General features: G+C 46.8%; 56 protein-coding genes (1 of these 56 only partly in view). 39 read left to right on the top strand and 17 right to left on the bottom strand.

The genetic code is table 11. The features are described 5' to 3' along the window. The 3 genes from QUB68_RS01490 to QUB68_RS01480 form a co-directional block, all read left to right on the top strand. Window positions 1-165: the 3' portion of an FHA domain-containing protein gene (locus tag QUB68_RS01490; protein WP_332988704.1), read on the top strand. It extends 2,196 nt beyond the left edge of the window; 165 of the gene's 2,361 nt are visible here — the last part of the coding sequence; its start codon lies beyond the left edge, outside the window; it ends in the stop codon at window positions 163-165. Beyond that, on the top strand, window positions 162-611 hold the full coding sequence (locus QUB68_RS01485; RefSeq protein ID WP_332988702.1) for an EVE domain-containing protein: 450 nt from the start codon (window positions 162-164) through the stop codon (window positions 609-611). Before QUB68_RS01490 ends, QUB68_RS01485 begins: the two co-directional genes overlap by 4 nt. 307 nt (window positions 612-918) lie before the next feature. Further along, on the top strand, window positions 919-1,536 hold the full coding sequence (locus QUB68_RS01480; protein ID WP_332988701.1) for an REP-associated tyrosine transposase: 618 nt from the start codon (window positions 919-921) through the stop codon (window positions 1,534-1,536). 315 nt (window positions 1,537-1,851) lie between these two features. Here the strand turns inward: QUB68_RS01480 and QUB68_RS01475 are convergent, their stop codons facing one another. Together QUB68_RS01475 and QUB68_RS01470 are read right to left on the bottom strand one after the other, a co-directional pair. Next, window positions 1,852-2,892, bottom strand: coding sequence for a glucokinase (locus QUB68_RS01475; RefSeq protein WP_332988699.1), 1,041 nt, complete (start codon window positions 2,890-2,892; stop codon window positions 1,852-1,854). 35 nt (window positions 2,893-2,927) lie between these two features. After that, complete coding sequence (locus QUB68_RS01470; protein WP_332988697.1) at window positions 2,928-4,988, bottom strand: amylo-alpha-1,6-glucosidase; 2,061 nt, start codon at window positions 4,986-4,988, stop codon at window positions 2,928-2,930. A 319-nt stretch (window positions 4,989-5,307) separates the two neighbouring features. Between QUB68_RS01470 and treZ the strand changes: the two genes are divergently transcribed. The 6 genes from treZ to QUB68_RS01440 all read left to right on the top strand — a co-directional run bounded on the left by treZ (window position 5,308) and on the right by QUB68_RS01440 (window position 14,222). Further along, window positions 5,308-7,137 (top strand): malto-oligosyltrehalose trehalohydrolase, encoded by a 1,830-nt coding sequence (treZ, locus tag QUB68_RS01465; RefSeq protein ID WP_332988696.1) that lies wholly within the window; start codon window positions 5,308-5,310, stop codon window positions 7,135-7,137. Window positions 7,138-7,446: 309 nt separating this feature from the next. Continuing rightward, window positions 7,447-10,242, top strand: a complete 2,796-nt coding sequence (gene treY / locus QUB68_RS01460; RefSeq protein ID WP_332989211.1) for a malto-oligosyltrehalose synthase — start codon at window positions 7,447-7,449, stop codon at window positions 10,240-10,242. 116 nt (window positions 10,243-10,358) lie between these two features. After that, a complete protein-coding gene (locus tag QUB68_RS01455) occupies window positions 10,359-10,607 on the top strand; it encodes a type II toxin -antitoxin system TacA 1-like antitoxin (protein WP_332988694.1) in 249 nt (82 codons plus the stop codon). A gap of 3 nt (window positions 10,608-10,610) precedes the next feature. Beyond that, the gene (locus QUB68_RS01450) at window positions 10,611-11,138 is read left to right on the top strand and encodes a GNAT family N-acetyltransferase (protein ID WP_332988693.1); all 528 of its coding nucleotides are present in this window, start codon (window positions 10,611-10,613) and stop codon (window positions 11,136-11,138) included. Window positions 11,139-11,604: 466 nt separating this feature from the next. Beyond that, on the top strand, window positions 11,605-13,500 hold the full coding sequence (gene dnaK / locus QUB68_RS01445) for a molecular chaperone DnaK (protein ID WP_332988691.1): 1,896 nt from the start codon (window positions 11,605-11,607) through the stop codon (window positions 13,498-13,500). A gap of 209 nt (window positions 13,501-13,709) precedes the next feature. Further along, complete coding sequence (locus QUB68_RS01440; protein ID WP_332988689.1) at window positions 13,710-14,222, top strand: DUF4112 domain-containing protein; 513 nt, start codon at window positions 13,710-13,712, stop codon at window positions 14,220-14,222. Window positions 14,223-14,484: 262 nt separating this feature from the next. Here the strand turns inward: QUB68_RS01440 and QUB68_RS01435 are convergent, their stop codons facing one another. Then, entirely contained in the window at window positions 14,485-14,775 is a 291-nt protein-coding gene (locus QUB68_RS01435; RefSeq protein WP_332988686.1) for a DUF433 domain-containing protein, read from the bottom strand. Window positions 14,776-14,841: 66 nt separating this feature from the next. Continuing rightward, complete coding sequence (locus tag QUB68_RS01430) at window positions 14,842-15,024, bottom strand: hypothetical protein (protein ID WP_332988684.1); 183 nt, start codon at window positions 15,022-15,024, stop codon at window positions 14,842-14,844. A gap of 130 nt (window positions 15,025-15,154) precedes the next feature. Between QUB68_RS01430 and QUB68_RS01425 the strand changes: the two genes are divergently transcribed. After that, a complete protein-coding gene (locus QUB68_RS01425; protein WP_332989209.1) occupies window positions 15,155-16,183 on the top strand; it encodes a hypothetical protein in 1,029 nt (342 codons plus the stop codon). Window positions 16,184-16,275: 92 nt separating this feature from the next. On the opposite strand, the gene QUB68_RS01420 is transcribed toward QUB68_RS01425, so the two are convergent. Continuing rightward, window positions 16,276-16,533 (bottom strand): transporter suffix domain-containing protein, encoded by a 258-nt coding sequence (locus QUB68_RS01420; RefSeq protein ID WP_332988683.1) that lies wholly within the window; start codon window positions 16,531-16,533, stop codon window positions 16,276-16,278. Window positions 16,534-16,716: 183 nt separating this feature from the next. Then, the gene (locus QUB68_RS01415) at window positions 16,717-17,535 is read right to left on the bottom strand and encodes a carbohydrate ABC transporter permease (RefSeq protein ID WP_332988682.1); all 819 of its coding nucleotides are present in this window, start codon (window positions 17,533-17,535) and stop codon (window positions 16,717-16,719) included. A gap of 491 nt (window positions 17,536-18,026) precedes the next feature. Between QUB68_RS01415 and QUB68_RS01410 the strand changes: the two genes are divergently transcribed. The 7 genes from QUB68_RS01410 (at window position 18,027) to rdgB (ending at window position 25,846) form a co-directional block, all read left to right on the top strand. Next, window positions 18,027-18,719 (top strand): aldehyde oxygenase (deformylating), encoded by a 693-nt coding sequence (locus QUB68_RS01410; protein ID WP_332988680.1) that lies wholly within the window; start codon window positions 18,027-18,029, stop codon window positions 18,717-18,719. A gap of 265 nt (window positions 18,720-18,984) precedes the next feature. Further along, the gene (locus QUB68_RS01405; protein WP_332988678.1) at window positions 18,985-20,010 is read left to right on the top strand and encodes a long-chain acyl-[acyl-carrier-protein] reductase; all 1,026 of its coding nucleotides are present in this window, start codon (window positions 18,985-18,987) and stop codon (window positions 20,008-20,010) included. Window positions 20,011-20,428: 418 nt separating this feature from the next. Continuing rightward, window positions 20,429-21,409: an acetyl-CoA carboxylase carboxyl transferase subunit alpha gene (gene accA, locus QUB68_RS01400; RefSeq protein WP_332988676.1), complete on the top strand. Its 981-nt coding sequence runs from the start codon at window positions 20,429-20,431 to the stop codon at window positions 21,407-21,409. A 228-nt stretch (window positions 21,410-21,637) separates the two neighbouring features. Then, window positions 21,638-22,363: an SDR family oxidoreductase gene (locus QUB68_RS01395; RefSeq protein WP_332988674.1), complete on the top strand. Its 726-nt coding sequence runs from the start codon at window positions 21,638-21,640 to the stop codon at window positions 22,361-22,363. Between the two features lie 189 nt (window positions 22,364-22,552). Next, window positions 22,553-23,287 carry a GTP cyclohydrolase I FolE gene (gene folE, locus QUB68_RS01390; protein WP_332988672.1) on the top strand — a complete coding sequence of 245 codons (735 nt, stop codon included), beginning with the start codon at window positions 22,553-22,555 and terminating at the stop codon, window positions 23,285-23,287. A 297-nt stretch (window positions 23,288-23,584) separates the two neighbouring features. Then, on the top strand, window positions 23,585-25,009 hold the full coding sequence (locus QUB68_RS01385) for a phosphoglucomutase/phosphomannomutase family protein (RefSeq protein ID WP_332988670.1): 1,425 nt from the start codon (window positions 23,585-23,587) through the stop codon (window positions 25,007-25,009). A gap of 246 nt (window positions 25,010-25,255) precedes the next feature. Then, window positions 25,256-25,846 (top strand): RdgB/HAM1 family non-canonical purine NTP pyrophosphatase, encoded by a 591-nt coding sequence (rdgB, locus tag QUB68_RS01380; RefSeq protein WP_332988668.1) that lies wholly within the window; start codon window positions 25,256-25,258, stop codon window positions 25,844-25,846. Window positions 25,847-26,044: 198 nt separating this feature from the next. Here rdgB and QUB68_RS01375 read toward each other — a convergent pair whose 3' ends face one another. Further along, window positions 26,045-26,383, bottom strand: a complete 339-nt coding sequence (locus QUB68_RS01375; RefSeq protein WP_332988666.1) for a P-II family nitrogen regulator — start codon at window positions 26,381-26,383, stop codon at window positions 26,045-26,047. A gap of 346 nt (window positions 26,384-26,729) precedes the next feature. Between QUB68_RS01375 and QUB68_RS01370 the strand changes: the two genes are divergently transcribed. The 10 genes from QUB68_RS01370 (at window position 26,730) to QUB68_RS01325 (ending at window position 34,208) form a co-directional block, all read left to right on the top strand. Then, on the top strand, window positions 26,730-28,028 hold the full coding sequence (locus QUB68_RS01370; protein WP_332988665.1) for an MFS transporter: 1,299 nt from the start codon (window positions 26,730-26,732) through the stop codon (window positions 28,026-28,028). Window positions 28,029-28,413: 385 nt separating this feature from the next. Further along, entirely contained in the window at window positions 28,414-30,249 is a 1,836-nt protein-coding gene (gene ilvB, locus QUB68_RS01365; RefSeq protein WP_332988664.1) for a biosynthetic-type acetolactate synthase large subunit, read from the top strand. A 211-nt stretch (window positions 30,250-30,460) separates the two neighbouring features. Then, window positions 30,461-30,769 (top strand): type II toxin-antitoxin system RelE family toxin, encoded by a 309-nt coding sequence (locus QUB68_RS01360; RefSeq protein ID WP_332988663.1) that lies wholly within the window; start codon window positions 30,461-30,463, stop codon window positions 30,767-30,769. A gap of 3 nt (window positions 30,770-30,772) precedes the next feature. Next, entirely contained in the window at window positions 30,773-31,042 is a 270-nt protein-coding gene (locus QUB68_RS01355; protein WP_332988661.1) for a type II toxin-antitoxin system Phd/YefM family antitoxin, read from the top strand. Between the two features lie 15 nt (window positions 31,043-31,057). Then, the gene (locus QUB68_RS01350; RefSeq protein ID WP_332988659.1) at window positions 31,058-31,354 is read left to right on the top strand and encodes a DUF433 domain-containing protein; all 297 of its coding nucleotides are present in this window, start codon (window positions 31,058-31,060) and stop codon (window positions 31,352-31,354) included. 53 nt (window positions 31,355-31,407) lie between these two features. After that, on the top strand, window positions 31,408-31,695 hold the full coding sequence (locus tag QUB68_RS01345) for a DUF433 domain-containing protein (protein ID WP_332988657.1): 288 nt from the start codon (window positions 31,408-31,410) through the stop codon (window positions 31,693-31,695). A gap of 2 nt (window positions 31,696-31,697) precedes the next feature. Beyond that, on the top strand, window positions 31,698-32,063 hold the full coding sequence (locus tag QUB68_RS01340) for a DUF5615 family PIN-like protein (RefSeq protein WP_332988655.1): 366 nt from the start codon (window positions 31,698-31,700) through the stop codon (window positions 32,061-32,063). Further along, entirely contained in the window at window positions 32,060-33,343 is a 1,284-nt protein-coding gene (locus tag QUB68_RS01335; protein ID WP_332988653.1) for an FGGY-family carbohydrate kinase, read from the top strand. Before QUB68_RS01340 ends, QUB68_RS01335 begins: the two co-directional genes overlap by 4 nt. Window positions 33,344-33,666: 323 nt before the next feature. Beyond that, complete coding sequence (locus tag QUB68_RS01330; protein ID WP_293182162.1) at window positions 33,667-34,011, top strand: hypothetical protein; 345 nt, start codon at window positions 33,667-33,669, stop codon at window positions 34,009-34,011. Further along, window positions 34,008-34,208 (top strand): hypothetical protein, encoded by a 201-nt coding sequence (locus QUB68_RS01325; RefSeq protein ID WP_293182164.1) that lies wholly within the window; start codon window positions 34,008-34,010, stop codon window positions 34,206-34,208. Before QUB68_RS01330 ends, QUB68_RS01325 begins: the two co-directional genes overlap by 4 nt. 252 nt (window positions 34,209-34,460) lie before the next feature. On the opposite strand, the gene QUB68_RS01320 is transcribed toward QUB68_RS01325, so the two are convergent. The 3 genes from QUB68_RS01320 to QUB68_RS01310 all read right to left on the bottom strand — a co-directional run bounded on the left by QUB68_RS01320 (window position 34,461) and on the right by QUB68_RS01310 (window position 38,381). After that, the gene (locus tag QUB68_RS01320) at window positions 34,461-35,066 is read right to left on the bottom strand and encodes a hypothetical protein (protein ID WP_332988651.1); all 606 of its coding nucleotides are present in this window, start codon (window positions 35,064-35,066) and stop codon (window positions 34,461-34,463) included. 170 nt (window positions 35,067-35,236) lie between these two features. Next, complete coding sequence (gene pcrA, locus QUB68_RS01315; RefSeq protein WP_332988649.1) at window positions 35,237-37,594, bottom strand: DNA helicase PcrA; 2,358 nt, start codon at window positions 37,592-37,594, stop codon at window positions 35,237-35,239. 403 nt (window positions 37,595-37,997) lie between these two features. Then, window positions 37,998-38,381: a YkvA family protein gene (locus QUB68_RS01310; protein ID WP_332988647.1), complete on the bottom strand. Its 384-nt coding sequence runs from the start codon at window positions 38,379-38,381 to the stop codon at window positions 37,998-38,000. 257 nt (window positions 38,382-38,638) lie between these two features. Here QUB68_RS01310 and QUB68_RS01305 point away from each other — a divergent pair, with 257 nt between their 5' ends. Further along, window positions 38,639-39,373 carry an SIMPL domain-containing protein gene (locus tag QUB68_RS01305; protein WP_332988645.1) on the top strand — a complete coding sequence of 245 codons (735 nt, stop codon included), beginning with the start codon at window positions 38,639-38,641 and terminating at the stop codon, window positions 39,371-39,373. A 128-nt stretch (window positions 39,374-39,501) separates the two neighbouring features. Here the strand turns inward: QUB68_RS01305 and QUB68_RS01300 are convergent, their stop codons facing one another. The 6 genes from QUB68_RS01300 to QUB68_RS01275 all read right to left on the bottom strand — a co-directional run bounded on the left by QUB68_RS01300 (window position 39,502) and on the right by QUB68_RS01275 (window position 45,577). Continuing rightward, window positions 39,502-40,773: a hybrid sensor histidine kinase/response regulator gene (locus QUB68_RS01300; RefSeq protein WP_332988642.1), complete on the bottom strand. Its 1,272-nt coding sequence runs from the start codon at window positions 40,771-40,773 to the stop codon at window positions 39,502-39,504. A 12-nt stretch (window positions 40,774-40,785) separates the two neighbouring features. After that, complete coding sequence (locus QUB68_RS01295; protein WP_332988640.1) at window positions 40,786-43,578, bottom strand: hybrid sensor histidine kinase/response regulator; 2,793 nt, start codon at window positions 43,576-43,578, stop codon at window positions 40,786-40,788. A gap of 467 nt (window positions 43,579-44,045) precedes the next feature. Then, complete coding sequence (locus QUB68_RS01290; RefSeq protein ID WP_332988639.1) at window positions 44,046-44,423, bottom strand: SH3 domain-containing protein; 378 nt, start codon at window positions 44,421-44,423, stop codon at window positions 44,046-44,048. Then, window positions 44,420-44,752, bottom strand: a complete 333-nt coding sequence (locus tag QUB68_RS01285; protein WP_332988637.1) for a DUF433 domain-containing protein — start codon at window positions 44,750-44,752, stop codon at window positions 44,420-44,422. The genes QUB68_RS01290 and QUB68_RS01285 overlap by 4 nt, the downstream gene beginning before the upstream one ends. Before the next feature lie 79 nt (window positions 44,753-44,831). After that, window positions 44,832-45,173, bottom strand: coding sequence for a XisI protein (locus QUB68_RS01280; protein WP_332988635.1), 342 nt, complete (start codon window positions 45,171-45,173; stop codon window positions 44,832-44,834). Then, the gene (locus QUB68_RS01275) at window positions 45,161-45,577 is read right to left on the bottom strand and encodes a XisH family protein (protein WP_332989207.1); all 417 of its coding nucleotides are present in this window, start codon (window positions 45,575-45,577) and stop codon (window positions 45,161-45,163) included. The genes QUB68_RS01280 and QUB68_RS01275 overlap by 13 nt, the downstream gene beginning before the upstream one ends. A gap of 239 nt (window positions 45,578-45,816) precedes the next feature. Here QUB68_RS01275 and QUB68_RS01270 point away from each other — a divergent pair, with 239 nt between their 5' ends. The 7 genes from QUB68_RS01270 (at window position 45,817) to proB (ending at window position 53,899) form a co-directional block, all read left to right on the top strand. Then, the gene (locus QUB68_RS01270; protein ID WP_332988633.1) at window positions 45,817-46,998 is read left to right on the top strand and encodes a F420-0:Gamma-glutamyl ligase; all 1,182 of its coding nucleotides are present in this window, start codon (window positions 45,817-45,819) and stop codon (window positions 46,996-46,998) included. 495 nt (window positions 46,999-47,493) lie between these two features. Next, window positions 47,494-48,819, top strand: a complete 1,326-nt coding sequence (locus QUB68_RS01265; RefSeq protein WP_442923027.1) for a GNAT family N-acetyltransferase — start codon at window positions 47,494-47,496, stop codon at window positions 48,817-48,819. 256 nt (window positions 48,820-49,075) lie between these two features. After that, window positions 49,076-49,543, top strand: a complete 468-nt coding sequence (gene ruvX, locus QUB68_RS01260; protein ID WP_332988631.1) for a Holliday junction resolvase RuvX — start codon at window positions 49,076-49,078, stop codon at window positions 49,541-49,543. Window positions 49,544-49,844: 301 nt separating this feature from the next. Next, window positions 49,845-50,420 carry a DUF3727 domain-containing protein gene (locus QUB68_RS01255; protein ID WP_332988629.1) on the top strand — a complete coding sequence of 192 codons (576 nt, stop codon included), beginning with the start codon at window positions 49,845-49,847 and terminating at the stop codon, window positions 50,418-50,420. Between the two features lie 234 nt (window positions 50,421-50,654). Beyond that, window positions 50,655-51,779, top strand: coding sequence for an endolytic transglycosylase MltG (gene mltG / locus QUB68_RS01250; protein WP_332988627.1), 1,125 nt, complete (start codon window positions 50,655-50,657; stop codon window positions 51,777-51,779). 257 nt (window positions 51,780-52,036) lie between these two features. Further along, window positions 52,037-52,558, top strand: a complete 522-nt coding sequence (locus tag QUB68_RS01245; RefSeq protein WP_332988625.1) for a YqeG family HAD IIIA-type phosphatase — start codon at window positions 52,037-52,039, stop codon at window positions 52,556-52,558. A gap of 231 nt (window positions 52,559-52,789) precedes the next feature. Continuing rightward, window positions 52,790-53,899 (top strand): glutamate 5-kinase, encoded by a 1,110-nt coding sequence (gene proB / locus QUB68_RS01240; protein ID WP_332988623.1) that lies wholly within the window; start codon window positions 52,790-52,792, stop codon window positions 53,897-53,899. A 228-nt stretch (window positions 53,900-54,127) separates the two neighbouring features. Here proB and QUB68_RS01235 read toward each other — a convergent pair whose 3' ends face one another. Beyond that, window positions 54,128-54,853: a hypothetical protein gene (locus tag QUB68_RS01235; protein WP_332988621.1), complete on the bottom strand. Its 726-nt coding sequence runs from the start codon at window positions 54,851-54,853 to the stop codon at window positions 54,128-54,130. A gap of 509 nt (window positions 54,854-55,362) precedes the next feature. Between QUB68_RS01235 and ndk the strand changes: the two genes are divergently transcribed. The 4 genes from ndk to QUB68_RS01215 form a co-directional block, all read left to right on the top strand. Beyond that, entirely contained in the window at window positions 55,363-55,812 is a 450-nt protein-coding gene (ndk, locus tag QUB68_RS01230) for a nucleoside-diphosphate kinase (RefSeq protein WP_332988619.1), read from the top strand. 485 nt (window positions 55,813-56,297) lie between these two features. Continuing rightward, entirely contained in the window at window positions 56,298-56,420 is a 123-nt protein-coding gene (locus QUB68_RS01225) for a hypothetical protein (protein ID WP_332988617.1), read from the top strand. 99 nt (window positions 56,421-56,519) lie between these two features. Then, window positions 56,520-57,050 carry a tetratricopeptide repeat protein gene (locus QUB68_RS01220; protein WP_332988615.1) on the top strand — a complete coding sequence of 177 codons (531 nt, stop codon included), beginning with the start codon at window positions 56,520-56,522 and terminating at the stop codon, window positions 57,048-57,050. Window positions 57,051-57,110: 60 nt separating this feature from the next. Next, window positions 57,111-57,671: tetratricopeptide repeat protein (locus tag QUB68_RS01215; RefSeq protein ID WP_332988613.1), on the top strand; the 561-nt coding region annotated here is incomplete at its 3' end.

Below are 57,671 nucleotides of genomic sequence, written 5' to 3'. Positions count from 1 at the left end.
ACTACATTGCCGGACGGAAGCACACTTCCTCAGCCGTTTGTACCTACTCCTGTTTACGATCCAACGTGGGAGAATTTGGGTTTGAACTGGGGGATTTTGTGCGTGCATATTTTTGTGTATTTGATGTTGACTCTGTGGTTGCAGAAGCGGAAAGATATTTTATGAATTACTGGCTGATGAAGTCGGAACCGGATGTTTATAGTATTGCGGACTTGAAGGGCGATAAAATCTCTATTTGGGACGGAGTTCGCAACTATCAAGCCCGCAATTTTATGCGGCAAATGGGTTCGGGAGACTTAGTATTTTTTTACCATTCTAATACTAAAATTCCTGGAATTGTCGGGTTGGCGCGCGTCATTGAGACTGGGATTGCTGACCCGACTCAGTTTGATGTGAATAGCGAATATTATGATGCAAAATCGCAGCTTGATGCGCCTCGTTGGCAAACTGTGAGAGTTGAGTTTGTTGAGGAGTTTGCTAAGTTAATCTCGTTGGATGAACTGAAAGCAAAGTTTACTGCTGATGAAATTTTGGTTGTGAGGAAAGGTAATCGGTTGTCGGTGATGCCGGTGTCTAAAAGTGCGGCGCAGAAGATTTTGACGGTGAGGTAGGAGAAAAGAGTTGATATTTGTCACAGGCAAGATGCCTGTGCCACAAAAATGCTTGTCACAGGCAAGATGCCTGTGCCACACTAATATTTGTGGGGTGGGCCGGAGAGCCCGCCCCTAATATTTGTCACAGGCAAGATGCCTGTGCCACAAAAATGCTTGTCACAGGCAAGATGCCTGTGCCACAGTAATATTTGTGGGGTGGGCCGGAGAGCCCGCCCCCAATCTTTGCCACAGGCAAGATGTGGTATTGACCTCTTCCCTGGTTAAGGCTATTTTATATTAAGTTGTGATTGTCCGAAGTAGTAATATGATTCATAGAAAGTTGAGTCAGGAAAGCAATCAGGAGTTGGGCGGGCAAGATGCCTACCCCACAAAGAATCATCAATTTCTGGTGGAGCCGATTTCTCGGCTGGGCGGGCAAGATGCCCACCTCGCCAACAATTATCAATCTCTGGTGGAACCAAAGTTAAAAATCAATTACAGAAATCTACCTCATTGGGAGTTAGAAGGATCGGTCTACTTCATCACTTTTAATACTTGGGAAAAGCTAGAATTGACTCCGGCGGCTCAACAAGTAGTTTTTAATGCTTGCAACTTTTTTGATAAAAAAAGGTATCAAGTGTTTTGCTTAGTTGTAATGCCAGATCACGTGCATATGCTAATTCAGCCTTTGCCAAAGTCGGAGGATAAATTCTGGTCGCTTAGCAGCATTATGCACAGTATGAAAAGCTACAGTTCTAAACAAATTCCGAAGGTGATGAAGCATATCGGTACTGTCTGGCAAGATGAGCGACATGATCGAATAGTCAGAGATGAACGAGAATTTGATGGTTTTTGGGAATATATCAGGCAAAATCCTGTCAAAGCCGGTCTTTGTTTGACTCCAGAGGAATATCCTTTTTTCTGTCAAATATCTGAAGGTTAGTGTCTGTTCAATCCTTTTATCGGCCACAGGCAAGATGCCTGTGCCACAAGCATTTTTGTGGGGTGGGCTTCTAGCCCGCCCCCAATATTGGCCACAGGCAAGATGCCTGTGCCACAAAAACTTTCACAGGCAAGATGCCTGTGCCACAAAAAACTCTTGTGGGGTGGGCTTCTAGCCCGCCCCCAATATTGGCCACAGGCAAGATGCCTGTGCCACAAAAACTTTCACAGGCAAGATGCCTGTGCCACAAAAAACTCTTGTGGGGTGGGCTTCTAGCCCGCCCCCAATATTTTGAATTTCCTCAGATTCAATACCCTAAAGACCGGCCGCACAAACTGCGGCACCAATTAACCCTACATTGTCATTCAAAACCACCCGCACCGGCATCATTTCTAACAGTGAATCCATCCGGCCTTTGTGGGTAAAAGCTCGCATAAAACCCCCTTCTAGAATTAGCGGCAAAATCTTGGCAGCGATGCCGCCGGCTACGTACAAACCGCCGTAAGGTAGAAGTGACACAGCCATATTTCCGGCTACAGCGCCGTAAGCTTCTACAAACATTTGCATTGTTTGTTCGGAAAGCCGATCGCACTTTTGGAGTGCAGCCGCTGCAATTATCGCCCCCGGATCGACTGTCTTCTCGCTTTTACCGATTTCCGACTCCCATTTTCTAATCGCTTCCCCCACCTCGGCTGATTCAGGAGCAAACTTGCGATCGCGCAAAAACTGGTAAATTGAAACAATCCCCTGTCCCGAAACTACACGCTCGATCGATATTCTTTGAATGTCATGTTTTGCTAACAAATATTTCAGCAATTCAAACTCCAACTGCGAGCGAGGAGCAAAGTCAGCGTGTCCCCCTTCCGAAGAAAAAACCTTGATACCATTTGCTTCAGGAATTGCAAAACAATTGCCCAAACCAGTACCCGCACCAATAACAGCAATTGGATCGTGTTGGCGGGGTTTTCCTACTTGCAAAGTGTGCAAATCTTTAGCCTCCAAACCACACACGCCGTAGCCAACCGCCACAAAATCGTTAATCAAACTGACGCGGGATATGCCTAATTCTTGTTCCAGACGATGAGCTTCCAGCACCCAAGGTAAATTAGTGAGTTTGGCGGTGTTGTTGACGACCGGCCCGGCGATCGCAAAACAAGCTTTTTCCGGTGCCGGCGCCAAACTCAACTTAATAGCAGCTTCCGCCAAAAACTGCTGCACAATCGGCACCAAATCAGGAAAATCTCCGCTCGGATAGCGACACTCATAAAGAGCGTTCATTTCACCATCAGTAGTTCTTTCTACCAATCGCAAAATCGTCTTAGTTCCGCCAATGTCACCCGCTAATAATAATGCCATAAATCTTTTATTCAACCAAACAGAACATTCCCCATTTAAACACCCACAGTATTAATTGCCAACCAAGCCCGCAGCACCTCAGCCACAGTCCAAGCTTGAGCCGTGCAGCCCCGGGGGGAGTGGGGGGCGTCGCCCTCAAAAATTTCGCCCAGAGTGCCAACTCCGGCGGCCGTTATATGATGTGACATGGGTTCCAGGAATTCGCGAGCTTGTGCTGGGTTTTTGTATACGTGCAGGTGCGCCAAGACGAACGCACCGATCGACCAACCCCAAACTGTGCCTTGGTGATAGGCGCTGTCGCGCTGCCATTGGTCGCCTTGATACGTGCCGCGGTACTGCGGGTGCTGCGGCGAGAGGCTGCGGAGGCCGTGGGAAGTGAGAAGCCCCTCAGCGCAGGCGTCCACGACGGCGCGGCGCTGGATGGGCGTCAGTAACGGTGTATAGCGGGTTTCCTGGCACGTCCCCGCTGACAAGGATTTGGCGGGGTGTGGAGGAATCGAGTTCAGGGGCAGGGAAACGGTGAATATTTGGTTGGGCCGCAGGGAGCTGTCGTGTCCGTCGGGGCCGTCGAGAACGTCGTAGCAGTAACCGGTTGAGTCGTTCCAGAAGCGATCGAATCCGGCAGCCGTCCGATCGCCCAATTGCTGATATTCATTGTGAGGCTTGCCCAATCTTCGAGCAAAACTTGCCATAGCTTGCACAGCATTGTACCAAAGCGCGCTGAGTTCGATCGGTTTACCGATCCGAGGAGTCACCACCCAATCGCCGATTTTCGCATCCATCCAAGTCAGTTGCACGCCGCTTTCGCCCGCGTAGACTAAACCGTCGTCAGGATCGACGCGGATGTTATACCGAGTTCCCCGTACGTGCCAATCAATTATCTCACATAGTGTCGGCCAGAGTTCGCTCAAAAAATCCTCGTCGCCCGTGCAGTCGCAGTAAGCGCGAACGGCCTCAAAGTACCACAGCGTCGCGTCTGCGGTGTTGTATTCCGGGGCGCCGCCGGCATCGGGGAAGCGGTTCGGCAGCATTCCCCGATCGACATACCGCGCAAAAGTCCGTAAGATCGATCGGGCAATTTCCCATCGCCCAGTACAGATTGTGAGGCCGGGCAGGGCGATCGCGGTATCGCGGCCCCAGTCGCTAAACCAGGGATATCCGGCGAGGATCGTTTTGCCCTCCGGTTCCTCCGGTAGCGGGCGGTTGACGATAAATTGGTCTGCTGCTAGCACTAAGCGATCGATCCAGTCGGGTGATTCGCTTGCAGGCGACCATTTTTGCAGCAGCGCTCGATCGCCCGCTTGGCGCAATTCTAAAGCTTTACCGCCGTTGAGTTCGGGATTTTTCTCGGTGCTGGCGATCAATGTCAGAGACTCGCCAGGTGCGATCGCGAAATGAAAAGTTGCCGCGTGCAAGTGATCCTCGCAGTAGTCCAACCCGCGCTGCCTTTCTGCTGCCAAGTAAAATCCGTAGTACCAATTGTATAAACTCGTAGAAACTCTAAATTTCGCCTCTGGTTCAGCATCTGTCAGCAGGTAAAGCGGCGCGGCTCCGTCAAAAGCAGTCACGCAAACCCCCCCTGTCAATGTTTCTAGCCTCACTTGCCAGTCGCCAGCGCGAGTGGTGTGGTGGTAGTCGCGGTAGTTGACTAGGGCTTTGACTGCGAGGGCGATCGGTTGTGAGGCGCGGTGCAAGCAATATTGAATATATGTTGTGTTAGCACCTTGCTGCATCCAAATCCGTTTTTCTAGGATCGCGTCGGCGAGAGCAAACCTCCAAACTGGTGTCGTGCCTTCGAGGTGGAAGCTTTCGATGCAGTTGTAGCCGTGGGGCTCGATCGTACTGTCGGCCCAGCGGTTGGTATAAAGCGGGTAAGCGCGATCGGCATACACGGCCGTCTCGTCCAGCTTAGCGAGCATCAAAGTGCGTCCCAGCGGGGGTTTGAGCGCGGCTACCAGCAGCCCGTGATAGCGGCGGGTGAGGAGATTCGCGATCGTCCCGCTAGCGTAACCGCCGATCCCGTTGGTCACCAACCACTCCCGAGACTCGGCCGAGTCGAGATTGCAGCAGATTTCCCGTCCAAAAGCAATAACCATAGAATACACGCTCACGCTGATTTGGGATCTACCTAAAAGTATATTTTAGAACTTATAAACCATAAATATTAACTCTTGGAGGTGGCAAAGAATGGCGATCGCTAAGAGTGCAGATTCATGGTCTAATTTAAAGATAACCAACCGCTACTTTTGCCCCAGCGATAATTCTAACCGTTGCTCTGTCTAAAGTTAGTTGTTTGTTATTTAAAGTAATATTACCCTCTACACAGGCGCTCTACCTTAACAACACAGCATTTGATTGCGTCCAAAGGGCGATCGATCGCACAACCAACCTATTTAATAAGGAGAACAACTCAAAGTGAAGATAGGAGCAAACTACCTCGGCAACAACCAATGTGAATTCACCGTTTGGGCGCCCACAATCAAACAGATAGCAGTCCAAATAGTTTCCCCAGACAAACGCCTGATACCCATGCAACAATCCGCAGAAGGTTACTGGCAAACCACAGCTACAGACATCCCACCAGGAACCCTTTACACCTACCAACTCGAAGGAAAAACCGAGAGACCAGATCCAGCCTCAAAATATCAACCGCAAGGCGTCCACGCCCCCTCCCAAGTAATAGATGAAAGCGCCTTTATTTGGACAGATAAAAATTGGCAAGGCGTACCGCTAGCCGACACGATCATCTACGAACTGCACGTCGGTACCTTCACTCAAGCCGGAACATTTGAAGCAATCATTCCCCAACTCAAACAACTCACAGAATTGGGCATTAACGCCATCGAAATTATGCCAGTCGCCCAATTTCCCGGCGAGCGAAACTGGGGCTACGACGGCGTATATCCCTACGCCGTTCAAAACTCCTACGGCGGCCCCGAAGGATTCAAAAAACTCATCAACGCCTGCCACGAACACGGGATCTCAGTAATACTTGATGTCGTTTACAACCATCTCGGCCCCGAAGGAAACTACCTCCGCGACTTCGGCCCCTACTTCACCTCAAAATACGGATCGATTTGGGGAGACCCCCTCAACTTCGACGACAAATACAGCGACGGCGTGCGCAACTACTTTATTGAAAACGCCCTCTACTGGTTCCGAGACTATCACATCGACGCCCTGAGATTAGATGCAATTCAAGCAATATTTGAAGTAGGCGCCAGACCGTTTTTGCAAGAACTCTCCGACGCCACGGCCGAGATTTCCCAAGAACTCGGAAGGAAACTTTATTTAATCGCAGAAAGCGACTTAAATGATGTCCGCACAGTACGTCCCAAAGAACTCGGCGGCTTCGGCTTAGACGCCCAATGGTGCGACGATTTCCACCACGCACTGCACGCCTTGCTCACCGGAGAAAATGACCGCTACTACCAAGACTTTGGCAAGTGCGAACACTTAGAAAAATCCTTCAAAGAAAGCTTTGTTTACTCCGGTCAGTACGCCCCCCACAGAAAGCGAAAACACGGCAATTCGGTCAAAGATGAACCGGGCGAGAAATTTCTGGTATTTTCCCAAACCCACGACCAAATCGGCAACCGAATTTTAGGAGACAGACTCTCGCAAATAGTGGACTTTGAAGCACTGAAACTAGCAGCCGGCACGGTATTAATTTCTCCCTACATCCCCTTCTTATTTATGGGCGAAGAATACGGAGAAACAGCGCCGTTTTTGTACTTTGTTTCCCACTCAGACCCTGACTTAATTGAAGCCATTCGCAAAGACAAACAACAAGAATTTAAAGGCTTTGAAGGGCGAGGCGAATTTCAAGACCCCCAGAGTCCTGACAGTTTCCAAAAGTGCAAGTTGAACTGGGAAAAACAAACAGAAGGAAAGCACAAAATCCTCTGGGAATGGCACCAACATTTGATTCAACTGCGGCGGACAATACCGGCCCTGAAAAAACTCGACAAAAACAGTCTAGAAGTGTCCAGTATTGAAACGGAAAAAATCTTATTTCTCCGTCGCTGGACAGATGACAGCCAGATATTCTGCATTCTAAACTTCAACAAACAAGAGGTCGTTTTTACGGCTGCACTTCCTCAAGGCAACGGTCACAAAATTTTAGACTCTGCTGATGTAAAATGGATGGGTTCCGGTTCTAGCTTGCCTGAAAAAATAAATTCAGAGCAAGAATTGACTGTTAAACCGCAGAGTTTCGCACTCTACGAATTAATGCAGAAATAGTAGATTCGGTTTCGCTGCTGCTCAAAGCCTGTCAACAGCTAGCTCGAACTTAGTATCAGTCTACTGTTTGACTTCATAGTCTTTCCGATCCCCCCTAACCCCCCTTAATAAGGGGGGGACAAGAGACTTCTCCAAGTCCCCCTTGCTTTCGGGGGATTTAGGGGGATCGAAATTCAGCTAAAAGCGAGATGTTTCAATGGTTTTAGTCTTAAGTTGATACCAATACACTACCGCTCAACTAAACCTACTATCTCTAACTTTAAACAAAAAACCCGATCGACTACTGAATTAGGAGTAAAATTAACAGTGCTGAGAATTCCCACAACCACTTATCGGATTCAATTTCATGCAGGTTTTAACTTTGAAGCCGCAAAACAAATCCTTAGCTATCTGGAAGAATTAGGAATAACCGACCTTTACGCCTCACCGATATTCAAAGCCAGAAAAGGCAGCAGTCACGGATACGATGTGGTTGATTCAAATCAAATCAATCCAGAATTGGGAACCTCAGAAAACTTTGAAGCGCTGACGGACGAAATCAAGAAGCGGAACATGGGATGGCTGCAAGATATTGTCCCCAACCACATGGCTTATGACACTGAAAACTTGTTGTTGTTAGACGTATTGGAGCACGGGCCGGATTCCGACTATTTCGATTACTTCGATATTGAATGGAATCATGCTTACGAACATCTCCGGGGTCGAGTGCTGGCTCCACTCCTGGGCAATTTTTATGGAGAGTGTCTGGAAAATGGCGAGATTGAACTCAAATACAGCGAAATTGGGCTGACTATCAATTACTACAGCTTAAAATTGCCAGTAAAGATTGAATCTTATGCTAAATTTATCAGTCATAATTTGGGGCATTTAGGCAGGGAATTAGGCAGGCGGCATCCAGATTTTATCAAGTTTTTGGGAATTCTTTATTTGATTAAGAATACACCTTCAGAAACTAAAGGTAAAGCCCGATACGATCAGATAGCTTTTGTCAAAGGGCTGCTGTGGGAACTCTACAATCAAAATCCGGTTGTACAGGAATTTATCGATGAAAATATCAATTTTTTTAACGGAGAAAAGGGCCATCCCGAAAGCTTTAATTTGCTGGACGATTTGCTTTCCGAGCAGTTTTACCGTCTGGCTTTCTGGAAAGTTGGTGCTGAAGAAATCAACTACCGCAGGTTTTTTACAGTCAACGAACTGATTTCGGTAAAAGTTGAAGAGATTAAAGTTTTCCACAAAAACCACGCTCTGATCTTCGACATGGTGGACGAGGGAAAGTTTACCGGATTGAGAATCGACCACATTGACGGACTTTACGACCCCACAGAATATTTGAAACGGCTCCGCGAGAGAACCGGAGACACTTACATTACTGTTGAAAAGATTCTGGAACACGAGGAAGATTTGCCGTCATATTGGCCGATTGAGGGAACTAGCGGCTACGACTTTTTGAATTACGTAAACGGCGTTTTTTGTCGGTGCGATCGCGAACAGCAATTTAGCGAAATATATCAGAGATTTACTCGGTTGAATGTTTCTTACGAACAGTTATTTTTAGACAAAAAAGGACTGATTGTTGAGAAAAATTTGGCGGGAGATGTAGATAATCTGGCTCAACTTTTGAAGAATATCTCCGGTCAATCCCGACAGGGGAATGACTTTACTCGTCCCGGTTTGGAAAAAGCACTGGCTGCGGTTTTGACAATTTTTCCTGTTTACCGAACTTACATCAATCAAGATGGTTTGCGAGAGTCCGATCGCACTTACGTCAAATATGCGATCGCCCACGCCAAAGAACAAGTGCCGCGACTCCTCAAAGAACTTAAATTTATCGAAACGGTGCTGTTGCTGGAAGAAGAAGAAACCCTAACAGCCGAACAAAAAGAGCAGCGCCGCCACTTTGTGATGAAACTCCAGCAGTTGACAGGCCCGTTGATGGCCAAAGGCGTTGAGGACACGCTGTTATACGTCTACTATCGACTTTTATCCCTCAACGAAGTCGGAGGAAACCCCAGTCAGTTCGGCGTTTCGCTGGCGGATTTTCACGAGTTTAACAAGCAGCAGCAAGCAGCTTGGCCTCACAAAATGAATGCTACAGCTACCCACGACACCAAACGCGGCGAAGATGTGCGAGCCCGACTTAATGTTTTGTCAGAAATTCCCGAGGAATGGGAACAACAAGTCAGGTCTTGGAGAGAGGTAAACTCATCTAAGAAAGTCAACTTTGTGAATCGCATGGTTCCCGATACTAACGACGAATACTTCTTGTACCAAACTATTATCGGCAGTTTTCCGTTTGAGGGAATAGAAAACACTGATTATGTCGATCGCCTCAAAGACTATGCCATTAAAGCCGTCCGCGAAGCAAAAGTGTATACAGCTTGGCTGAGACCTGACAACGACTACGAAACAGGTTTTATGACCTTTATCGATAGCGTTCTCGAACCTTCGGAACAAAATCAGTTTTTGAAGAAATTTCTACCTTTCTGGAAAAAAGTAGCACATTACGGCATTTTCAATTCTTTATCTCAAACGCTGCTAAAAATTACGGCGCCTGGGGTTCCCGACATTTATCAAGGGACGGAATTCTGGGATTTAAGCCACGTCGATCCCGATAACCGCCGTCCGGTTGATTTCGATCGCAGAATCGAGGTTTTGCGGTCAATTAAACAGCAAGCTCAGACGGATATTTTGCAACTGGTTGACAATTTGATGGCGACACGGGAAGATGCTAGAATTAAGTTGTTTTTGACGGCAAGAGTGCTAGAAGCTAGAAAAAAATACTTGCCAGTTTTTCAATCAGGGGACTATCGACCTGTGGAAGTAGCGGGAATGTTTAAAGATAATGTGGTTGCCTTTTCCCGCAGCTTTGAAGGTACTACAGCTATTGTCATTGCTCCCCGATTTTTGACGGGAGTTGTCAAATCGGAAGAAATGCCGATCGGCAAACAAGTCTGGAAAGATACTAATCTGGAATTTTCCGAGCAAATGCCGTCGGTTTGGAAAGATGCGATTACCAATCAGGTGGTAGAAAGTAACGGTACGCTGGCAATTGGTGAAGCTCTCAGCTACTTTCCCGCAGCTTTGCTGATTAGTGAAAAATAGCAATTAAATAGTCGGCAGTGGCGGACTTTGTACAGCTAGCGGCAGGTTTCAACCTGTCGCTTTTTTAGTTATGATTGTAGCAGGAAAGCAATCTTAGTAGCGGGAGGAATAGCAAAATGCGATCGCTCGTCAAAACCGAAACCAGTACCGAAACCAGACTCTATTGGTGGGCTTACCTATTTGTCCTCGACGAATTCATTGCCGAAGCAGATGCTACGATCAACGGGCCAGCAGCCTTTGGCAACCCAGTTTTGAAGCTGTCCGAGCGCGACTGGGATTTTTTGTTAGACATGATGTTAGATCCGCCAGAACCTTCTGAAGGTTTAATTGCATTAATCAAAGAATGTAGGAGTTCTCAAGAGTAAAGCATGGTTAATTGGATTATCTCTCCTATAGATTCCATAGAACGGAGTCCCAGTAGTCTCAGAAAAGACCCTTTTAACTCGGGAAATCCTGAATTAGATCGATATCTGAAACAGTATGCTATAAAAAACGATAGAAACGGTGTTTCTAGAACTTTTGTTGCTGTTTTATCTGAAGAGAGTCAAAAAATAGCTGGCTATTATTCTTGCTGCACAGGCGGACTATCGTTTGAAGATTTACCTGCTGATTTGCAGGAAAGCCTGCCCAGATATCCGACTCCAATTATACTGATTGGCAAGCTAGCAGTCGATCGTTCGGTGCAAGGAAGAGGTCTGGGAAAGCGGTTGCTATTTCACGCCTTAGAGAATGCAGTTAATGTATCTCAAACAGTTGGAGTATATGCTGTGAGAGTTGATGCCATAGATGAAGCAGCCAAGACGTTTTACGAAAATTCCGGCTTTCGAGAAATGCCGGAGCTACCTCTTTCACTTTTACTCCGGCTTCAGACCTTTAAACGAGCACTAGATAGCTAGCGATCGCCCTCCGATCCAACCGCCAGTTAACATGACTCTAACTGATCAATTTTATTTCTATTTTGCAGCCAAAAGTAGGCGGGGCGCAGCTACCCCGTAAGGAATAGCCCGAACTGGCCTTGCCCAAATTTATACACACAAGACGGCAAATACAACACAACATATACGGTTTGCCACAATACCCGAAGCGATCGCACCCCGTACATTAGGAAGAGTAAACAAAAGCAGTCGAAAGCTGTAGCGGTGCAAGCCTCACGGATGCAACCGTCCCTAACAGGTTCGGTAAACACGCCTTCATCGCAAGGTCTAACCGCCCGCAGTATAGAGATAAGCACCCTATCGAAGACTGTATTAAAGCAGGACTCACTACCCGTAAACCGCGAGGTAAAATCGCAGTCCTGAATAACCAGACTATCGCACAGATAGAAAACCAAAATTTTGTAGAGATTGGAGCCGGAACACCCCTATGGGAAAAGTAGTTGGAATTGACTTAGGTACGACAAACTCCTGCGTCGCAGTTATGGAAGGCGGCAAACCCACCGTCATAGCCAACGCCGAAGGGGGTCGCACCACACCTTCCGTAGTAGCATATGCTAAAAATGGCGATCAGCTTGTCGGACAAATCGCCAAGCGTCAAGCCGTGATGAACGCCGAGAACACCTTTTACTCAGTAAAACGGTTTATCGGGCGTCGGGTTGACGAAGTAACCCACGAAACCACTGAAGTTTCCTACAAAGTCCTGAAAGTCGGCAACAGCCTCAAACTCGACTGTCCCGCCCGCGGTAAACAATTTGCTCCGGAAGAAATTTCCGCGCAAGTGTTGCGCAAACTCGTAGAAGACGCCAGCAAATACCTCGGCGAAACAGTCACCCAAGCGGTAATCACTGTTCCCGCCTACTTCAACGACTCCCAGCGCCAAGCTACAAAAGACGCTGGCAAAATTGCCGGTATCGAAGTGCTGCGGATTATCAACGAACCTACAGCAGCGGCTTTAGCTTACGGATTAGATAAAAAGAGCAACGAAACCATCCTCGTATTTGACTTGGGCGGCGGTACTTTCGACGTATCGATTCTCGAAGTCGGCGACGGCGTATTTGAAGTGCTCGCAACTTCTGGAGACACTCACCTCGGCGGTGACGACTTCGACAAAAAAATTGTGGATTTCATCGCTAATGAATTCCAAAGAGCCGAAGGAATTGACCTCCGCAAAGATAAACAAGCACTGCAACGCCTGACGGAAGCAGCCGAAAAAGCCAAGATTGAACTGTCGAGTGTTACTCAAGCAGAAATCAACTTGCCGTTTATTACTGCGACTCAAGACGGGCCAAAACACTTGGACACGACTTTGACGCGGGCCAAGTTTGAAGAGCTTTGTTCCGATTTGATCGATCGCTCTCGCATTCCTGTAGAAAACGCAATCCGCGATGCCAAACTAGACAAATCTGCAATTAATGAAGTCGTCTTAGTTGGCGGTTCTACGCGCATTCCTGCGGTGCAAGAACTGGTCAAAAAAATCCTGGGCAAAGACCCAAACCAAACGGTAAACCCGGATGAAGTGGTTGCAGTAGGTGCAGCAATTCAAGCTGGCGTGCTTTCTGGCGAAGTCAAAGACATCTTGTTGCTCGACGTTACCCCGCTGTCTCTCGGTGTCGAAACCTTGGGCGGCGTGATGACCAAAATCATTCCTCGCAACACGACTATTCCTACCAAGAAGTCAGAAACTTTCTCGACTGCTGTAGACGGTCAAACAAACGTGGAAATTCACGTTTTGCAAGGCGAACGGGAAATGGCGAATGACAACAAGGATTTAGGCACTTTCCGCTTAGATGGAGTTCCACCAGCCCCTCGTGGCGTGCCTCAAATTGAAGTTACATTTGATATCGATGCTAACGGTATTTTGAATGTAGCTGCTAAGGATAAAGGTACTGGTAAGGAGCAATCTATTAGCATTACTGGTGCTTCTACTTTGCCTAGCAATGAAGTCGATCGTATGGTTCGGGAAGCCGAATCGAATGCGACTGCTGACAAGGAACGTCGCGAAAAGATCGATCGCAAAAACCAAGCTGACTCTTTAGCTTATCAAATTGAGAAGCAGTTGGCAGAATTGGGCGATAAGGTTCCTGATGCTGACAAGACTAAGGTTGAAGGCTTGATCAAAGACTTGCGGGAGGCGATCGCCAAAGAAGACGACGCAGCCATCAAGACGCTGACAACCGAGTTGCAGCAAGCATTCTACGCTGTCAGCAGCAACCTGTACCAGCAAGCAGACGGCTCCACTGGCGGCCCGACTGGCGGCCCAACTGGAGGCCCGACTGACGGCGGCGATGACGTGATTGATGCTGACTTTACTGAAGGCAAATAGATCGGGCTTTCCCGGTTAAACTGACCACAGGCAGCTAGAAGCAAGAAACCCGGTTTTGAAGAAAAACCGGGTTTCTGTATGTTGTGGAGGGTGGAAAGGGCGATCGGCTAAAATTAATAAAAATCTTGCTTGAGACATAGTAAAAAAGCTAGAATATGCTTCAATCAACATCATAAAATAGCAGTAATATCGCAATCGAGAGCAATCAAATGTCACGTTCTCCCATACAAACTCCCGCCACAAATACACTCAACAAATCCCAGACTGCATCCTTGCGCCGTCTCCGCCGCATCAGCCACTTACTCGACAATGCAATTCCCATTCCCGGCACCCGTTACCGCATCGGACTCGATCCGATACTAGGACTTATACCGGGCGGCGGCGATTTAGTCGGATCGATTTTTGCAGGTTACGTAGTCTTCAAATCCGCGCAACTCGGAGTACCGCAAGAAACCCTAATCAAAATGGCTGCTAACATCGTATTTGATACAGTTGCAGGCACTGTACCAGTGGCTGGAGACTTACTTGATGTTACTTGGAAAGCTAATGTCAAGAATATGGAATTGCTTGACGCTCATCTAGGTAGCCCCGAACCTAGTAAAAAAGCTGACTGGTTATTTGTCGCGGCTTTGCTGTTAGGTTTGACGTTAATTGTCGGAGGCGTGATTTTCTTGAGCGTGATGTTTTTCGGGTGGGTATTTCGAGTATTTACTGGGCGTTGATATTAAATTTTAGGGTAAAAATAAGAGATTTGCGATCGCGGGAAACAATTTACTGCACGCTTCCACGGTGAAGTTTGCGCCTCGGATGTCTGCACCGATGAATTTTGACCCGTGAGATTTTGACCCTGGAAGTTGCGGCTGCGGAGATTTTTACCGGAGAAGTCTTGGGGCATAATTTCACCCACGGAGATAATAGTTATTTTTTGACTGCAATCCTAGTTATGGCGATGCCTCTGACCAAAATTTTAATAAATCTTGCTCATTACAGCTTACCTGCTTTGGGTTCAGCTTCCAAGCGTTGATACTCAGTCAATTCTACTGCCAAATCCACCTCTATTTCAGCTTTGTTAGCGTGATAATATGATAATGCTGCATAGACTTTTGCTAAAGTCAAATAAGGAATTTCATCAAGAATTTCTTCTACACTCAGTCCTTCTTTATACCAAACGGCAATCTGAGCAATAGAAATTCTCGTACCCGCAATCCGCGGCCGCCCTCCACATATTTCTGGAGTTTCGACTATTAATGTCCCGATATCGGTGAGAGTTGCCATATTTACCTATTAATTTTAAAGGTTTTGTTAGTGGCTGCGATCGCCTAACTCATTTTAAGTCAATGCTCAATTTATCAATATCAGCATCAGCGTTAAAACCCCTCGCGCCACATCTCCCCCGCCACAGCACAAAGTCTCAAACTCGATCGATTGCCGTCTCCAAGTGGGGTCAATCCCGGATAATATCTTCTGTACAGGTATCCGCCCGTTAGCGAAGCCGTTGAAGCCGATCGCCCCCCGCCATGCCATAATGATATAACCTGCACAAAAACTCTATCAGTAGTGTCAGCTTTGCCCGCATTACTACAGGTAGCGTCTCAAATCTTAACTTGTGCCAATTCCAATTAAACCGGCTGTCGCTCTACACAATTTTCTCCTAATGGCTGAAGTCCCCCAATCTCCCGCAGAACTTGCCGAAGCCCTCAAAGGCTTGACAGATATCAACTTCCAATTACCAGATCCCGAAGACGAACAAATACCAGACTTCGACTTTGACAATCAGGTTGACAATGCCTGGAAAGTGTGCGATCGTTTCGACCTACAAACCGACATCTGGCGCGGACGCATTCTCCGAACAGTCCGAGACAGAGAAAAAAAAGGCGGCGACGGACGCGGTACCGGCTTCTTGAACTGGCTAAAAGAACGAGAAATTAGCAAAAGTCAAGCCTATTCTTTGATAGAATTAGCTAAGAGTGCCGAAACTCTGATCGAGCAAGGAGATTTAGACCCAGATTCCATTAGAAACTTCAGCAAAAGAGCTTTTGTAGAAACTGCCAAAGCATCTCCAGAAGTACAGCAAATGGTAACAGATGCCGCATCAAAGGGCGATCGTATCACCCGCCGCGAAGTCAAACAACTATCCGACGAATGGATGGCAATGAACTCAGAATTATTGCCAGAAGAAGTCAAAGAAAAAGCATCTAGCGGTTCTCTTCCTTCCCGCTATCTCGCTCCTTTGGTCAAAGAAATGGAGAAACTCTCCCCATCTCACCAAATCGAAATTCAAAAAGAAGTAGCAGAAAATCCCGACGTAGATACAGTAAAACAGCTCACTTCCGACGCCAAGAACTTATCAAAATATCTAGACGCCGCCGCCCAAGTGCAAGCTCTCAATCAGTCTCACTTAGACATGGAAATGGCCTTAGAAGAATCTTTGCGAGTCGGCTGTTTGGGAACAACCGCCGACGTTGTAAAACAAGCCGCACTGCTAGAACAAACAGTAGTCAAACTCTACACTGTGTGGAAGCGTTTAGGCAGTTTGGCTGATAGATTGTACGTGGATACAGGAGCAAGCACACCCAATTTGCGCTTACTCTTGGGATGCTTGGACAGTCTTTCGGGAGAAAAAATTGAAGTGGATTTTGGAGATGGAGAACGCTCTATTCGCTTGCAAATTATCAGCGAATAGCTCAATTTTGACCTGGTTCGTAGTAAGGACTTCAGTCCTTCTTGATGCGGAATAAAGTCCTCACTACGAACCAAATTTGCCTTGAGTTATGCTTATTTGCGCTTGAAATTTCGGATTTTTTTCCAAAGATAGCGGGGACTCAAATAACGCCGATATTTGGCAACTACTTCTTTCCCCAAAATTACCACGCTCAGCCAAAAGCAAACTTCGGCACCAACAGCTAGAATGATATTAATTGTAGTTTTTTCGGCGAGGCTCAGCGGCATAAACGGCACAATAAACAAGATTGCCACCCAGGGCACGAAAGATGCAATAAATAAAAACCAACCCAGCTTTTGCAAATTCTGCATATATTTTATTTATTGGATAATTATAGATCAGACCGCGGTTAAAACCGCGCCTAGACAAAGGAAGTCCGAGCGAGGGTGTAAAGAAAATAACGTAATTTTAACTGCTCACTCTTCAACCCACGGAGGTGGGTTTTGTGTGTATAGACGCGGTTTCAACCGCCCGGTCTTCTTCGGGCCTCCAACTCAATTTTTAATTCCCGTCGCCGCAATCCCCCGAATAAACTGCCGCTGGCCCGCCAAAAACAGCAACACCACCGGCACAGTCCCAATTACCACCGCCGCCATCAACAACTGCCAACTGCTGGTAAACTGTTCCTGAAACTCAGCCAAAACCAACTGCACAGTCCGCAACTCCGGCCGCGTCGTAAACACCAGCGGCTTAAACAAATCGTTCCACTCCCCGATAAACGTAAACAAAAACAGCGTCACCAAAGCAGGGCGCGCCAAAGGCAACATCACCTGCCACAACACCTGCCAGCGGTTCGCCCCATCGAGCATTGCCGCTTCTTCCAACTCCACCGGAATTGTCATAAAATACTGGCGTAGCAGAAAAATCCCAAAACCGTTAGCCGCCGTGGGCAAAATCAGCGCCCCGTAAGTATTCAGCAAATGGCCCCACTTCAAAACCATGAAAATCGGAATCACCAAAAGCTGAAACGGAATCGCCAGCGTTGCCAAAACCACCAAAACTAGAGCCTGCCGCCCCCGAAACTTCAGCCTGGCCAAAGCATAACCGGCTAAAGCAGAAGTCACTACCTGAAAACCCGTCACTGCGATCGCCACTAGAGTAGAATTAAGGAATGCCAACAAAAAATTCCCCCGTCGCCAAGCCTCCTGATAGTTCGCCAAAGTCAGACCTGTGGTCTTGACACCGACACCCGATGGTGATAATGAAACCAAAAATACAGCAGCCAGCGGCAGCAGCACCAGCGCCGCCCCCGCCAGCAACAAAATAAAACTCAGCAATTCCAGCGCTTGAGACCTGTCAAAAGATTTACCCATAAACTTGTGAATTAACCTAAAATAATAAGCCTGTGAGGTTAAGAGGCCCGATCGCCTCCCAGATTCCCATACAACATAATATGTCGTAAAGGGAAAGAAGGAGTACCACGGGAGGAAGTTCTGGTTAGGATATAATGTTATAGATAGAGTTGGTAGTGTAAAACCCTTAAAGGTGGAGACATAGACCGTATTTCTATCATCTATTTCCGGGCAAAAGATCGACTAACGACTAATTCAAGTAATTAGTGAATAGATAGCATTCTAGCGATAGTCTTTCTGGAGTGTTCGACCGCAAAAGTCGGTACAACACGCTTCTGATGCCAGTTTTTCCCGGAGCGTCAAAGAAAAGTTCTTTGTCGAAAGAATCCTCAGCTATAATCTTTGATTTAGATGGGGTGCGTTCAAAACAGGAAAAGTGTACAGTCACTGACCCCCAATTTTCAAGGGGTTTCCAAACATCCCACAAGGTTATATGAGGAGACTACATATCTATGCCCCAGCTTGAGGCCAGCCCAACAATTGACTTTCAAACCGAAACTTACAAAGATGCTTACAGCCGCATCAACGCCATTGTGATTGAAGGCGAACAAGAAGCTCACGACAATTACCTGACACTGGCCGAACTGTTGGCTGACAAAAAGAGTGAGTTAGTTGGCTTGTCCAAGATGGAAAACCGCCACATGAAAGGGTTCCAAGCTTGCGGCCGGAACCTCAAAGTCACGCCGGACATGGCATTTGCCAAGCAGTTCTTTTCAGATTTGCACAGAAACTTCCAAACGGCAGCGGCTGGCGGTCAGATTGTAACTTGCTTGCTGATTCAATCACTAATTATCGAGTGTTTTGCGATCGCAGCCTACAACATCTACATCCCCGTCGCCGATGACTTTGCGCGCAAAATCACCGAAGGCGTCGTCAAAGAAGAATACAGCCACCTCAACTTTGGGGAAGTCTGGCTGCAAGCTCACTTTGAAGAATCCAAAGCCGAACTCGAAGCCGCCAACCGCCAAAACCTGCCCATCATCTGGAGACTGCTAAACGCTGTCGCAGACGATGCCCGCGTCTTGGGAATGGAAAAAGACGCTTTAATCGAAGACTTTATGATTGCCTACGGCGAAGCCCTGGGCAATATTGGTTTTAGCAACCGCGACATCATGCGGATGTCAGCACAAGGCCTAGCAGCCTAGTTAATTGGGAAATAAGGAATAGGATAATAATTAAAAATTAAAACTTTTTAGTTTTCCCTTCTTCCTTCTTCCTTACAAGGTCTCGCACCCCAATCAAGTTGGAAAGAAAGAACGGGAACTCAATTAAAATTTTTTAATTTTCCCTTCTGACTTCTGACAACTGACAACTGACAACTGACAACTGACAACTAACAACTAACAACTGTCAACTGTCAACTGTCAACTGTCAACTGACTTCTTCAATCTTCCTTCATTTGACAACTTAATGTTTGGTCTAATCGGTCACTTAACCAGCTTAGAACACGCCCAATCAGTAGCTAACGAGCTGGGCTATCCAGAATATGCCGATCAAGGGCTCGATTTTTGGTGCAGCGCACCGCCCCAAATAGTTGATCATATCACTGTGACTAGCATCACCGGGCAGAAAATAGAAGGCCGCTATGTGGAGTCCTGTTTTCTGCCGGAAATGCTAGCGACTCGCCGGATTAAAGCAGCCACCCGCAAAATCTTGAACGCGATGGCGCACGCTCAAAAACACGGGATTAATATCACTGCTTTAGGCGGCTTTTCTTCGATCATTTTTGAAACCTTCAACTTGCAGCAAATTAAGCAAATTCGCAATCTCAAGTTGGAGTTTGAACGCTTCACCACTGGCAACACCCACACGGCTTACATCCTCTGCCGCCAAGTAGAAGAAGCAGCCCCCAAATTGGGGATTGAACTTTCAAAAGCTACTGTGGCTGTTTGTGGTGCTACAGGTGACATTGGCAGTGCTGTGTGTCGCTGGCTGAATGTGAAAACAAATGTAGCAGAATTGTTGCTGATTGCCCGCGACAAAGAACGATTGCAAGATTTGCAATCGGAATTGGGGCGAGGCAAAATCATGAATTTGGAAGAAGCCCTGCCCCAAGCCGATATTGTAGTCTGGGTAGCCAGTATGCCGAAGGGAGTAGAAATTGACCCCAAGACATTAAAGCAACCCTGTTTATTGATTGACGGTGGCTATCCGAAAAATCTGGCAACTCAGGTTCAGCACCCCGAAATTTACGTACTCAATGGCGGGATTGTGGAGCATTCCCTCGATATTGAGTGGAAGATTATGAAGATTGTGAATATGGATGTGCCGGGGCGGCAGTTGTTTGCCTGTTTTGCCGAATCAATGCTGCTGGAATTTGAAAAGTTGTACACCAATTTTTCTTGGGGAAGGAATCAAATTACTGTGGAAAAGATGGAGCAAATCGGTCATATTTCTGTCAAACACGGTTTCCGACCCTTATTAATGTCATTTTGATGCCAAAAGTCAACAGTTTAAATTTAAAACTTAAACTGTTGACTTTTGACTGTTGACTGTTATGGGAAGTTTTGAATCCGCCCAAAAACGGATGTCAAAGCTTCCGAGGGATTGAGTTCGATCGCAATTATGCCACTTTTTGCACTTCGGAGTTCAGCCCCAGGGTTCTAGTAGATTTCCGATGTGACAAAATTTGATATTATGCAAAATTTAAAACTAAAAAAATCTAATTACCCTGTTGTTCAGTAGACAAAGATTGCTGTGATTCGCTCTCCATTCTTGAAATGCACCTGCGCTGCATCTGCGGTTTCCCGACGATAGAGCCAAGATTTATGCAATCAGTCTAGTGTCAAGTGACAGGGTAGGATATCGAAACAGTCGATCGACCAAACCTTAAAACCCTATAGAAATTATCAGCGTGGCAAACCCCGACCGCAAACCACTACTCCTAGATTTTGAAAAGCCGCTGGCAGAACTCGAAACCCGAATTCACCAGATTCGCGAACTTGCCACCGAAAACAGCGTCGATGTCACCGACGAAATTCGCAAACTCGAAGCTCGCAGCGCCCAACTGCGACAAGAAATTTTCAGCAGCTTGTCCCCCATGCAGCGGCTGCAACTCGCCCGTCACCCGCGCCGCCCCAGCACCCTCGATTACATTCAGGCAATTACCGACGAGTGGATCGAGCTCCACGGCGATCGATGTGGCGGAGACGACCCGGCCCTCGTCGGCGGAATTGCCCGCATAGACGGGCGTCCCACAGTCATCATCGGCCACCAAAAAGGGCGCGACACCAAAGACAATATCGCCCGCAACTTCGGGATGGCGGCACCCGGTGGCTACCGCAAAGCCCTGCGGTTGATGGAACACGCCGATCGCTTCTCCATGCCAATTTTCACGTTTATCGACACTCCCGGAGCTTGGGCGGGCTTAGAAGCCGAACAGCTCGGACAAGGAGAGGCGATCGCCTGTAACCTCCGAGAAATGTTTCGCCTCGACGTGCCGATTATTTGCACCGTCATCGGCGAAGGAGGTTCCGGCGGCGCATTAGGTATCGGCGTCGGCGAGCGGCTGTTGATGCTAGAACATTCCGTGTATACCGTCGCCACCCCCGAAGCTTGTGCGGCCATCCTGTGGAAAGACTCGGGCAAAGCCAACTTAGCCGCCGAAGCGCTCAAAATTACTTCCTGGGATTTGAAAAACCTCGGAATTCTGGATCAGATAGTTCCCGAACCAGTTGGTGGCGCTCACTCGAATCCCCTGAAAGCTGCGGCTATGCTCAAACAAGCTTTGTTGGAAAACCTAGCAGAACTAAGTCAGCTCACTGGCCAGCAGCGCCGGCAACTCCGGTATCAAAAGTTTCGGGACATCGGTGTGTTCACTGAAATTGCTGCTTAAGTCGAGGAATTCATAGTTATGAGTTATAAACTTCAAACTCATAACTCGTAACTATGAATTCTGCGAATCTGTCAGCAGTGTTATAATTTCTCAGGTGACACCGGCTTAACAGTTCTTAATGTTTATCTCAGAATTAACTGTTATCACCCGCAGCCAACAGCTTGCTAATTTGCCGAAGCAGGCTGCAACGCTTTAAAGATTTGCCGATCGAAAGTATCAGGAAATTTAATGAACGATCGAACAACAAAGCAGGCTCTGATTACTGGAGCGAGCAGCGGTATTGGCAAAGCGACGGCTCTAGCGTTCGCTGCTGAAGGCATAAATCTAGCTTTAGTTAGCCGAGAGTCAGAAAACTTAGAAGCCGTTGCCATAGCAGCCAGAGAATTTGGAGTGAAAGCAGAAGCTTATCCCTTAGACTTGGCAAAAATTGAGCAAGTGCAAAGCGGCATCAGCGCGATCGCCTCTCAATTCGGGCCCGTAGATATCCTAGTCAACAGCGCTGGCATGGGCTACACAGGCTCCTTGACCGAAACATCCCTAACCGACTGGCAGAAAGTTCTAGACCTCAATCTTACCAGTGTGTGGCAGTGCATTCTAGGAATTTTGCCGGGAATGCGCGATCGGCGATCGGGAATCATCATCAACGTTTCCTCGATCGCAGGCAGCCAAACCTTCCCCAACTGGGGAGCCTACTGCGTCAGCAAATTCGGTCTGATGGCTTTGTCCAAGACTTTAGCAGCAGAAGAGCGAGCTGGCGGAATCCGCGTCACAGCAATCTGTCCAGGTTCTGTAAACACTCCCATGTGGGACACAGACACCGTGCAAGCCGACTTCGATCGCACCGCCATGTTAACCCCAGAAATCGTCGCCCAATCAATTCTGCACGCAATTCAGTTGCCAGCAAGTGCAGTAATTGAAGAAATCACGCTGATGTCCAACGCCGGAGTTTTGTGAACTTGAGATTGTAGACTGCTGGATTTTTCTCGAATTCAACAATCTTTGAATCTCTAGTTCTATCCCCAATCGAAAATCGAAAATCGAAAATAGATAGCTCTATCCCCAATCGAAAATAGATAGCTCTATCCCCAATCGAAAATCGAAAATCGAAAATCGAAAATCAATCGACCCTCACACCAACTTTTTATGACAATTGCATCTTCCAGCGGCTCCAATGGCTCGAACTCACTCTCGACTGACAGCATGAAACTGTTAGAAACCCCAGACAACAACGCCCCGCGCATCAGCACTCGACCCGATCGCAATTCCTCGAACGGTCACGAACCCAACGTACCGGGAACCTCAGAAGTAGGTCAGGAAGAAATGATGGAGGCCGTTCGGACAATGCTGCTGGGAGTAGGAGAAGACCCCGAACGCGAAGGATTGCTCAAAACCCCCAAGCGGGTAGCAGAAGCAATGCGGTTTCTCACCAGCGGCTACAGTCAATCCCTCGAAGAACTCCTCAACGGCGCTATCTTTGACGAAGGTCACAACGAAATGGTATTGGTGCGAGACATCAGCGTATTCAGTATGTGCGAACACCATATGCTGCCGTTTATGGGCCGAGTTCACATCGCTTACATTCCCAACCAAAAAGTAGTGGGATTGAGCAAATTAGCCAGAATTGCCGAGATGTACAGCCGCAGATTGCAAGTACAAGAACGTTTGACGCGCCAAATTGCCGAAGCAGTTCAAACAATATTGGAACCGCAGGGAGTGGCTGTAGTAATGGAAGCCAGCCATATGTGCATGACGATGCGGGGCGTGCAAAAACCCGGTGCTTGGACGGTGACGAGTGCCATGTTGGGCGTATTTCAGGAGGAACAGAAAACTCGCGAAGAATTCCTAAATTTGATCCGCCACCAACCAGCATTCTTTTAGTCAGTTGACAGTTGACAGTTGACAGTTGTCAGTTGTCAGTTGTCAGTTGTCAACGGTCATTGGGCTGTGGGCTGTGGGCTGTGGGCTCTGGGCTGATGATGACTTTTAACCGCCCAAAAACGGGTACAAGTCCCCGACACTCCATAAATGGAGCTCCCAAAATTTAAGAGTCTTGTTCAAGCCCCCAGATTCAAGGCTGCAAGTAAATCTAAAATCTAAAATCTAAAATCTAAAATCGACTGACGATCGACTGCTGAAGCTCATAAAATAGACGAGTGACTTATGGCTTGTGACTAAATGAATCCTATTAAATTCGGTACAGATGGCTGGCGCGGCATCATTGCTGACGATTTTACCTTCGATCGCGTAGCATTAGTAGCTCCCCTAGCAGCACAAGTTCTCGCACAAACTGGCGGCAACAATGCCAGCAGCGGTACTGTAATTGTCGGTTACGACCGCCGATTTCTGGCGGAAGAATTTGCCAAAAACGCGGCTGTTGCCGTCCAAAACGCCGGATTTGACGTGCTCTTGAGCGAATCCTACGCTCCAACTCCGGCATTTAGTTTAGCTGCCAAACAATTAAATGCTTTGGGTGCGATCGTCCTAACAGCCAGCCATAATCCCGGCGCATATTTAGGGTTAAAAGTCAAGGGCGGATTTGGTGGTTCAGTTTCGCCGGAAGTTACGCAACAGATAGAAGCAAAACTCGAAAATCCGGCGGCACTTGCAGCAAATCCCGGAAAATTGGAGAATTTCAATCCTTGGCCGGCTTACTGCCAAACCTTGCGGGAAATGGTAGATATTGAAGCGATAAAAGAGGCGATCGCATCCGGCAAAATTACAGTATTTGTAGATGTAATGCACGGCGCCGCAGCCGGCGGCCTAGCGCAAATATTAGAAGAAACAGTGCAAGAAGTCAACAGCGATCGCGATCCGCTGTTTGGTGGCGGTGCACCCGAACCTTTGCCGCGCTACCTGTCGCAGTTGTTTCGCGTGATGCGGACTCACCAGCGAAAAGCTTCCGGTTTGTCGATCGGATTTGTATTTGACGGAGATAGCGATCGAATAGCAGCCGTTGACTCTAGCGGAAACTTTCTCAGTTCGCAAATCCTAGTTCCCATATTAATCGAACACTTAGCAAAACGGCGCGGATTCACCGGAGAAGTCATCAAAACCGTCAGCGGTTCCGACATCATGCCCAAAATTGCCGAACTTTACGGCTTACCATTGTTTGAAACGCCGATCGGTTACAAGTATATAGCCGATCGAATGTTAACCACCCAAGTCTTAGTCGGCGGCGAAGAATCAGGAGGAATCGGCTACGGTACGCACATTCCCGAAAGAGACGCTTTACTGTCAGCGCTGTACTTGTTAGAAGCAGTCGTCAAATCCGGCGAAGACTTAAGCGAAATTTACAGCCGACTGCAAAAAGAAACCCAGTTTACCTCAGCCTACGACAGAATCGACTTGCACCTAGCAAACATGGAAGAAAGAGCGCGGTTGCTGTCACTGCTGCAAAACCAACCATTAACAGAAATCGCCGGCAAAGCAGTGGTAGACTGCAACAAAGTAGACGGATACAAATTCCGCTTAGCCGACGGAAGCTGGCTATTAATTCGGTTTAGCGGAACCGAACCAGTATTGCGGCTATATTCAGAAGCAGCGACATTGAAAGAAGTTATGCAAAACTTAAACTGGGCGAAAGCTTGGGCGCAGAGTTGAGAAGAGTTTGCAACCGCAGATAAACGCAGATTAACGCCGATTGATTGATCTTAAACCTCTCTTTCTCTGCGTTCTCTGCGGCCTCTGCGGTTGCAAAAAAATTGATTCACAAATAAAATGCCATCAATTGCGAACTCTCTCTTCTCTTCTTCTCTCTTCCTTCGCGACAAGAGCGCTTACGCGCCGCTTCGCGTACTGCGTCTTCGCGGTTCGTTAAAAATCCATCGGTAAATTTTAATGGAAATAATGACAAATAATCAATTGCTCGTTGTAGCTACGGGTAATCCGGGTAAACTTAAGGAAATGCAGCTTTATCTTCAGGATTTGGGGTGGGAATTGCGGCTGAAACCGGAAGAGTTGGAAATTGAGGAAACTGGGGAAACGTTTATTGCTAATGCTTGCTTGAAAGCTTCTGAAATTGCCAAAGCAACTGGCCAATGGTCGATCGCCGATGATTCTGGTTTAATGGTAGATGCACTCGATGGTCAACCGGGGATTTACTCGGCGCGCTACGGCAAAACCGATGCTGACAGGATATCTCGACTTCTCAAAGAATTGGGAAGTGAACAAAACCGGGAAGCACAATTTGTTTGCGCGATCGCGATCGCCCGTCCCGACGGTACAATTGCCCTGCAAGTAGAAGGAATTTGCCGGGGAGAAATTCTCGACACTCCTCGCGGTATCGGAGGTTTCGGGTATGACCCGATTTTCTACGTGCGGGCACAGCAACAGACTTTTGCAGAAATGACGCCTGATATTAAGCGATCGCACTCCCACCGCGGCCTAGCATTCCAAGCTTTGTTACCACAAATGGCGAATATTGTCAACCCCAACTGAGGCAAAAAGCAAAAACACGGGGTTACTGTGGCATTGGATATTGACACGCTCGGTATCAGAACTAAACAGGAAAGAGGTTATTCGTTGGCAGTTACCAATGACCAATGACCACCCTTCGGCTACGCTCAGGGCAAGATGACCAATGCCCAATGCCCAATGCCCAATGCCCAATGCCCAATGCCCAATGCCCCAGTAATCTTAGATTGCTTCCTGGTTCTTTTCCCCAGTCCGAATCCGGATAATTTGTTCTATGGTCGAGATGAAAATCTTGCCGTCGCCAATCTCGCCCGTGCGGGAAGCAGCGATAATTTTATCAACCACCATGTCAACCTGATCGTTTTCCACAACAATCTCGACCTTGAGCTTTTGCAAGAACTCAACGGTGTACTCAGAACCGCGATAGCGTTCAGTCATGCCCTTTTGACGGCCAAAACCTCTAACTTCCGAAACAGTCATCCCCACAATGCCAGCATTGACGAGTGCGATTTTCACTTCGTCAAGTTTAAACGGGCGAATAATAGCTTCAACCTTTTTCAAGTTTTTCACTCCTAACACTTACTACCTTCGATATATTACTTAATCGGTGTGACCTTTTAATATCACTGCCAAGAGTAACTCTTTTGTAAAATATACTACCGTATGTGGTTGTCGGGTAGAGATGTACGCCAAGTTTTAACAATATTCTCGGATTTTCCAGCGGGGGCAAAGGCTCCGGTCGATCGCGCTAGAGTGAAGAAGAGGGTAGCCTCGCGCACCGATCTGCTAAAACAGAAAAAGAACGCAGGAGACAGGATTTTTTCCCGGTTTCCGCGAAGCACTCCTTGAGATTTGCACGTATTGCTGAAAACTATAATTGCCACAGGCGGTCAGTTAAACTATTCCTATGCACCCAGCTAGCCCTCCCCCTGACCGCAGCGGGCTTGATGCCCTACTGAGAAATCGCCCCTTCCTCGCCTTGTGGACTGGCCAGTTGTTGGCCCAAGTGGCGGATAAGATATTTTACGTATTGTTGATTATTCTGCTGAAAACAGGCGACTACCGACCCTGGCCAGGTTCTCTACAGCATTCGGAAAATTCGATGCTGTCAGCGGTGATGATCGCCTACACGCTACCGGCGATCGTCTTTGGTTCGGCGGCCGGTATCGTGGTAGACCGCTTTTCCAAAAAGCAAATGCTCATCGCCTGCAACGTGATTCGAGCGGTGTTGATTGTAGCTTTGCCGTTTTTGCCCAAAACTTTTGCCGTGTTGTTGGCGATCACGTTTTTGGTCTCTACCATAACGCAATTTTTTGCTCCAGCAGAGGCGGCGGCAGTCCCTTTGGCTGTGGGGCGAGAGGGACTGATGTCGGCAAATGCGCTGTTTGCATCGTCCACAATGGGCGGGATTATTGTCGGGATGACGATCGGCGAACCGATATTTACTTGGATCAAACACAGCTACGGGCAAGCGTCTCAAGAGTTTTTCCTTGGCGGGTTGTACCTGGTTTCAGCGGGTTTGCTCTATGCCATGCACATCAAAGAAAATCGCGGCGGTAGCAGCGGCAAAAACATCCATCCTTGGCAAGATTTCAAAGAAAGTTTGCGCTATTTGAAGCACAACCGCCTCGTCAGCAACGCGATGGTGCAGTTGACGATTTTGTATTCGGTGTTTGCTGCGCTGCAAGTTCTGGCGATCGCACTTTCAGGCAAAATAGGTCTCAAAGAAACTCAATTTGGGTTTTTGCTGGCTGCTGCGGGAGTCGGAATGGTCTTCGGCGCGGCCTTTTTGGGCCACTGGGGCGATCGAATGCACAACAAACCTTTGCCATTAATAGGTTTCGTGATGATGGGTTTTGTGTTGGGAATGTTTGCCTTTGTCAGACAGCTTTGGCTGGGATTCGGATTGAGTGCTCTGTTCGGTTTTGGCGCTTCTTTAATTAACGGCCCGATGCAAGCTCTGATTCAAGAGAAAACTCCCGAATCTATGCGGGGCAAAGTCTTTGGCTTGGAAAACAATGCGATTAATATTGCTCTCAGCTTGCCTTTAGCATTGACTGGGCCGCTTACGGATGCTGTCAGCAAAGCCGTGGGCTCCGATGACCTCGGCTTGCGGATCGTGCTGCTGAGTTTGGGTTTTTTAGTTCCGGTGATGGGCCTGGCAGCTTGGAAACATACTCGCAAAGTCTTGCAGGATGTTCTCTGACTTTGGGAAGAAGGAAGAATGCAGACGGAAGGAAGAAGGAAGAAGAAGGAAAAGGGCTTTCTTTTCGCGATCGATCTCTAACATAGCAATCCCCCTAATGGTGAGGACGTTGTTAATCGCTGAAACGATTGTTTTTGTGGTCGAATGCCGCATGACGAATGCTATACAAGCGTCATATAGCGGTAAACCGGCATAGAGGCCGTGATTTCCTCTGTTTCTTTTCTTCCTCTGCTGTTCCACAATGTCTCGATCGGGCGAACCCTCTGTGATCGCGAAATATTTTGTAAAATCTCACCACTTAAATTTTCATAGTTTCATTAATTAAGATTAAAGTAGTATAAAAGCTTTCATTAAAAATCATAATTAGTTTGAGGAAGGAAATTCTGTGCAACTAAAAACTAAAGTGACCATCAGACGTGCAACGGGTGGATTTGCTTTGATTGACAGCTTGATCCGCCACGGCGTCAAGCATATTTTTGGTTATCCCGGCGGCGCAATTCTGCCGCTTTACGACGAACTCTACCGCGCTGAAGAAACCGGCGCCATCAAACACATTCTAGTGCGGCACGAACAAGGCGCTGCTCACGCGGCCGACGGGTACGCCCGCGCTACCGGACAAGTTGGGGTTTGTTTCGCGACTTCCGGGCCCGGCGCAACTAATTTGGTGACGGGGATTGCGACGGCGCACATGGATTCGATCCCGATGGTAATTATTACCGGTCAAGTGCCCCGTCCGGCGATCGGCACTGATGCGTTCCAGGAAACTGATATTTACGGCATTACCCTGCCAATTGTCAAGCATTCCTATGTAGTCCGCGATCCGAGAGATATGGCGCGAATTGTCGCTGAGGCTTTCCACATCGCGAGTACGGGGCGGCCGGGCCCTGTGTTGGTTGATGTGCCCAAGGATGTCGGTTTAGAAGAGTTTGAGTATCTGCCGGTGGAACCCGGATCTGTGAGAATTCCGGGCTATAGGCCAACGGTGAAGGGAAATCCTCGGCAGATTAATCAAGCGATTCATTTGCTGAAGGAAGCGAAGCGTCCTTTGCTGTATGTGGGCGGTGGGGCGATCGCAGCCGGAGCCCACGAGGAAATTAAGGAACTCGCCGAGATGTTCCAATTGCCTGTCACCACAACGCTGATGGGCAAAGGTGCTTTTGATGAAAACCATCCTTTGTCGGTGAAAATGCTGGGGATGCACGGCACTGCTTATGCTAACTTTGCCGTTACTGAGTGCGATTTGCTGATTGCTGTGGGAGCTCGGTTTGACGATCGGGTGACGGGCAAACTAGACGAGTTTGCCGCGCGGGCGAAGGTGATTCACATCGATATCGATCCGGCGGAAGTGGGCAAAAATCGCGGCCCCGATGTGCCGATTGTCGGAGATGTCCGCCAAGTTTTGATTGATATGCTGCGCCGCTGTCGGGAAACTGGAGTTTCGCCGCATCCTGGACAAACTGGGGAATGGCTGCACAGGATCGATCGCTGGAAACAGGACTATCCGTTAGTTGTACCCCACTACCCAGAGATTTTGTCTCCGCAGCAGGTGATTTCGGAGTTGGGTACTCAAGCGCCGGATGCTTACTACACAACGGATGTGGGTCAACATCAAATGTGGTCAGCTCAATTCTTGAACAACGGGCCGCGCCGCTGGATTTCGAGCGCTGGTTTGGGCACGATGGGTTTTGGGTTGCCGGCGGCGATGGGCGCGAAAATGGCGCTACCCAACGAGCAGGTAATTTGTATTGCTGGCGACGCTAGCATCCAAATGAATATTCAAGAGCTCGGAACATTAGCACAATACGGCATTAATGTCAAGATTGTGATTGTAAATAATGGCTGGCAGGGCATGGTGCGGCAGTGGCAGCAGGCTTTCTACGGCGAGCGTTATTCGTCGTCGAATATGACTGTGGGGATGCCGGATTTTGTGATGCTGGCTGAGGCCTACGGCGTGAAGGGGATGCTGGTTTCGCGGCCGGATGAGTTGGAAGGGGCGATCGCTCAAATGCTCGCTCACAACGGCCCTGTGCTGATGAACGTGAAGGTGACGAGGGACGAAAACTGCTATCCGATGGTAGTTCCGGGCAAGAGTAACGCTCAAATGGTTGGTTTGCCGGAACGCAGTAAGTTGGAATCTGCGGAGTTGATTTATTGTCCGAGTTGCGGCGCGAAGAATGTTTCGAGCAATAAGTTTTGTCCTGAGTGCGGGACAAAAGTTTAAGTAGGGACACGGCAATGCCGTGTCCGGCAGGGGTTTAAACCCCTGCCGGTTTTTCGGGTAGTCTGGTTCCCAGGCAAAGCGCCTGGGAACCGATATCCAGAGGCTCTGCCTCGGCTGGTAAAAGGTCGGCAGAGCCTCCGGATCTGCGTTACCAGGCGCTTTGCCTGGTAACGAGTAAAACCTGGTTTCTTTCTATAGATACAGCTTAGATATGCCTTATGAAATAGAGTTTACAACCGAATCTTTACAAGACCTAAAACTTCTCAGACCAACCGATCGCAGCAAGGTAATCGATGCAATTGAAACCCATCTCCTACACAATCCCACCCAAGAAAGCAAAAGCAGAATTAAACGCTTGCGGGAGATGGATAAACCGCAATATCGCCTGAGAGTTGATGAAATTCGCATTTACTATGACATTCATGAGGATTTTGTAGAAATTATCGCAATTGTTCCTAAATCACAAGCGGCTGAATGGCTGTTACGTGAAGGACAAACTACTGAACCAACGGAGGAATAGATCATGAAAACAGTCTCTTTAACCGACTTACAAACCGATGTCTCAAAATACCTCGAACTTGCAGAAGCAGAAGACATTATCATATTGAGAGAAGGAAAAGCGATCGGTGTATTGCGGGGTTTTTCTGATGAAGATGATGCCTTTGATTACGATTTAGAAAATCATCCCCTATTTAAAGAAAGAGTTAGGAAGTCTCGCCAGCAATTTCGAGAAGGAAAAGGCATTAGCCTCAATGATGTCAAAGCTCAACTCCTCAAAGATAATCTACTCTAAAAAGGAGCAACTACTTTGACAGCAACAATTATAGAAGTCGGCACCTTAATCACCCGCGATTCACAACTTCGTGGTGGCATCCCTATTATCGCAGGCACAGCTACATCCGTGCGACGAATTGCGGCGTTGTACAAACAAGGCAATAATGCTGAGGAGATAGCCAAAGATTTAGATCATCTTAGCTTAGCTCAAGTTTATGCTGCACTTTCTTATTATCACGCAAATCAAGCCGAAATAGAAGCAGATTTAGCGGCAGAACAAGCAGAATATGAGAGTTTGGCAAAATCAAATAGCCCAAACAACTGCCAATGATAATAAACTGATGCTATAATTAAGTTAGAAGTTTTAACCTCAGATTAAAATATATGCCAACTTTAACTGATATTGGCACTCTGATAATTTCCACACCAGAAACCTGTGGAAATCGCCCCCGCATCGCAGGAACTAGAATCACCGTTCAACGAATCGCCGTTTGGTACAAAATGGGGATGAGTCCAGAAGAAATTATTGCGGAAATTTCTCACTTAAATTTAGCACAAGTTCATGGAGCACTCGCTTACTACTACGCAAATCAAGAGCAGATAAATGCTGATATTGCGACAGAAGAAGCTGATTACGATCGCTTCGCGAGTGAATGCAAAGAGGAGAGTTAATTTTGAGCCAAATTCGTTTATATTTAGATGAGGATATTCTCGAACGCTCCTTAATCAAAGCGCTCCGAAATGCAGGGATTGATGTATCTACTACTGCTGAAGCGAATAATCTCAGTTGCACCGATGAAGAACAATTAATCTGGGCAACATCACAAGGGCGAGTTATCTATACTTTGAATGTGGGAGACTTCTGTTATTTGCATAAAAATTACATGGAAGAAGGAAGGAATCATTCAGGAATTGTGATGGGAAAACAAAGTTATTCGATAGGGGAACAATTGCGAGGTTTTTTGAAGTTAATTTCTCTCAAAACAGCAGAAGAGATGATCTGTCAACAGCAGTTCTTGGTAAATTATCTAGATAAATGAATCTTTATTTGGGAATAGATTTCGGCACTACGGGCGCTCGATCGACAATTATCGACTCCCAGGGTACAATCCATTGCGAGACAGAATACACTTTTGCCGACGCACAACAGCCGGAATTGCCCTCGGTGTGGCAAAATGCGCTGTGGGCTGTAATTGAGCAAATCCCCGCAACCATCCGCAATCAGGTAAGCGCGATCGCCCTTGACGGCACATCCTCCACAGTCATGTTGTGCGATACTGACGGTATACCGGTATGCGAACCCATTTTATACAACGATGCGCGCGGTGCAGCCGTTACACAGACATTGCGGGCGATCGCACCAGCCAACCACACAGTATTAAGCGCTACATCCAGTCTAGCCAAACTCCTGTGGTGGCAAGACTTTCGAGGGTTTACCAGCCCGCTGTATTTCCTGCATCAAGCTGATTGGCTGGCGTTTTTGCTGCACGGAAAATTAGGAATTAGCGACTATCACAATGCTTTGAAACTCGGTTTCGATGTTGATACTTTGTGCTATCCCGATTGGCTAATCCAAGGAATTGCCGGCCCTGTAACGCCTAAATTGCCGCAAGTTGTCGCACCGGGCACGCCTGTGGGGAAGGTTAGAGTCGAATTGGGCGATCGCTTCGGATTTCCCCGCCATTGTACAGTTTATGCTGGTACAACCGATAGCATTGCAGCATTTCTAGCCAGCGGTGTCAATTCACCAGGAGAAGCAGTAACTTCTCTCGGTTCTACATTAGCCGTGAAACTGTTAAGTCATACCCGCGTAGATGATTCGAGATACGGGATTTACAGTCACAAATTAGGCGATTTGTGGTTAGTTGGAGGCGCTTCTAATACCGGAGGTGCGGTGCTGCGACACTTTTTTACGGATGCTGAGTTACATAATTATAGCACACAAATTGATCCAGAGCAAGAGAGTTTGCTGGATTATTACCCATTATTGAAAAAGGGCGATCGTTTTCCAATTAACGACCCGAATTTGCCGCCTCGACTCGAACCGCGTCCCACTGATTCAGCGGAATTTCTGCACGGTTTGCTAGAAAGCATCGCGCGGATTGAAGCGCGGGGATATCAATTATTGCAGGAGTTGGGTGCGACTCCTTTGACAAAGGTTTATACTGCTGGCGGTGGTGCAAGAAATGCAGTTTGGAGTGCGATTCGTCATCGTTATTTGAAAGTGCCTGTGGTGACTCCCGTTCAGACTGCGGCTGCCTATGGAAGCGCGTTATTGGCGAAGCAGGGAAGTCAATCAATTTTAGATATTAGATTTTAGAATTGAAGAAAGCGACCTGACGAATCGATGCGGAATATTGTAACCTGGATACGGTTTACTTGAGGCTTTTTGATGAATTTCTTAAGTCAACCATAAGGCGGTAGGGGCGGGTTAAGCTCAGAATTTATGAAATAATCGACTGTTGTATCAAGGCAAAACCCGCCCTATAGGAGTAAACCGTATTGCATTGTAACCTAGATACTTTTAGTTAGGTTGAAAGGTGGTAAATTAGGAGTGCGATCGCTCTTGAGTAAAACTAAAATGAGAGGCAGCAAACATTCTGATATATTGTGTTAAGTTGTTATCCCTAAAAATCAAGGACAATGGCAAAGCTACCTGATGACATCCTGAACACAATTTTCACATTGCAGCGACGGCTAGTGGAAATCCTCAACGAAACAACTGCCACAGAATATATATTCATGCAGCAGTTTGGCGAGACAGAAGCGACACTCCCCGAACTAGAATCTCTGGATAATATTAAGGAAAGGTTGAGAACATCTTACAATCGTTTGTACAGGCTTTTGCAGCAGGTGACAGAATCTCAACCCGCTGCGACGGCAGATACGTTAAACTTTCTGTATGGAACGATAGAAGACGGAGAGGCCATTGTCGATGCCTCAGCAGCAAGCATTCAAGAAATCAAAATGGATTGGAACTTACGATGAATCAACAACCTAGAATCCCCGATGCTGAAACCAGAAAGCGACACGTTGAAAATATCCGTGAAGTCTGCCGACAGCTTGACGCTTTTAATTTGAAGTTAGATGAAGCGATTGCCATATTTGAAGCTGACAACCGCCGCCAGCGTCGAGAACGTTTGGCGGGTAAATACAGGCGTGTGGAATCTCAGGTAGTCGAATAAGATATGAGATGTTGCATCATTCATTCTTAATAAGTCTTTTATGAATAGGCAAGATGCTTATTCCACAAAGAGTAAATTTTATTGTGGAACAGGCATCTTGCCTGTTAAGCGTCTTTTATGAACAGGCAAGATGCCTGTTCCACAAAGAGTGAATTTTATTGTGGAACAGGCATCTTGCCTGTTATTGGCTGTTTAGTAATGGTTCAAATTGCCGACTCCGATCGCAGATTTTCAATACGGATTTGATATATGCTAATTTTCCCGCACCATCCATACTAGAAATCCCAATATCTTATCTACAGGAGGTAGCGGATAGTCGGTAAGATCGATCGTCACTATTTGCCCTTCCAGCTTGAGAAACCGCCAAGCTGTGCCGCTGGAAACGCTGCCATAGATGGCTGAAATCGATCGCCCTTTCGCTTCATTAAACCTCTGGGCTGCCACCATTTCAGCAATACACTGCCCTAAACCTACTTTCAAATCTCCTTTTTTAGCTTCCACCATTACAATTACCGGGGCCTCAACGTCTAATTGTTCCGGGGAACGGCTGATGATAAAATCGCAAACTCCTGTCAGTCCAACAGTCACATCAACATTGAATTCCTCACCCGAAAACACGCTGATTTGTTGGTTGAGAATCCTCCGAACTTCCAGCAAAACAGGGTTGATAATCGCTTCAGAACGGGCTTTTTCGGTGCTAGTGGCGATCGCCCAAGGCAAATTTGTCTCCAGCATTGTCTGCAAGGCTGTTGCGGGTGCGATCGGCTCGATTTCCGGCAAAAATCTGATTCCTTCCACTACTGTGAGATTGAAGGCTTCTTTAACCTTGCCGATGGTCGTAAATTGACTGTAAGACATAAGAGTTTATGTTTTGATTTCTGCTTTTTACTTAGATGCAGACGGCGGTTGAAACCGCGTCTACACAAACGATGTCCGCCTCCGCGGACTGAAGATTTAACCGCCCATTCTTCAACCCGCGGAGGCGGGTTTTGCCTGTATCGACGCGGTTTCAACCGCCGGATTTTCTATCACACTCGCTGCAACTTCGCCGTTCTCGGATCGATGATTTTGCGGCCCAAACCAGTAAACTTAATTGCCAGATTCGTTTTATCGCCCACTCCCAAAACATGGGTAATTTCTCCGACTCCAAAAGCATGATGAAAAACCCGTTCGCCCGTTTTCCAATCCGTCGATTGTGGATGATTTCCCTGTGGAGAAGTCTCAGAATTAGCTACTGAATTACTTATTTTTCCCGCAGTTTTACCAGTTTTAGTTTTCTTCGTAGTTCCAGCCAACAAATGTGTCGGTAACTCGCCCAAGAATAGCGAAGGCGTGCAGTGTTCGCGGTATCCTCCCCAGAGACGGCGTTCGCGAGTGTGGGTGAGAAATAGCAATTCCTGGGCGCGAGTGATGCCAACGTAGCACAAACGGCGTTCTTCTTCGATCGCCCTTGGGTCATCCAAGCTGCGGAAATTGGGAAATAAACCCTGTTCCATTCCGACTAGAAAGACTACGGGAAATTCTAACCCTTTCGCTGAGTGCAGCGTCATCAGCGACACGCGGGAATCATCTTCTTTCAAGTCATCTAAATCGGATGCTAAGGATGCTTTTGCTAAAAATGATGTTAGCGTCGGTTCTTCGTTTTGTTCTTCAAATTGGATCACCGCGTTGTACAATTCTCGAACGTTGGCGATGCGATTTTCGGCTTCCTCGGTTCCTTGGTTTTTCAAATCGTCAATGTAACCAGAATCTTCGATAATTCCTTGGACAATTTGCGACGCGGGCAGGGTTTCAACTTGCGATTGCCAACGACCAATCATTTCGGCAAACTTAATTATAGCTTTTACCGATCGCCCTGCGAGAGTATTTACAGAAGACTCATCGCTGAGAATTTCCCACAACGGAATCCCCAATTGAGTTGCAGCGTCTTCGATTTTACCAAATGTGGTGTCGCCAATGCCGCGGCGGGGAGTATTGATGATCCGTTTGAGGCTGACGCTATCGTCGGGATTGGCAAGCATCCGCAGGTATGCTAAGATGTCTTTGATTTCTTTGCGATCGTAAAACTTCAGGCCGCCGACAATATTGTAGGGAATATCCAAGTACATTAACGCTTCTTCAAAGGATCGAGATTGAGCATTAGTGCGGTAGAGAATCGCAAAGTTACTGCCGTGTTCGTATTCGGAATTTTGGCGCTTCAACGACTGAATTTGACCAGCTACAAATTGCGCTTCATCTATTTCGTTGTCAGCGCGCCACACCACAACCGGAGCTCCGGGTTCGCGAGTCGGGCGCAGAACTTTCTCGATGCGTTCGGTATTGTGTTCGATCAAGTGGTTGGCGAGTTCGAGGATGTTTTCGCGCGATCGATAATTCTCCTCTAATTTGACCATCGTCTGAGTTTTTTCGTCCGACAAACCATCGCCAAAATCCTCTTGAAATTCCAGCAATATGGTATAATCAGCCATCCGAAAACTGTAAATAGATTGATCGACATCGCCCACCACAAAAATTGAGCGATTTTGCCATTTATCAAACTCTTTCGGGTCGGCGTTATTTGTAACTAACATCCGAATCAAATCATATTGAGTGCGGTTAGTATCTTGGTATTCATCAACTAAAATATGGCAAAACTTTTTATGCCAATAATTTAACACTTGCTCATTTTGGGATAAGAGTTTAACCGGAACTAGAATTAAATCGTCAAAATCTAAGCCGTTGTTGGCTGCTAAAGCATCTTGGTAGCGGCTGTAAACATCGGCAATGACGCGCCCTCTATAATCCGGTTCTGCGGCGAGGAATTCTTGAGGAGACCAACCTTTATTTTTAGCATTGCTGATGACATAGCGGACTTTGCGCGGATCGAATTTCTTGTCATCTAGGTTGAGGACTTTGGTGACAATTTGTTTGACAAGAGTTTGAGCATCTGACTCGTCAAAAATCGAAAAATTCTTCTTCCACTGGCGGCCGTTTTCGTCTTGATATTTCTCAATGTCATAGCGGAGAATGCGGCCGCACAGAGAGTGAAATGTTCCCATCCAAATCTGTTTGGTAATTCTTTGGTAAATTTGCGATCGCAATTTCGTCTGTATTTCCGGCGCTAAATCTGCCAAAGGTTTACCATATTCCGCTTCAGCTTGCTGAGTTGCCAGCAATTTTTCAATTCTTTCTTTCATCTCCCTAGCGGCTTTATTGGTAAAAGTCACCGCCAGAATATTTTCGGGATCGACTCGGTTGGTGCGAACTAAGTTAGCTACGCGGTAAGTTAGAGCTCGCGTTTTCCCGGAACCAGCCCCCGCTACTACTAACATTGGCCCGTTGTAATGGACGACTGCTTGGCGCTGGGATGGGTTGAGGTGGCTGAGGTGATCGGTAGTTTGAGTCATAGTTGGAATGTTAGTTGTTGGATTTTTTTAAGGGAGAAATAATACTTGGTATGTGATAAGCAGAAGGAAGAAGGAAGAAGGAAGAAGGAAGAAGGAAGAAGAGATACACAGCAAGCCTTTGAGCGATTCGTATTTTACGTTTGATTAGATGGATTCACTTACTCCGAGTTTGTTTAAGGTAAGGCGCGATCGCCCTACAATATAATATCATGAAGATCCGACGGCGGTTGAAACCGCGCCTTGTCAAACGATGTCCGCCATAAGACGGCGGTTGAAACCGCCAGAAAGTCAAACGATGTCCGCCTCCGCGGACTGAAGAAAACAATATAATTTTCAACGCCTATTCTTCAACCCGCGGAGGCGGGTTTTGTATGTATAGCCGCGGTTTCAACCGCCGGGTATTCTAACGTTTAAATAGTTGTTTTATCCAAATTGCTGCTAATATTCCCAAGCCGATCCAAATCGCAACAATTACGACAGCAGCAGCCCGATTTATCGGTTTTCCTCGCTCTATTTCTGCGGCTGCTTTTTCCCGACACTTGGCTAAAACTTCTGGCGGAATCATCTTTAGTACCAGCCAAATTCCTAATGGTACAATTATTAAATCGTCTAAGTAGCCGAGAATTGGGATGAAGTCGGGAATTAGGTCGATCGGGCTAAAAGCATATGCAACCGTAACACCCGCTAAAACTCTCGCATACCAAGGTACTCTCTGGTCTATACTGGCTAAATAAACAGCGTAAGTTTCTTTTTTGAGTTGGCGCGCAAGTTGTTTTAAGGATTGCATAAGTAGGTGGGTACAAATAAACATTAAATGGGGAGAGGGCGGGTTTTGCCTGAATCAACTGGCTGGTATCATAGATTATGAGCTAAACCCGCCCCTACAAGATACTATTGTTTTTTTTTCAATGACCTACTTATCAGGACTAAGGACTAATGACTAATGATTTTTTTAGTTGCTAAAAACGTAACAGGCTGGATATTTAGCAATTCCAGTGCCAAGGTAAAGTATAGCATCTGTTTTATGTGAGGAGAATCGAGTTTATGAATTCAAATTTGCAACGGGGTACTATAATCAATTTCCGTAGTCTGCTAACAGCGTTATGTTTAACGTTAACTCTCGTGAGTTTTGTAAGATTAGATCCGGCGGTGGCTCAGGAACAGCGAATCAGAACGCTAACGGTTACTGGGCGAGGTGTTGAAGCGATTCCGACAACTCAAACTCTCGTCCGTTTGGGGGTGGAAGTGCAGGGGAAAACGGCGGCCGAGGTGCAGCAGGAAGCGGCGAGACGATCGTCCGCTGTGGTAGAGTTGTTGCGATCGCGCCAAGTAGAAAAACTCGAAACTACCGGCATCAACCTCAACCCGAATTACAGCTACGAAAACAACCAACAGCGCTTAACAGGGTATACTGCTACGAATACCGTCAGTTTTCGCATCAATACTCAATCTGCCGGCACTTTGCTCGATGATGCGGTGAGGGCCGGAGCAACCCGAATTCAAGGTGTGAGCTTTGTAGCCGCCGAAAGTGCGATCGAACAAGCTCAAAAACAAGCACTCAAAAAAGCAACTCAAGACGCTCAATCGCAAGCAGATGCAGTCCTGAGCGCGCTCAACCTCAAGCGGGGAGATATTCTCGGAATTCAAGTCAACGGTGCGATCGCGCCGCCTCCTATGTACCGGCAGGTAGAGGCTCGCAGTGCTAGTTTTGCTACAACGCCGGTGGTGGGAGGGGAACAGCAGGTAGATGCTTCTGTGACTTTGCAAATTAGCTATTGATTGCGAAAATAATTAGGACGCTGCTCAGAGCAACGTCCCACAAAGTTTTTTTTCTTGTGGGACGTTGCTCTGAGCAGCGTGCTAAAATTTGATTAAAAGGACTTTTCAAATCTTGTCTAATATTAAAATTAAATAGGAAGTTCGATCGCAAATTCAGTACCTTTCCCCGCCATCGACTTGCAGAACAATTCACCGCCGTGCTTATCCGTCACAATCTGCTTAGCAATCGACAATCCCAGCCCAGTGCCTTTACCCACCGCTTTTGTAGTAAACAGAGGTTCAAACAAATGTTGTTGAATCTCCTCCGTCATTCCCAACCCGTTATCGTCAATTCGGACGATCGCACTTTCGCGCAAAACTTCCGTGCTAATGGTAATATTCAGAGGACGTTGGTCTTTTTCCCAAGCCTCTTCCACAGCATCGATCGCATTTGCCAACAAATTCATAAAAACTTGGTTCATCGGGCCAGGATAGCATTTAATTAGGGGCAATTGACCGTAGTTTTGGATAACTTCAATGGCGGGGCGAGACCCTTGATCCTTCAGTCGATGTTTTAACAGCAACAATGTACTATCCAAAGTCTCGTGCAGATCGATCGCACTCGCAGTATCTCCATCCGAACGAGCAAAATTACGTAGCGATAGCGAAATATCTTTAATGCGTTCAGTGCCTATTTGCATTGAATCCAAGAGGTGAGAAAAATCCTCGATCACAAACTCCAAATCCATCTCATCCATCTTGCTAACGATATCTGATGGAGGTGCAGGATAATGTTTTTGATAGAGTCGAAGAACTTCTGTAATGTCAGCCAAATATTCCTTTGCAGGTGCAATGTTGCTGACCATAAAACTCAGCGGGTTGTTAATTTCATGGGCGACTCCAGCAACGAGTTGTCCCAGGGCGGATAGTTTTTCTTGCTGCACTACTTGGACTTGGGCTTGTTGTAAAGCGCAGGTGCGTTGTGTAACTTGCTGTTCCAGATTGTCCGTTAACTGTTTGAGCCGCCAGTGAATGTTAACTCTAGCAATTACTTCGTCTTGTTCAAAGGGTTTGGTGATGTAATCCACTGCACCTAATGACAAGCCTTTCATCTTACTTTCGGCATCTGCTAAGGCGGTCATAAAAATGACTGGAATTGCCGTTGTCGCGGGGTTGGCTTTGAGCTGACGACAGGTTTCAAAGCCATCGATTCCCGGCATTTGCACGTCTAGTAATATGAGTTCTGGGAAAGGGATTTTTGTAGAATCTATCGCACATTTTTCTAGCATCTCAATCGCTGATTCGCCGTCTACTGCCACTCGCACTTTGTAGCCTGCTGTTTTTAAGGCTTGCGACAGCACGGCTAAATTTGTGGCACTGTCATCTACTATTAAAATAAATTTTTTTTCTGGTTCATTCATGCTATTTTCTCCTTATACTTGTGATAAATATTCTGCAATCAATGCCCGCAGCTCTTTTACCTGAAATTTTTCTGCCAAAACGACTATTTTATTCGCGAAAACCGCGTGTTCTGGATTGGCTGTTTGCATCTCTTCCGCCATCTCAATTATCGCGTCCAAATCGCCAGATTGAGCTTGTTCATCTAATAACTGCAAAATCTCGATCGCCGGAATCTGCATTTCGTTTGGCATCGCATCTTGGGCTTTTTTACCCGCAGTTACTGTCTCGTCATACACCCACTCCAGTTGCAAATATTTTTGAAGTAAGCCGAGCAATACATCTGCTTGCACTGGTTTTGGCAAAAAATCATTTCCACCTGCATCCAAGCTCTTTTGGCGATCGATCTCAAACACGCTTGCAGACGACACTAACACGATCGCATCTCGCAGTTGAGGATGACCGCGGATTTGGCGCAAAAACTCAAATCCGTCCATCACCGGCATAGCTAAATCGGTGAGGATTAAATCGGGTTTAGTGGCTAAAGCGCGCTCCATTCCTTCTTTCCCGTCTGCCGCTTCAATCATCTCAAAGCCTAATGGTTCCAGCAAGTTTACCAGCACAGCCCTATTTTCCCACCTGTCATCCACCACCAAAATTTTGCGTTTTTCGCCCAAGTAGCTGAGCACAGTCCCCTGTTCGACGATTCTCGAACTCTCAGCCCAATCTTTGGCCTCCGGGAGTGCCACTTCAAAGGAAAAAATACTGCCAATTCCTGCACGACTGTCGATCGCAATTTCACTCTGCATCAAGCCTACAATCTTTTGACTGATCGCAAGTCCCAATCCAGTACCTTCCGATTGTTTTTTCAGATCACCTACTTGCTCAAAAGGCAGAAAGATTTTCTTAACTTGTGCTGGTGTCATTCCCGGGCCTGTATCTTCGACTCTAAAGCTAATTTTGTATATTTTTTGATTTAAATTTAACTGAGAACTTGAATTAGAAAACTCAGCATCTTTAATTACATCTACATGAAAAATTACTCCGCCTTTTTCCGTAAACTTAACCGCATTTCCCAACAAATTCAGCAGGACTTGGCGCAAACGTTTTTCGTCGCCGCAAACCCCAGTCGGGAGTTGCGAATCAATCTGTAAATCAAAAGAAATTGCCTTTTCCTGGGCGCGAATCATGCAGATTTCGGCAACACCTTGGATGAATGACGGTAGGTGAAAAGCAGTGGGATGCAGTTCGAGTTTTCGGGCTTCAATTTTCGACAAATCCAATACATCATTAATCAGCGTTAGCAAATGCGAACCGCACTGATAAATAATATCAACGCCGCCGCGCCCTTTTTGCGTCATCGGTTCGCTGCGCTGGAGAATTTGCGCGTAGCCTAAAATGCCGTTGAGGGGAGTTCGCAATTCGTGGCTCATGTTAGCCAAAAAGTCGCTTTTGGCGCGGTTGGCACCGTCTGCCATTTCTTTTGCTATTTTGAGTTCTACGGTGCGTTCTTCGACGCGCTGTTCGAGTTCGGCGTTGGTATTTTCTAGGGCTTTAAAAGAGTCGCGCAGTTGCTGCGCCATGTCGTTGAAGGATTCCGAAAGCACACCTAATTCATTCTTCCCGGAGACTTCCACTGTGCGATCGAATTTCCCGGATGCGAGATCCTGTGATGCTTTGCTCAAAAGTGCGATCGGCTCAGTAATCAAGCGGGAAGTGTAAAAACCAACAACCGTCGCCACAACTAAAGCACCGATACAAAATAGAATCGTGGTGCGAGTATTGGCATTAATTTGCCCCATAAAATCCGATTCAGGAACAGCCACGACTACCAACCAATCCAATCCCCACTCGTCTTTCCAGGGTAAAACTTGCACAAACTGGCGTTCTTGATTCAGCAAGAAATCAAGCTGTTGAGTATCTTTTATTTTGTCGAAGTCGCCGAAATGCTTGACTAAATATTGAGATGTCGAGCGGATCAGCACATCGCTACTTTCTGATGCGTTTAACCGTTTAGGTTGCCCCTCAATTAGTTTAAATGGTTCCTCGGTGCTGGAACTCGCAACCATTAGCCCGCTGCGTTCCACAATAAATGTTCTGGCAGATTTACTAACTTTCAGTTGACGCAAGAAATCGCTAATTTGGGAAAGACGCTGGTCGATGCCGATGATACCAATCAATTGATTCTTCTTATCATAAATCGGCTTATTTGCCGAAACAGCCAGAGGAAACGGCGTGATTTCCCACTGGTATACAACCCATGTCTGTTTTCTAGCTTTAACCGTGTTTGAGTACCACAGTTCTTTCTCAAATTCGTAATTTTTGTATATATCAATAAGCGTAGTTTTGTTGCCCTGACTATCTGTATTGTAGATGTAATGATTTCGATTGCCGTGTTGCTTTGGATTACTGATGCCAGAAACAATATTTTTATCTAATACATATCCAGCACCCGCAAACTCACCTCCTGGAGCGCCAAAGCTTATGAAGCCGACATTAAACAATTGCATCTGTTTCCAGAAGAAACGAGCCATATTATCTAAATCTTTGGGATCGAGCAATCCCACGTCGAAGGCATCGGCATTAACTTGAGCAAGGTGGCGCGCTGTGTCGAGTTGGCTGTCTAAGTGCTGATCAATGCGACTGCTGACTTCAGTACGCAATTGAGATGCTAAGTCATTGACTGCTTTTTGTCCGTTACGAAAAGATAAGTAGCCAACAATGCCCACGGCACCGATGATTTGTAGCACGAAGGGGACAATCAAAACGGTTCGCAGCGGCGCATTACCAATCAGTTTCTTGAGGATTGAAGGCTGGGATGATGACATATGGCAACTCTCTATTACAGCCAGGCGGATATTATTTTCGATCGACTACACTTAGCCTAGCTTTTTTTTAAAGAGAGATTTATTGGGCGATCGCCCTTATTTGAGAATCACCTAATTTGTGGTTATGTATCGATATTAACCCAAAAATGGTTTAAGCCAATATTTTGCCCTGTGAATTTAATAACTCGCCCGCACAGCCGCACTTCTATAAATTTCTTTAAGTTCCTCGGAGAAACGGGGTTGATTAGGTAAGCGCGTTTTTGAGGTGTTGTGCGCGCTGTCCTGCTAAATAAATATCAGGGGATTCTCGTAGGGTTTTTGCCGAATTGATACTTAATTGTGGGCTGCGAATACTTAAGTACATAGACTCAGATAAGTGCGATGAGAGTTGTTTGGGCGATCGCATATTTAAATTACCATAAAAGAGAGAATGCGTGCAGATTACCTCCTCTTTTTGAGCGTCGCACTTAGGGATTAGGACATCTGAGTTTCAAAAATTCTGATTTTATCCAACCTTTGTACGGACTTGCTCTCAATCTTGTCGTCAAATACCAGACATTTCCTTCGCTATCTTTGCGGCTGAGTGGAGATACGACACTACTTTTATTTTGGTCGTCATTAGCGACAATCACTAAATTTCCTACCGATACTGTGCCGACAACGCTAAAAATGCTTCCTGCACCAGACCTGATATTAACTTGTGAGCCAATATCTTCACCGACAATATCGGCAACGCAGCTTTTATCTGTGATAGATTGAGCGCTCGCACTCTTGGGAGTGAAGATAGCAAGAGTGGCGATTTCTACAAGCATGAAAGCGCAAATTTTTAATCGAACTTTCGTCATAATGCGCCTTTTTCCCGAGTTTTAGCAGTTATCAATTGTTGATACAAAACTGGGCTTTTTTCCCTCAAAGACTGTTGCAATTGCTTAAATTCTGCTTCACCTTCTTCTAAGTACGCATCCACGATTTCTCGGTTGGCAAGATAAAAGACGATCGCACCATAAACCTGTTCTAGCGAAAGTAGCGGAAAATTTTGGGCAATGCTTTCGGGGGCTTCTCCATTCAAGAATGAATAAACGACTGAATCGAGAGAAATCCGAGTTCCTTCAATCCAATACCCTTCGTTGCGTTGTTCGATATACTGCTTTATTGGGGTGATGGCGAGTGTCATAAGGCTAATCGCTGCTTTTTATCTAGATTTTAAACCAATTAGATGAGATAGTTAGATTGGCGATCGCACAATTAAGTAATCAAGCGATCGCAAACTCCGTATATTGCCGTAAATGCGGTGGATGAAACGCCAATACAATATCCTCCCTCGGCACCTGAGCCTGCAACAAATCTGTCACCACCCCATCTTCTGTCCAATCCTCCTCAATCCAAATTTTGCCATCCCGCAATCGCACATGAATAGTATTTACCTTAATCCGTTCTTCTCCCTCCCAACCCATTACTACCAATAAATAATGGTCGCGCCTTTCGTCAAAAATCAGCGCACTTTCTAGCGTTAAATCGGTAGATTTTGCGTCCAACTCATAATAATTAGTTAAAACTTTCCGAATCAAATGACGATAATACTCTAATTTATCCATCGCTCAACTACCTCGCTTTTTGGGTCAACAACTAGCAATTTCACTCGATTGGTTTCAACAATTAATTGGGAAATTTTCTTCTGAAAGCCGCTGCTATAAACTCTGCTGGTAATCGCCAAATACAACTCATACTCGGATTGCTGGGCTTGTAAGATATTGCGGTAAATGATATACTGTCCAACAGCGCCCTCTAAATCGTTCATGAAAGATCGCCCTAAAAAACTCTTCACCTCAACAATGATTTTTCGTCCCTGCGATTCTGCTGCGATCGACTTTTCGGCCGCAATATCTGGATAAAGTTTATCCCCGCCATATTCCAGCACATAGTTTTCAGTAACTATCAGCCAGCCATCTTTAATCAGCGCTTGCTTGACTGCATCATGGTAGATATCTTTAGCTGGCATCACGAGACGAGGTAATTTGATCTTCTACATTTTAACTCAAGGACGATCGCACATCCCAGTATCCCAAAGCACGATGATCGCACATCCCCACAGCCCGCCAACAGACAAACCGCTGACAGCAAAATTCACTTGCCTTGCATCCCCTAGCAAACCCAGCAAATCCAATTACTACCGGATCGGATCTCCAAGTACCCGAGATCGACTACAGTAAACACAAAATATTATTGGCGGTGATTTGAGTGATAGAGAGTTTAGCAACAGGAATCGCAGCAGCAGGTTCGCTGCTAGCATTGGGCGGATTGGGCCTAGAGTTGAACTATCGCCGGAGTGGGAGTCCAAATAAACTAGAACTTACAGCCGGAGAATGGCACTTAGCCATAAACGAACCCAACCGCTATCTGTTGGTTGGCGAAATGGAATTCCGCAATCTGACACAGCGGTTCGAGATTATGTTGCCAGATGTGCGGGCACAGGTGAAACTACTATCAGACGGAAGTTTGGATGGTGTGACTTCCCAGACAAAAGTGATTCCTTGTCACGAAGACGCAAAAGCCCGATCGGACGATTACTGGTTCGGGTATATTGTTAAAGCCCAAAAAACCACAAAAATCAAAGTTTCCGTAGACATTCAAGGGCAAGATTTAACCAAATTGCAGTCAGCTTGGGTGCAAATACATTTCATCACCTACGGCCCCGGCGGGCGCATCCCCAAAGTCCGCAACGTAGTAGTCCCGCTGCAATTTCCCAGCCCCGATACCGTACCCGTCGCCCGCAATGTCGGCGTTGCCGAAGTCTTCCCAATTCGCACCCACATCCTCGCCGAACTCGACAATCCCGTGGAAATTGTCAAGCGTTACGTGTTACCGCGCGCCAACAAAGGCGATATCGTCGCCCTCGCAGAAACTCCCCTAGCCTTGATGCAGGGACGTTACCGCCATCCCAGCGAAGTCAAGCCCGGATGGGTAGCTAAGCGAGTTTGCTTGTTTTTCTTGCCGATGTCGAGTTTGGCTACGGCTTGCGGGATGCAAACTTTGGTGGATGTAGTCGGGCCTTGGCGCGTAGTGGCGGCATTTGCGATCGGCTCTGTAGCTAAAATATTGGGTAAACCGGGAGTCTTCTACCAACTTGCAGGGGAACAAGCCAGACTAATCGACGATGTTACGGGGACTTTGCCTCCCTTCGACCAATTTATCGTGCTTGGCCCGGACAATCCCCAGCAAGTTGTAGAGGAAATTCAACGAGAAACTGGACTTGCGGCGGCGATCGTAGACGCTAATGACTTAAAAGCAGTTAAGATATTAGCAGCTACTTCTGATTTGTCGATCGCATTTTTAGAGCAAGCGTTACGCAGCAACCCCGCCGGGAATGCTGACGAGCGAACACCGGTCGTTTTAATTCGACCTCTGCCACAGAAATCTTAAGTTGAAAACTGAAAATTAAAAAGTCAAAAACACGATTTGAAATTTTTAATTTTCCTTCAACTAAGAAAGGGTGAAGAATCAAAAGTTATAAGTTTTGAGTTCAAAACTTCCCTAACTCTTCCCCTTTCTTAAAAAGGTTTGACTTTTCAATTTCTATTCTCCACTTTGGTGCTATTACGGTGATCAAGTTTTATTAGAGACTCGCCAGCTATTAGTGTCAACTTAAAGCTAAAAGCCTTTGTATATCTTGTTTATCGCTGAGGCCAGATCCCCCTAAATCCCCCGGATAGTCGGGGGACTTTGAGAATGCTCCTGTCCCCCCCTTCTTAAGGGGGGTGCCAGGGAGATCTAACCTTAATCGCTAGACAGAAGACCAGCACTACGTTTGACCTTAAGTTGACACCAATAACCAATCACCAATAACCAATAACCAATAACCAATAACCAATAACCAATAACCAATAACCAATTTATACTTCACTTGAGAATTTCTATATGACTTCATTTCCCTCCCAAAACCAAAACCAAAACCAAGTTGTAATTCGCCCGTTTCAGTACCGCGATATCGAGGCGATGGAACAACTGTGCGCGGAAACAGCCGACGAACCAGAAAACCGCAAGGGCGCAAGCTGCGACTTGGTACTGGGTAAAAAGTTGCAGCAGATTCGCCGCTGGTACGGACTGCTAAAGCTTTTTAGCTTGTTTCCCAACCCTTGTCAGTCCCTGTTTCGGGCCCACGTTGCTGAGGAAGAAGGTGCAGTTAAGGGCATAATTCAGATTTCTCCTTTCAACCGCACCCGCAGCACTTGGCGGATCGATCGCATCGGAGTAAACCCAGAAGCCCGCAGCAAAGGCATTGGTTCGATGCTGCTGCGGTACTGCTTTGAGGCAGTGTGGGAGGCGCGCACCTGGCTGTTAGAGGTGAATGTCGGCGATAAAACATCCCTGGCTTTGTACCGCCAAAACGGGTTTCAGCCCTTGGCACAAATGACTTATTGGTCGATCGCCCCGGAACGCCTCCAAGAAATGGCCTCCGCGACACCAGATTTGCCCAACCTGCTGCCCGTAAGCAACGCCGACGCTCAATTGCTATATCAACTCGATACCGCGTCTATGCCACCGTTAGTACGTCAAGTATTCGATCGGCACATTCAAGATTTCAAAACCAGTTTTTTCGGCGCTTTGTTTGAAGGTGTCAGACAGTGGCTGGGCAAAACAGAGGTAGTCACCGCTTACGTGTTTGAACCGCAGCGCAAAGCCGCGATCGGCTATTTTCAGGTGCAGCTATCCCGCAACGGCCAGCAGCCCCACGTCGCCCAGCTAACCGTGCACCCGGCCTACACTTGGCTGTACCCGGAACTGCTGTCTCAGATGGCGCGCCTAGTTCAAGATTTCCCAGTCCAAAGCCTGCAACTGGCTTCCGCCGACTACCAACCGGAACGGGAAGCTTATTTAGAGCAATTTGGAGCCGTCCGTCTGGAACACAGTTTGCTGATGTCGCGATCGGTGTGGCACAAATTGCGCGAGTCAAAATTAGTCTCCCTCGAAGGACTCCAGCTATCAGAAATGCTGCAAAGCTTCCAGCCAACTCGCAAACCCGTACCGGGTAGGATGTCCTGGCTCGGGCCCATGGCTGGAGAAGCCGCAGCAGCGCCCGCGTCGTCCGAGATTAAGCCCTTTTTGTCGGACTCAGGAAAAAATCAAGCGAATCAAGTTAACCCATTGAACAGCCAAAATTCCGAATCAGGAGCAACAGATAGCGGTAGCATTTTACCTCTAAATTTGCCGGAATTGCCGATCGACCGCGAATCGCAAGAATAAGACTTAATTCCTGATAGCTAAAAGCAGAAAGTAGAAACTCGAAAAAAAACTACCTTCTGCTTTTTGTTGATATCGAGCCAAAAATACCCATCTTACTTCTTACTTTCTTCCCTTCTTCCTTCGCGTTTTAGCGCTTACGCGCCGCTTCGCGTACTGCGTCTAAGCGCTTCGCGCAGGCTACGCCAACGCGGTTCGTTAAAAAAAATCTTCCGGTAAGAAAGAAGTAAATCTCAAATCTCCAATCTCAAATTGATTAATGTCCAACGAAAAATTATGGATTAGTGCCCTCGGATTAGATATCGGCACCAAACGAGTCGGCATCGCCGGGTGTGACGGCACTGGTTTAATCGCTACGGGGATTACTACTCTGGTGCGATCGTCCTTCGATCGAGATGTAGCTTATCTCAGAGAGCTGGTGCAAGAGCGGAGAGTGCAAATTTTGGTGGCTGGCCTGCCCTACTCCCTTAACGGAGAAGTAGGCGCTCAAGCCCGAAAAGTTCAGAAATACGCCAGTCGCATCGCCGCCGCCTTAGAACTGCCCCTAGAATACGCCGACGAGCGCCTGACTTCTGTTGGCGCAGAGGAACTGATCCGAGATCAAGGGATGTCGCCCTCGCAAAATAAGGGTTTGATCGATCGCAAAGCAGCAGCCATGATTTTGCAGCAGTGGTTGGACGAGCGCAGGCAAAAGATCGGGGCAGTTTCCAATCCTGATAGGTTGTAACACAGGCGTGATATCCTGGTTGTGCAAGTTTGCTACGCACACCTGTAAGTGTTGACACATGGGATAAAATTCCGCAGAACCTCGGTACTGAAGCAGCACATAATTGTGATTTGTCCTCAGTGTCGCCGGCGGACTCGGCTGAGATTTAAACGCTGCACTCCTCGCCTGTGGAAAATGCCGCGAGTCTCGCGGTTGAAGTTTGTGGACTAGCGATCGCCCGATCGACCAGAATATCGCCACGAAAACTCCCCATTGTCAAGCCAACTTTACTGAATTATTGACGGAAAATAAGATACACGCGATGTCCTCATCCCCATACCGCAAAGAGAATGGCAGTTCCAACGAAGAGTCCGTCACCCTGACGGATGAACTTGGGCGATCGCTGACTTGCAACATAGAATATTCGATGAACTTAGAAGGTCAAGAATACGCTTTGCTGCTGCCGATCGACTCTCCCGTAGAAATTTTTACTTGGCACGGAGACGAAACCGACGAAGCAGCAATTCCTGTAGAAGACGAGACGGAAATTGACAAAATTTTTGATATTGCTAGAGTTGTCCTGCAAGAGCAGAACTTGGCACTCCGGCGCACAGCGGTGACTCTGACTGTGGTTGGTGAATTGCCGGAATTTCCCGACGAGGATATGGCGCCCGATGCCGATCCCGATGAGGAGTCGGAGTTCGAGGAGCTGATGTGGTTGACCAGCTTCTACCACGAAGAACAGGAATATGCCATTTATACCCCTCTCGACCCGTTCTTTATCTTGGCTAGAATGAATGATGATGGCGAGCCAGAATTACTCTCGGAAGAAGAGTTCCAAAGGCTGGAACCGATGTTGCCCATGCTAGAAGACCAGTTCTTTGACGAGCTTGATTAGATATTAATTGCAGGCAGAAGGCCTGACGGCAAAAAGCAGAATTTTTGACTATGTTATAAAAAAGTCAACTGCTCGGTCGATTGAACTTTTTCGAGATTTCACCTTCTGCCCTGTCAGCTCTAGCTGTTGAATGGGGCATTGAAAAAGGCTGGTATCCGTAACTTTTCGGTCATCAATTGCAGATCATCAGTCATTAGTCGTTAGTTAACCGCCACTTATCGAGGACAACGGACTATGAACAAAGAACAACTGACAAAAGGCAGCGCGCGAGAGAGCCGAAAAGGTACTCCGCAAGTCTCTAAATGGTTGTTTTATCTGGCGTTGCTGCCGGCAATTTGGGGAGTTTGTGCTTGGCAGGGCTGGGCTTGGTGGAGCTGGGCTTCAGCGCCACCTAAAATCGCTGAAACGTCAACTTCCCCGGGACAGGATGCTGCTGTTTCCATCCAAATTCCCCCCGGTACTTCCAGTCAAAAAATCGGGCAGGATTTAGAGGCCGCTGGCTTAATTCGATCGGCAGGAGCATGGAATATGTGGGCCCGCTGGCTGACCCTGCAAAACCGCGAGGGAGATTTTAAAGCCGGAACTTACCAACTGTCGCCGACTCAGCCTCTGAGTGCGGTTGCTGAGAAAATTTGGAAGGGTGAAGTCGTACAGCAGAGTTTCACGATTCCAGAAGGGTGGTCGCTGCAACAAATGAGCGCTTATTTTGAAGCGCAAGGTTTTTTCCCGGCTAAGGATTTTATGGCGGCGGCGAGTCAAATTCCCTACGCCCAGTACCCTTGGCTGCCGAGCGGTCTGCCTCATTTGGAAGGGTTTTTGTACCCGGATACTTATCAGTTAGACGGCGATGCAGTCAGCCCGCAAGCTGTCATCAAGCAAATGCTCGGCCGTTTCGAGCGGATAGCTTTGCCAGTCTTTCAAAAAAATCAGAACAATACTAAGCTTTCTTTGAAAGAGTGGGTAACTTTGGCGAGTATTGTGGAAAAAGAAGCTGTGGTTGCTGCGGAACGCCAGCGCATTGCTGGGGTGTTTACCAGCCGCTTGAATAAGGGCATGAAGTTGGGTTCCGATCCGACGGTTGAATACGCCCTCGGCATCAGGCAAACTAAGGAGAAGCCTTTGACTTTCAAGCAGGTGGAAACGCCTTCTCCTTACAATACTTATATGAATGTAGGGCTGCCCCCAACTCCGATCGCAGCTCCGGGAATAGCAAGTCTGGAAGCGACTCTGGCTCCTGAAAATACAGAATACCTGTATTTTATGGCTCGGTACGACGGCACTCACATTTTCAGCCGCACTCAGGCGGAACACGATGCTGCTGTTGCTCAAGTTGACCAGAAAGTGCGATCGGGTCAATAGATTGCCAATGACTGATACATAAGTAAAAAGTCAAAAGTTAGATCGGATTCGGGTACATCGGAATTATACCCGATTGCGAGCGTTCAAGGCGATAGAGCGCTCGCACTGCACTCCGAAAATTCTGATGGGGATGCAAAGGAAAACGATATTACCAAGCAAAAGCCAGAATTATTTACTTGTGACTTTTGACTTTTTCAATGTTTAACTTCCACTTTCTTATTTCTCAATCTAAAATCTAAAATCTAAAATCTAAAATTATGACTTGGGGTAAACTACTACAGCCAGACTTAGTTCTAGGCAATTCAGTCGTAAATTTAACGACTGAGATTCTTCAGCAATATCATATTAAAGGATTAGTGTTGGATGTGGACGAAACTCTCGTTCCCATTACGGCAATGAATGCTTCTCCTGAACTCAGTCTGTGGGTGGAAGAAATTAAACCCGTAGTATCGCTGTGGTTGGCGAGCAATAATTTAAGTGAGACTCGGATCGGTCGAATTGCTCAGTCTTTGAATCTACCTTACATCACTGGTGCTGCTAAACCGTCGCGCCGCAAGTTGCGTAAAGCTGTGACGGCGATGAATTTGCCGGTGGAACAGGTGGCGATGGTGGGCGATCGACTTTTTACTGATGTTTTAGCCGGCAATCGTTTGGGTATGTTCACTATTTTAGTCGAGCCAATGATTGATGCTGGGTATGCGCTTCGCAAGCATCCGGTGCGCTCTTTTGAGGTTTGGGTGTCTCAAGCTTTGGGGGCTTCTCTTGATAGCAGAAAGTAGTCAGTTGACAGTTGTCAGTTGACAGTTGTCAGTTGACAGTTGACAGTTGTCAGAGGGCGGGTTGTCAGTTGTCAGTTGTCAGTTGTCAGAGGGCGGGTTGACAAATATCCGGGATGGGAATCAGAGATTTTCGTGAATTCATTACAAACAAATTTGATGGCGGGCGTGCGATCGCAGATAATATAACTAATGACCGATGACTAATGACCAATGACCGATGACTAATGACTAATGACTCAAACTATTGTTGTTAAAATAGGAACTTCGACGCTGACTCGATCGACTACGGGAAACTTGGCTCTGTCAACTATTGCTGCATTAGTCGAAATTTTAGCCGATTTGCGGCAGCAAGGACATCGAGTAGTGTTGGTTTCTTCCGGTGCGGTGGGGGTGGGCTGCGCGCGCTTGGGTTTGACGGAACGCCCGCGAAATATCGCTCTGAAACAGGCTGTGGCCGCCGTGGGCCAAGGGCGGCTGATGCGCGTGTACGATGACTTGTTTACTACTCTACAACAGCCGATCGCCCAAGTATTGCTCACCAGGGGCGATTTGGTGCAGCGCAACGGCTATGTTAACGCTTACAATACCTTTCAACAATTGCTACGGTTGGGCGTAATTCCGATCGTCAACGAAAACGATACTGTGGCGGTAGACGAGCTGAAATTTGGCGATAACGACACGCTTTCGGCGCTGGTGGCGAGTTTGGTAGAAGCAGATTGGTTGTTTGTACTCACGGATGTCGATCGGCTGTATTCCGCAGATCCGCGCAGCAATCCCGACGCGCAGCCGATCGCCCTCGTAGAAAGTATGGCACAGCTCACAGAATTTCAGGTGCAAACAGGAGATTCCCGCAGCGGTTGGGGAACCGGCGGAATGGTGACAAAAATTGAAGCCGCCAGAATTGCCACAGCATCGGGAGTGCGGACAGTCATCACCGACGGCTGCTTTCCTGGTAATATCGAGAAAATACTTAACGGAGAGTCTATAGGCACTCAATTCGAGCCGCAACCGCGCCCTGTCAACGCTCGCAAACACTGGATAGCCAACGTGCTCATTCCAGCCGGAAAACTGTATTTAGATGCAGGTGCTGTCAAGGCAATTTCCCACGGCGGAAAATCGCTGTTAGCTGCGGGGATTTCTGGAGTAGAAGGAGAATTTCAAGCTGATGATTCAGTACAGTTGTGCGACACAGAAGGCAAGCAAATTGCCAGAGGGCTTGTAAATTATAGCAGTTTAGAATTGAGACAAATTCAGGGCTGCAACTCCAATAAAATTGCTGAAATCTTAGGCTATGCAGGCGTAGAAACGGCGGTACACCGAGATAATTTAGTGATGGTTTAATCATTAAACTATGGTGCATTGAATTTTAACACTTGTTTATTCAAACTATTGTGGGGTGGGCTTCTAGCCTAGCCCAAAAAGTTAAGACGTATGGTTGAAACCAGGTTTATACAAACAATGTCCACTCAAGAGCGATGTAAAGAAAACAATGTAATTTTAACCGCGCCATCTTCAACCTGCGGAGGCAGGTGAGAGTCTGTATAGACGCGGTTTCAACCGCCCGGTCTTCTAGAACACAGAAATCGAGGATGTTTGCAGCACAGTATTGCAAGAATTTGTGGTGGTGTGTCCGAACAGTTCGTGCATAGCTTCTGTAAACAGTTCAAATACATTTTGTGCTAATTCTAAAGCTGCTTGGCGTTCCCCATCAGTAAGTTCTATTTTTGCCAATACTTGCAACATATCAGGTGTATTTAAAATGTGATGATTTTCCCCGCCCACATCACCTCCTGCAAGGTAAACATATTCTTTTTTGATAATTGCCTGTAATTCCATTATCACTTCCAGCGCCGCCTCACAAAAAACCGTGGCGGTTCCTTCCAAGGCTGCCGCTAACGCCAGTTTTTGAACGGGAGAAGCCTGGAAAGCATAGCGTTCGAGCACCGAGCAGAGCGATCGAGTTTTTTGAGTTTCTTCACCCCAAAGCAGCCTGAAGTCGCCGTAACTCATTAGTTGGTTAAATCCGAATGTTTCTAGGTGTTCCAGATATCCGTGCCAGTAGTAGTGTTCTTTGTAAGTATATTTGTTAATTAGTTCCTGAACTTTGTTGGTGCTGGAAGATTCTCGCAGGACATACTTGTTTAAGTCGCTCAAGCCGACAGCCAAAGGAGCGAGTACAGGTGCAAAAATTAGTCGTTGATTCGGGTGAATGTGTTTATTTGCTAGAAATTCAAATAATGGCAATTTTGCAAATTCTTGCTTTTTTTGTTCAATAAGTGCTACAATTTTTTCCATAGCTTTTTTCCTTGAGTCGCTGCTCTGAAGATCGTGTTCATACCTCCGTTAATTATCTATGGTTTTTAGCATTAATAGTTGTGTTTGTTATCATACATATTTGTATTGGACATCATAGGTAAGGGTGTTTTACATCACAGTAAATTGTGATTTGCATCATATTAGACAAGATTGCAAAAATACCTAGGACGGGCGGGACGCCCATCCCACATTTTTTTTTGATTGTGGGAGGGGCGGGAGATCCCGTCCCAAAATTAGATTAAAAGGACTTTTGCAATCTTGTCTATTGCGTAAATGGCAATTTCAGGACTTACGCAAAAAGTGGTTTGAGGCGCGACAAGTAGCGGTAAGGTGCGGACTGCAAACCTGCAACATCGAGGTTCTGCGTAAGTTCATCTCTTCGGACACTTCTGTCTAAAATAACAATTTCTAATTTTAAGAATTGCCTTTGGGTGCATTGTGAGCTACTGTGTCTTTTGGATCGGTTAAGAAAATAATAGGAGTTAATCTTGGAACGGACTTTTTTAGCGATTAAGCCCGACGGCGTACAGCGCGGACTCGTCGGCGAAATTATCGGTCGTTTTGAAGCCAAGGGCTTTACCTTAGTTGGGATGAAGCTAATCACGGCGAGTCGCGAACTAGCCGAACAGCATTACGCCGTGCACAAAGAAAGACCGTTTTTTGCGGGACTGGTAGACTTCATCACTTCCGGGCCGATGGTGGCGATGGTGTGGGAAGGAGCGGGCGTTGTGGCTTCGGCGAGAAAAATGATTGGCGCGACAAATCCTCTGAATTCTGAACCGGGGACAATTCGCGGCGATTTGGCTGTGAATGTTGGCCGCAATATCATTCACGGTTCTGATGCTGTGGAAACAGCGAACGAGGAAATTAGCCTCTGGTTCAAAGCTGAAGAATTGAGCGGTTGGACTCCTTGTTTAACTCCTTGGATTGTGGAGTAGTTTTGATATTCTCCCGATTGTTAATCGGGAGAGCGTCTTAATCTTAATAAAACCAAAGCCGGATAGATCTCAAAATTTTCCAAATTTAAAATTCCGTAGAGACGGGTTCACCGATATCTGTGATTAACATCCAAGATATCGATCGACCCGCCCAAAGTCAACCACATCGCAGAAATAAAATTCACGCTCAAGTCGATCGGGTATCAAACGTTCGCCTCAAGCCTGAAATCGCCTGAAGACTCGTCTAGAGAAGACTTTTCACACAAAGTGTCTAGTCTACTACAACTGATATCTTGCACAATTGCCGATCGGCTTTGCAGTCCTCACAGCTAGTAATTCACCTTTGATCCAAGGGTTTCAGCCCTACTAGACTATTGCAAATTGTGTCAAATATCAGTGGCGGTGAACTTTTGTTAAATTCCTGCCCGCTCCCTTCAATACCGCTTATACTCGAATAAAAATTCATATTTTGCTTGCCAAAGCCGATGGAAACTATTAAGTTTAAAGAACAAGCCGACAACTTAATCGAGCAATTGTCTGAAAACTTTAGATGGCACGATCGGATGTATGCAATTTATCTCAGGAAAACAGAAAAATCCTATGTTTAAATATTGCTTGTACCTCGCACCAGCAATCGTGGAAGGATATCGAGATTAAGTAAAGATTCTGCGTTTGATGCCTGTGCTATTAATCTTATGTGGTGAATTATGAAAAGTATGAAACGAATTATCAGCAGTATTTTGATTTTGGGTGCGTGTTTGAGTTTTGTGACTGTGCCGCTGATGGTGCAACCCAGTTGGGCGCAAAGTCAAGAAGATGCACAGAGTCAAGAATTACTGAAACTGATCGAGCAAGCAGATCAACAGCAAAAGCAAGAAAAATACCCACAAGCGATCGAAACATGGCAGCAAATTCTAGCTATTGCACAACAACTTAAAAATAAACAACTTCAAGGCGTAGCACTCAATGCCGTTGGTCTTAACTACTACCTTAGTTCCGGGCCGCAACAAGCTTTGAAATACTTTAACCAAGCTTTGCCGATCGCGCGGGAAGTCGGCGATCGCTCTGAGGAAGCTGATATTTTGGATAGTATCGGTTCAGTATACCAAAGTATGGGACAGCCGCAAGAAGCTTTGAAATACTACAACCAAGCTTTGTCAATTGCGCGACAAATAGGCGATCGCAAGCTGGAAGCTACTATTTTGGAGAATATCAAAGAAGTCAACAACAGCAAGTAAAAGTCAACTCGATCAATTGCAAATTCAGATATCTATTCTATTCATCGTTTGTGATAAATTATGAAAAATATCAAACGAATTATCAGCAGTGTTTTGATTTTGGGTGCGTGTTTGAGTCCTGTGACTGTGCCGGTGATGGTGCAACCCAGTTGGGCGCAAAGTTCAAATGCACAGAGTCAAGAATTAGAGAGACTTATACAGCAAGCAGCGCAACAGGGACAACAAGGCAAACACAAACAGGCGATCGAAACATGGCAGCAGGTTCTAGCCATTTCGCGACAATTTAAAGATAGAAAATTTGAAGCCGTAGCACTCCTTGGCATTGGTTTTAACTACTACAGCATTTCTCAGCCGCAAGAAGCATTGAAATACTACAACCAAGCTTTACCGATGATGCGGCAAGTGGGCAATCGCGCAGGCGTTGCTACTACTTTGAATAATATCGGTGAAGTCTACCGCAGCATTTCTCAGTCGCAAGAGGCTTTGAAATACTATAATCAAGCTTTACCGATGATGCGGGAAGTGGGCGATCGCGCAGGCGTTGCTACTACTTTGAATAATATCGGTGCAGTCTACAGCAGTATTTCTCAACCACAAGAAGCATTAAAATACTACAACCAA

It is taken from the genome of Microcoleus sp. A006_D1, assembly GCF_036702805.1.
In the GTDB taxonomy this organism is placed as follows: Bacteria; Cyanobacteriota; Cyanobacteriia; order Cyanobacteriales; family Microcoleaceae; genus Microcoleus.
The sequence above is the reverse complement of the archived record's forward strand: the minus strand, read 5'-3'. Positions and strand labels throughout refer to the sequence as shown.

Excerpts from the sequence above, each read along its gene's own strand:
- QUB68_RS01220 (WP_332988615.1), top strand. The coding sequence starts at position 56,520 with ATGAAAAGTATGAAACGAATTATCAGCAGTATTTTGATTTTGGGTGCG.
- QUB68_RS01275 (WP_332989207.1), bottom strand. The coding sequence starts at position 45,577 with ATGCCAGCTAAAGATATCTACCATGATGCAGTCAAGCAAGCGCTGATT.
- pcrA (WP_332988649.1), bottom strand. The coding sequence starts at position 37,594 with ATGACTCAAACTACCGATCACCTCAGCCACCTCAACCCATCCCAGCGC.
- QUB68_RS01285 (WP_332988637.1), bottom strand. The coding sequence starts at position 44,752 with ATGACACTCGCCATCACCCCAATAAAGCAGTATATCGAACAACGCAAC.
- QUB68_RS01370 (WP_332988665.1), top strand. The coding sequence starts at position 26,730 with ATGCACCCAGCTAGCCCTCCCCCTGACCGCAGCGGGCTTGATGCCCTA.
- QUB68_RS01345 (WP_332988657.1), top strand. The coding sequence starts at position 31,408 with ATGCCAACTTTAACTGATATTGGCACTCTGATAATTTCCACACCAGAA.
- QUB68_RS01235 (WP_332988621.1), bottom strand. The coding sequence starts at position 54,853 with ATGGAAAAAATTGTAGCACTTATTGAACAAAAAAAGCAAGAATTTGCA.
- dnaK (WP_332988691.1), top strand. The coding sequence starts at position 11,605 with ATGGGAAAAGTAGTTGGAATTGACTTAGGTACGACAAACTCCTGCGTC.
- QUB68_RS01310 (WP_332988647.1), bottom strand. The coding sequence starts at position 38,381 with ATGCAATCCTTAAAACAACTTGCGCGCCAACTCAAAAAAGAAACTTAC.
- QUB68_RS01245 (WP_332988625.1), top strand. The coding sequence starts at position 52,037 with ATGACTTGGGGTAAACTACTACAGCCAGACTTAGTTCTAGGCAATTCA.
- QUB68_RS01480 (WP_332988701.1), top strand. The coding sequence starts at position 919 with ATGATTCATAGAAAGTTGAGTCAGGAAAGCAATCAGGAGTTGGGCGGG.
- QUB68_RS01330 (WP_293182162.1), top strand. The coding sequence starts at position 33,667 with ATGGCAAAGCTACCTGATGACATCCTGAACACAATTTTCACATTGCAG.
- mltG (WP_332988627.1), top strand. The coding sequence starts at position 50,655 with ATGAACAAAGAACAACTGACAAAAGGCAGCGCGCGAGAGAGCCGAAAA.
- QUB68_RS01255 (WP_332988629.1), top strand. The coding sequence starts at position 49,845 with ATGTCCTCATCCCCATACCGCAAAGAGAATGGCAGTTCCAACGAAGAG.
- QUB68_RS01450 (WP_332988693.1), top strand. The coding sequence starts at position 10,611 with ATGGTTAATTGGATTATCTCTCCTATAGATTCCATAGAACGGAGTCCC.
- QUB68_RS01440 (WP_332988689.1), top strand. The coding sequence starts at position 13,710 with ATGTCACGTTCTCCCATACAAACTCCCGCCACAAATACACTCAACAAA.
- proB (WP_332988623.1), top strand. The coding sequence starts at position 52,790 with ATGACTCAAACTATTGTTGTTAAAATAGGAACTTCGACGCTGACTCGA.
- rdgB (WP_332988668.1), top strand. The coding sequence starts at position 25,256 with ATGACAAATAATCAATTGCTCGTTGTAGCTACGGGTAATCCGGGTAAA.
- QUB68_RS01320 (WP_332988651.1), bottom strand. The coding sequence starts at position 35,066 with ATGTCTTACAGTCAATTTACGACCATCGGCAAGGTTAAAGAAGCCTTC.
- QUB68_RS01295 (WP_332988640.1), bottom strand. The coding sequence starts at position 43,578 with ATGTCATCATCCCAGCCTTCAATCCTCAAGAAACTGATTGGTAATGCG.
- QUB68_RS01305 (WP_332988645.1), top strand. The coding sequence starts at position 38,639 with ATGAATTCAAATTTGCAACGGGGTACTATAATCAATTTCCGTAGTCTG.
- QUB68_RS01435 (WP_332988686.1), bottom strand. The coding sequence starts at position 14,775 with ATGGCAACTCTCACCGATATCGGGACATTAATAGTCGAAACTCCAGAA.
- QUB68_RS01475 (WP_332988699.1), bottom strand. The coding sequence starts at position 2,892 with ATGGCATTATTATTAGCGGGTGACATTGGCGGAACTAAGACGATTTTG.
- QUB68_RS01300 (WP_332988642.1), bottom strand. The coding sequence starts at position 40,773 with ATGAATGAACCAGAAAAAAAATTTATTTTAATAGTAGATGACAGTGCC.
- folE (WP_332988672.1), top strand. The coding sequence starts at position 22,553 with ATGACAATTGCATCTTCCAGCGGCTCCAATGGCTCGAACTCACTCTCG.
- QUB68_RS01290 (WP_332988639.1), bottom strand. The coding sequence starts at position 44,423 with ATGACGAAAGTTCGATTAAAAATTTGCGCTTTCATGCTTGTAGAAATC.
- QUB68_RS01325 (WP_293182164.1), top strand. The coding sequence starts at position 34,008 with ATGAATCAACAACCTAGAATCCCCGATGCTGAAACCAGAAAGCGACAC.
- QUB68_RS01415 (WP_332988682.1), bottom strand. The coding sequence starts at position 17,535 with ATGGGTAAATCTTTTGACAGGTCTCAAGCGCTGGAATTGCTGAGTTTT.
- QUB68_RS01225 (WP_332988617.1), top strand. The coding sequence starts at position 56,298 with ATGGAAACTATTAAGTTTAAAGAACAAGCCGACAACTTAATCGAGCAA.
- QUB68_RS01355 (WP_332988661.1), top strand. The coding sequence starts at position 30,773 with ATGAAAACAGTCTCTTTAACCGACTTACAAACCGATGTCTCAAAATAC.
- QUB68_RS01395 (WP_332988674.1), top strand. The coding sequence starts at position 21,638 with ATGAACGATCGAACAACAAAGCAGGCTCTGATTACTGGAGCGAGCAGC.
- QUB68_RS01470 (WP_332988697.1), bottom strand. The coding sequence starts at position 4,988 with ATGGTTATTGCTTTTGGACGGGAAATCTGCTGCAATCTCGACTCGGCC.
- QUB68_RS01410 (WP_332988680.1), top strand. The coding sequence starts at position 18,027 with ATGCCCCAGCTTGAGGCCAGCCCAACAATTGACTTTCAAACCGAAACT.
- QUB68_RS01485 (WP_332988702.1), top strand. The coding sequence starts at position 162 with ATGAATTACTGGCTGATGAAGTCGGAACCGGATGTTTATAGTATTGCG.
- QUB68_RS01265 (WP_442923027.1), top strand. The coding sequence starts at position 47,494 with ATGACTTCATTTCCCTCCCAAAACCAAAACCAAAACCAAGTTGTAATT.
- QUB68_RS01280 (WP_332988635.1), bottom strand. The coding sequence starts at position 45,173 with ATGGATAAATTAGAGTATTATCGTCATTTGATTCGGAAAGTTTTAACT.
- QUB68_RS01385 (WP_332988670.1), top strand. The coding sequence starts at position 23,585 with ATGAATCCTATTAAATTCGGTACAGATGGCTGGCGCGGCATCATTGCT.
- QUB68_RS01420 (WP_332988683.1), bottom strand. The coding sequence starts at position 16,533 with ATGCAGAATTTGCAAAAGCTGGGTTGGTTTTTATTTATTGCATCTTTC.
- QUB68_RS01335 (WP_332988653.1), top strand. The coding sequence starts at position 32,060 with ATGAATCTTTATTTGGGAATAGATTTCGGCACTACGGGCGCTCGATCG.
- QUB68_RS01455 (WP_332988694.1), top strand. The coding sequence starts at position 10,359 with ATGCGATCGCTCGTCAAAACCGAAACCAGTACCGAAACCAGACTCTAT.
- QUB68_RS01430 (WP_332988684.1), bottom strand. The coding sequence starts at position 15,024 with ATGGCATGGCGGGGGGCGATCGGCTTCAACGGCTTCGCTAACGGGCGG.
- ruvX (WP_332988631.1), top strand. The coding sequence starts at position 49,076 with ATGTCCAACGAAAAATTATGGATTAGTGCCCTCGGATTAGATATCGGC.
- QUB68_RS01405 (WP_332988678.1), top strand. The coding sequence starts at position 18,985 with ATGTTTGGTCTAATCGGTCACTTAACCAGCTTAGAACACGCCCAATCA.
- QUB68_RS01360 (WP_332988663.1), top strand. The coding sequence starts at position 30,461 with ATGCCTTATGAAATAGAGTTTACAACCGAATCTTTACAAGACCTAAAA.
- QUB68_RS01425 (WP_332989209.1), top strand. The coding sequence starts at position 15,155 with ATGGCTGAAGTCCCCCAATCTCCCGCAGAACTTGCCGAAGCCCTCAAA.